The 57,671-nt window shown below is 49.9% G+C and carries 52 protein-coding genes and 1 tRNA gene (1 of these 53 running past the window's edge); 29 read left to right on the top strand and 24 right to left on the bottom strand.

What is annotated here, in order from left to right; genetic code table 11:
• The 6 genes from recG to mutY all read right to left on the bottom strand — a co-directional run.
• Window positions 1–1,738 carry the 5' portion of an ATP-dependent DNA helicase RecG gene (gene recG, locus L1278_RS17995; protein WP_253406488.1) on the bottom strand. It extends 359 nt beyond the left edge of the window, so only the first 1,738 of its 2,097 coding nucleotides appear in the window; it begins with the start codon at window positions 1,736–1,738; the stop codon falls past the left edge of the window.
• A 147-nt stretch (window positions 1,739–1,885) separates the two neighbouring features.
• A complete protein-coding gene (locus L1278_RS17990) occupies window positions 1,886–2,293 on the bottom strand; it encodes a hypothetical protein (RefSeq protein ID WP_253406410.1) in 408 nt (135 codons plus the stop codon).
• A 49-nt stretch (window positions 2,294–2,342) separates the two neighbouring features.
• A complete protein-coding gene (gldD, locus tag L1278_RS17985; protein ID WP_371927370.1) occupies window positions 2,343–2,963 on the bottom strand; it encodes a gliding motility lipoprotein GldD in 621 nt (206 codons plus the stop codon).
• On the bottom strand, window positions 2,923–4,293 hold the full coding sequence (gene gldE, locus L1278_RS17980; RefSeq protein WP_253406409.1) for a gliding motility-associated protein GldE: 1,371 nt from the start codon (window positions 4,291–4,293) through the stop codon (window positions 2,923–2,925). The genes gldD and gldE overlap by 41 nt, the downstream gene beginning before the upstream one ends.
• 26 nt (window positions 4,294–4,319) lie before the next feature.
• A complete protein-coding gene (locus L1278_RS17975; protein WP_253406408.1) occupies window positions 4,320–4,802 on the bottom strand; it encodes a single-stranded DNA-binding protein in 483 nt (160 codons plus the stop codon).
• Between the two features lie 110 nt (window positions 4,803–4,912).
• Window positions 4,913–6,004 carry an A/G-specific adenine glycosylase gene (gene mutY, locus L1278_RS17970; RefSeq protein WP_253406407.1) on the bottom strand — a complete coding sequence of 364 codons (1,092 nt, stop codon included), beginning with the start codon at window positions 6,002–6,004 and terminating at the stop codon, window positions 4,913–4,915.
• A 354-nt stretch (window positions 6,005–6,358) separates the two neighbouring features.
• Between mutY and L1278_RS17965 the strand changes: the two genes are divergently transcribed.
• The 3 genes from L1278_RS17965 to L1278_RS17955 all read left to right on the top strand — a co-directional run bounded on the left by L1278_RS17965 (window position 6,359) and on the right by L1278_RS17955 (window position 9,413).
• The gene (locus L1278_RS17965; RefSeq protein ID WP_007655567.1) at window positions 6,359–6,664 is read left to right on the top strand and encodes an HU family DNA-binding protein; all 306 of its coding nucleotides are present in this window, start codon (window positions 6,359–6,361) and stop codon (window positions 6,662–6,664) included.
• Window positions 6,665–6,835: 171 nt separating this feature from the next.
• Entirely contained in the window at window positions 6,836–7,597 is a 762-nt protein-coding gene (locus L1278_RS17960; protein ID WP_253406406.1) for a tetratricopeptide repeat protein, read from the top strand.
• Between the two features lie 208 nt (window positions 7,598–7,805).
• The gene (locus tag L1278_RS17955; protein ID WP_188503113.1) at window positions 7,806–9,413 is read left to right on the top strand and encodes an Rne/Rng family ribonuclease; all 1,608 of its coding nucleotides are present in this window, start codon (window positions 7,806–7,808) and stop codon (window positions 9,411–9,413) included.
• A gap of 71 nt (window positions 9,414–9,484) precedes the next feature.
• On the opposite strand, the gene L1278_RS17950 is transcribed toward L1278_RS17955, so the two are convergent.
• Window positions 9,485–10,162: a porin family protein gene (locus L1278_RS17950; RefSeq protein WP_253406405.1), complete on the bottom strand. Its 678-nt coding sequence runs from the start codon at window positions 10,160–10,162 to the stop codon at window positions 9,485–9,487.
• Window positions 10,163–10,229: 67 nt separating this feature from the next.
• Between L1278_RS17950 and gldB the strand changes: the two genes are divergently transcribed.
• Together gldB and L1278_RS17940 are read left to right on the top strand one after the other, a co-directional pair.
• The gene (gene gldB, locus L1278_RS17945; RefSeq protein ID WP_253406404.1) at window positions 10,230–11,225 is read left to right on the top strand and encodes a gliding motility lipoprotein GldB; all 996 of its coding nucleotides are present in this window, start codon (window positions 10,230–10,232) and stop codon (window positions 11,223–11,225) included.
• A gap of 29 nt (window positions 11,226–11,254) precedes the next feature.
• A complete protein-coding gene (locus L1278_RS17940) occupies window positions 11,255–12,457 on the top strand; it encodes a glycosyltransferase family 4 protein (RefSeq protein WP_253406403.1) in 1,203 nt (400 codons plus the stop codon).
• A gap of 3 nt (window positions 12,458–12,460) precedes the next feature.
• On the opposite strand, the gene L1278_RS17935 is transcribed toward L1278_RS17940, so the two are convergent.
• A complete protein-coding gene (locus L1278_RS17935; RefSeq protein ID WP_253406402.1) occupies window positions 12,461–12,994 on the bottom strand; it encodes a hypothetical protein in 534 nt (177 codons plus the stop codon).
• A gap of 291 nt (window positions 12,995–13,285) precedes the next feature.
• Here L1278_RS17935 and L1278_RS17930 point away from each other — a divergent pair, with 291 nt between their 5' ends.
• Entirely contained in the window at window positions 13,286–13,792 is a 507-nt protein-coding gene (locus L1278_RS17930) for a DUF4890 domain-containing protein (protein WP_253406401.1), read from the top strand.
• A gap of 66 nt (window positions 13,793–13,858) precedes the next feature.
• Here L1278_RS17930 and nth read toward each other — a convergent pair whose 3' ends face one another.
• From nth to L1278_RS17905, 5 genes are all read right to left on the bottom strand, one after another.
• A complete protein-coding gene (gene nth, locus L1278_RS17925; RefSeq protein WP_253406400.1) occupies window positions 13,859–14,545 on the bottom strand; it encodes an endonuclease III in 687 nt (228 codons plus the stop codon).
• A gap of 19 nt (window positions 14,546–14,564) precedes the next feature.
• A complete protein-coding gene (locus L1278_RS17920; RefSeq protein ID WP_253406399.1) occupies window positions 14,565–14,795 on the bottom strand; it encodes a hypothetical protein in 231 nt (76 codons plus the stop codon).
• Window positions 14,770–15,372: an RNA polymerase sigma factor gene (locus L1278_RS17915; protein ID WP_007655595.1), complete on the bottom strand. Its 603-nt coding sequence runs from the start codon at window positions 15,370–15,372 to the stop codon at window positions 14,770–14,772. Before L1278_RS17915 ends, L1278_RS17920 begins: the two co-directional genes overlap by 26 nt.
• Window positions 15,373–15,758: 386 nt before the next feature.
• Window positions 15,759–16,148, bottom strand: a complete 390-nt coding sequence (locus tag L1278_RS17910) for a group III truncated hemoglobin (protein ID WP_253406398.1) — start codon at window positions 16,146–16,148, stop codon at window positions 15,759–15,761.
• Between the two features lie 156 nt (window positions 16,149–16,304).
• Window positions 16,305–16,640 carry a hypothetical protein gene (locus L1278_RS17905; RefSeq protein WP_253406397.1) on the bottom strand — a complete coding sequence of 112 codons (336 nt, stop codon included), beginning with the start codon at window positions 16,638–16,640 and terminating at the stop codon, window positions 16,305–16,307.
• A gap of 515 nt (window positions 16,641–17,155) precedes the next feature.
• On the opposite strand from L1278_RS17905, the gene L1278_RS17900 reads away from it, so the two are divergent.
• The gene (locus tag L1278_RS17900; protein WP_253406396.1) at window positions 17,156–18,424 is read left to right on the top strand and encodes an MFS transporter; all 1,269 of its coding nucleotides are present in this window, start codon (window positions 17,156–17,158) and stop codon (window positions 18,422–18,424) included.
• An 83-nt stretch (window positions 18,425–18,507) separates the two neighbouring features.
• Here the strand turns inward: L1278_RS17900 and L1278_RS17895 are convergent, their stop codons facing one another.
• Complete coding sequence (locus L1278_RS17895; protein WP_253406395.1) at window positions 18,508–18,630, bottom strand: 30S ribosomal protein THX; 123 nt, start codon at window positions 18,628–18,630, stop codon at window positions 18,508–18,510.
• A gap of 345 nt (window positions 18,631–18,975) precedes the next feature.
• On the opposite strand from L1278_RS17895, the gene uvrA reads away from it, so the two are divergent.
• From uvrA to L1278_RS17860, 7 genes are all read left to right on the top strand, one after another.
• A complete protein-coding gene (gene uvrA, locus L1278_RS17890; RefSeq protein ID WP_253406394.1) occupies window positions 18,976–21,783 on the top strand; it encodes an excinuclease ABC subunit UvrA in 2,808 nt (935 codons plus the stop codon).
• A 132-nt stretch (window positions 21,784–21,915) separates the two neighbouring features.
• Window positions 21,916–22,677 (top strand): triose-phosphate isomerase, encoded by a 762-nt coding sequence (tpiA, locus tag L1278_RS17885; RefSeq protein ID WP_253406393.1) that lies wholly within the window; start codon window positions 21,916–21,918, stop codon window positions 22,675–22,677.
• A gap of 92 nt (window positions 22,678–22,769) precedes the next feature.
• Entirely contained in the window at window positions 22,770–23,141 is a 372-nt protein-coding gene (locus L1278_RS17880) for a hypothetical protein (RefSeq protein ID WP_253406392.1), read from the top strand.
• A 9-nt stretch (window positions 23,142–23,150) separates the two neighbouring features.
• The gene (prmA, locus tag L1278_RS17875; RefSeq protein ID WP_253406391.1) at window positions 23,151–23,981 is read left to right on the top strand and encodes a 50S ribosomal protein L11 methyltransferase; all 831 of its coding nucleotides are present in this window, start codon (window positions 23,151–23,153) and stop codon (window positions 23,979–23,981) included.
• Window positions 23,982–24,000: 19 nt separating this feature from the next.
• Window positions 24,001–28,785, top strand: a complete 4,785-nt coding sequence (locus tag L1278_RS17870; RefSeq protein ID WP_253406390.1) for a hypothetical protein — start codon at window positions 24,001–24,003, stop codon at window positions 28,783–28,785.
• A gap of 163 nt (window positions 28,786–28,948) precedes the next feature.
• Complete coding sequence (gene plsY / locus L1278_RS17865; RefSeq protein WP_253406389.1) at window positions 28,949–29,593, top strand: glycerol-3-phosphate 1-O-acyltransferase PlsY; 645 nt, start codon at window positions 28,949–28,951, stop codon at window positions 29,591–29,593.
• A 93-nt stretch (window positions 29,594–29,686) separates the two neighbouring features.
• Entirely contained in the window at window positions 29,687–31,048 is a 1,362-nt protein-coding gene (locus tag L1278_RS17860; RefSeq protein ID WP_253406388.1) for a dipeptidase, read from the top strand.
• A gap of 81 nt (window positions 31,049–31,129) precedes the next feature.
• Here L1278_RS17860 and L1278_RS17855 read toward each other — a convergent pair whose 3' ends face one another.
• From L1278_RS17855 to L1278_RS17820, 8 genes are all read right to left on the bottom strand, one after another.
• The gene (locus tag L1278_RS17855; protein WP_253406387.1) at window positions 31,130–31,789 is read right to left on the bottom strand and encodes a porin family protein; all 660 of its coding nucleotides are present in this window, start codon (window positions 31,787–31,789) and stop codon (window positions 31,130–31,132) included.
• Between the two features lie 151 nt (window positions 31,790–31,940).
• Window positions 31,941–32,606, bottom strand: coding sequence for a porin family protein (locus tag L1278_RS17850; protein WP_253406386.1), 666 nt, complete (start codon window positions 32,604–32,606; stop codon window positions 31,941–31,943).
• 371 nt (window positions 32,607–32,977) lie between these two features.
• Window positions 32,978–33,562, bottom strand: coding sequence for a porin family protein (locus L1278_RS17845; protein ID WP_253406385.1), 585 nt, complete (start codon window positions 33,560–33,562; stop codon window positions 32,978–32,980).
• 244 nt (window positions 33,563–33,806) lie between these two features.
• The gene (locus L1278_RS17840; protein ID WP_253406384.1) at window positions 33,807–35,345 is read right to left on the bottom strand and encodes a YifB family Mg chelatase-like AAA ATPase; all 1,539 of its coding nucleotides are present in this window, start codon (window positions 35,343–35,345) and stop codon (window positions 33,807–33,809) included.
• A 955-nt stretch (window positions 35,346–36,300) separates the two neighbouring features.
• Window positions 36,301–36,876 (bottom strand): D-sedoheptulose 7-phosphate isomerase, encoded by a 576-nt coding sequence (gene lpcA / locus L1278_RS17835; protein ID WP_253406383.1) that lies wholly within the window; start codon window positions 36,874–36,876, stop codon window positions 36,301–36,303.
• A gap of 8 nt (window positions 36,877–36,884) precedes the next feature.
• Entirely contained in the window at window positions 36,885–37,226 is a 342-nt protein-coding gene (locus L1278_RS17830) for a hypothetical protein (RefSeq protein WP_253406382.1), read from the bottom strand.
• Window positions 37,227–37,354: 128 nt separating this feature from the next.
• The gene (locus L1278_RS17825) at window positions 37,355–39,193 is read right to left on the bottom strand and encodes an ABC transporter ATP-binding protein (RefSeq protein ID WP_253406381.1); all 1,839 of its coding nucleotides are present in this window, start codon (window positions 39,191–39,193) and stop codon (window positions 37,355–37,357) included.
• Between the two features lie 573 nt (window positions 39,194–39,766).
• Window positions 39,767–41,446: a hypothetical protein gene (locus L1278_RS17820; RefSeq protein WP_253406380.1), complete on the bottom strand. Its 1,680-nt coding sequence runs from the start codon at window positions 41,444–41,446 to the stop codon at window positions 39,767–39,769.
• 221 nt (window positions 41,447–41,667) lie between these two features.
• On the opposite strand from L1278_RS17820, the gene upp reads away from it, so the two are divergent.
• The 3 genes from upp (at window position 41,668) to L1278_RS17805 (ending at window position 43,313) form a co-directional block, all read left to right on the top strand.
• Entirely contained in the window at window positions 41,668–42,324 is a 657-nt protein-coding gene (gene upp, locus L1278_RS17815) for a uracil phosphoribosyltransferase (protein ID WP_253406379.1), read from the top strand.
• Window positions 42,325–42,339: 15 nt separating this feature from the next.
• On the top strand, window positions 42,340–42,783 hold the full coding sequence (locus L1278_RS17810; protein WP_253406378.1) for a GNAT family N-acetyltransferase: 444 nt from the start codon (window positions 42,340–42,342) through the stop codon (window positions 42,781–42,783).
• A gap of 122 nt (window positions 42,784–42,905) precedes the next feature.
• A complete protein-coding gene (locus tag L1278_RS17805; protein ID WP_253406377.1) occupies window positions 42,906–43,313 on the top strand; it encodes a hypothetical protein in 408 nt (135 codons plus the stop codon).
• Between the two features lie 38 nt (window positions 43,314–43,351).
• On the opposite strand, the gene L1278_RS17800 is transcribed toward L1278_RS17805, so the two are convergent.
• Window positions 43,352–44,692: a DEAD/DEAH box helicase gene (locus L1278_RS17800; RefSeq protein ID WP_253406376.1), complete on the bottom strand. Its 1,341-nt coding sequence runs from the start codon at window positions 44,690–44,692 to the stop codon at window positions 43,352–43,354.
• Between the two features lie 673 nt (window positions 44,693–45,365).
• Between L1278_RS17800 and L1278_RS17795 the strand changes: the two genes are divergently transcribed.
• From L1278_RS17795 to L1278_RS17765, 7 genes are all read left to right on the top strand, one after another.
• Window positions 45,366–46,598 carry a serpin family protein gene (locus L1278_RS17795; protein WP_253406375.1) on the top strand — a complete coding sequence of 411 codons (1,233 nt, stop codon included), beginning with the start codon at window positions 45,366–45,368 and terminating at the stop codon, window positions 46,596–46,598.
• A 102-nt stretch (window positions 46,599–46,700) separates the two neighbouring features.
• Window positions 46,701–48,035 carry a dihydroorotase gene (locus tag L1278_RS17790; protein ID WP_253406374.1) on the top strand — a complete coding sequence of 445 codons (1,335 nt, stop codon included), beginning with the start codon at window positions 46,701–46,703 and terminating at the stop codon, window positions 48,033–48,035.
• A 9-nt stretch (window positions 48,036–48,044) separates the two neighbouring features.
• Window positions 48,045–48,413, top strand: coding sequence for a hypothetical protein (locus L1278_RS17785; protein ID WP_253406373.1), 369 nt, complete (start codon window positions 48,045–48,047; stop codon window positions 48,411–48,413).
• A 244-nt stretch (window positions 48,414–48,657) separates the two neighbouring features.
• Window positions 48,658–48,734, top strand: a tRNA-His gene (locus tag L1278_RS17780).
• Between the two features lie 136 nt (window positions 48,735–48,870).
• Window positions 48,871–49,794 carry a PfkB family carbohydrate kinase gene (locus L1278_RS17775; RefSeq protein WP_253406372.1) on the top strand — a complete coding sequence of 308 codons (924 nt, stop codon included), beginning with the start codon at window positions 48,871–48,873 and terminating at the stop codon, window positions 49,792–49,794.
• Between the two features lie 156 nt (window positions 49,795–49,950).
• The gene (locus tag L1278_RS17770; RefSeq protein WP_253406371.1) at window positions 49,951–50,151 is read left to right on the top strand and encodes a hypothetical protein; all 201 of its coding nucleotides are present in this window, start codon (window positions 49,951–49,953) and stop codon (window positions 50,149–50,151) included.
• A gap of 204 nt (window positions 50,152–50,355) precedes the next feature.
• A complete protein-coding gene (locus L1278_RS17765; protein WP_253406370.1) occupies window positions 50,356–51,591 on the top strand; it encodes an NAD(P)/FAD-dependent oxidoreductase in 1,236 nt (411 codons plus the stop codon).
• On the opposite strand, the gene L1278_RS17760 is transcribed toward L1278_RS17765, so the two are convergent.
• Window positions 51,588–53,312 (bottom strand): M61 family metallopeptidase, encoded by a 1,725-nt coding sequence (locus L1278_RS17760; protein WP_253406369.1) that lies wholly within the window; start codon window positions 53,310–53,312, stop codon window positions 51,588–51,590. The genes L1278_RS17765 and L1278_RS17760 overlap by 4 nt on opposite strands.
• 230 nt (window positions 53,313–53,542) lie before the next feature.
• Between L1278_RS17760 and rpmH the strand changes: the two genes are divergently transcribed.
• The 5 genes from rpmH to L1278_RS17735 all read left to right on the top strand — a co-directional run bounded on the left by rpmH (window position 53,543) and on the right by L1278_RS17735 (window position 57,154).
• On the top strand, window positions 53,543–53,701 hold the full coding sequence (rpmH, locus tag L1278_RS17755) for a 50S ribosomal protein L34 (protein WP_220627940.1): 159 nt from the start codon (window positions 53,543–53,545) through the stop codon (window positions 53,699–53,701).
• 41 nt (window positions 53,702–53,742) lie between these two features.
• Window positions 53,743–54,147: a ribonuclease P protein component gene (gene rnpA, locus L1278_RS17750; RefSeq protein ID WP_253406368.1), complete on the top strand. Its 405-nt coding sequence runs from the start codon at window positions 53,743–53,745 to the stop codon at window positions 54,145–54,147.
• A 29-nt stretch (window positions 54,148–54,176) separates the two neighbouring features.
• Window positions 54,177–55,826, top strand: coding sequence for a S41 family peptidase (locus L1278_RS17745; RefSeq protein WP_253406367.1), 1,650 nt, complete (start codon window positions 54,177–54,179; stop codon window positions 55,824–55,826).
• 107 nt (window positions 55,827–55,933) lie between these two features.
• Complete coding sequence (tsaB, locus tag L1278_RS17740) at window positions 55,934–56,632, top strand: tRNA (adenosine(37)-N6)-threonylcarbamoyltransferase complex dimerization subunit type 1 TsaB (protein WP_253406366.1); 699 nt, start codon at window positions 55,934–55,936, stop codon at window positions 56,630–56,632.
• 9 nt (window positions 56,633–56,641) lie between these two features.
• Window positions 56,642–57,154, top strand: coding sequence for a DUF2480 family protein (locus L1278_RS17735; RefSeq protein WP_220627937.1), 513 nt, complete (start codon window positions 56,642–56,644; stop codon window positions 57,152–57,154).
• Window positions 57,155–57,671: the final 517 nt, after the last annotated feature.

Below are 57,671 nucleotides of genomic sequence, written 5' to 3'. Positions count from 1 at the left end.
CGCGCAACTGGTGCAGCTGCGACAGACCGAAGCGCTCCGCACTCTCGATGATCATCACCGAAGCATTTGGCACATTCACGCCCACCTCAATCACGGTAGTCGCCACCATGATCTGCGTCTCGTTCTTGACGAAGCGCTGCATCTCATAGTCTTTGTCCTGTGCTTTCAGTTTGCCGTGCACCATGCTCACCTGGTACTCCGGGAAAGCTCTGCGTATACTTTCGTAGCCATCGGTCAGGTCCTTGTAGTCCATGCCTTCCGACTCTTCGATGAGCGGGTACACGATGTATACCTGACGGCCCAGCTTGATCTGGTCGCGCACAAACTGGAAAACCTTCAGGCGGTGCGAGTCGAAGCGGTGCACCGTCACAATCTCTTTACGGCCAGCCGGCATCTCGTCGATCACCGACACATCCAGGTCGCCGTAGAGCGTCATGGCCAAAGTACGGGGTATAGGGGTGGCCGTCATCACGAGCACATGCGGAATGATGCGCGGGTTCTTGCGCCACAGCTTGGACCGCTGTTCTACCCCGAAGCGGTGCTGTTCGTCCACAATGCAAAGCCCCAGGTTCTGGAACTGCACCACATCCTCCAGCAGCGCATGCGTGCCCACAATCATTTTCATCTCGCCGGAGCGCAGCTGTTCGTGCAGTACTTTGCGGTCTTTGGTCTTGCTAGAGCCTGTAAGTTTGCCAATGTTTATACCTAGCCGGTCAGCAAAAGCCTTGAGGCCGGTGTAATGTTGGTCCGCCAGAATTTCGGTAGGTGCCATCAGCACCGACTGCGCTCCGTTGTCAGCCGCAATCAGCATGGTGATGAAAGCCACAATCGTTTTGCCCGAGCCTACATCGCCCTGCAGCAGGCGGTTCATCTGCTTGCCAGCCGTCAGGTCCTTATGGATTTCTTTGATAACCCGCTTTTGCGCATTGGTCAGGTCGAAGGTCATGTGGTTTTTGTAAAACTCCGTGACGGTCGGCACTTGCCTGAACACCTGACCCGCCAGATCGGCGCGGCGCACCGTTTTCTGGCGCAGCAGGCGCAGCTGTATGTAAAAGAATTCTTCGAACTTCAGGCGAAACTTGGCGGCGTTATACTTTTCGACCGACTGCGGGAAGTGAATGTTGATAAGCGCATCCCGCTTGTTCATCAGACGGTAATGGTCGATCAGCTCAGGCGAAAGCGTTTCGTGTATGTTGGGTGCTGCGACCTTCAGTAGTACTTCCATCATGCGGGCAATCACTTTGCTCTCTACCCGGAAGGCTTTCAGTTTTTCAGTGGTATGGTATACCGGTTGCAAAAAAGAGGCTGTCTGTTTCTCCTCGCCCAGCTCCTCTAGTTCCGGGTGGGCCATGTTCCACTTGCCATTGAAGGATGTAGGCTTGCCGAATACGATGTAGTCGGTGTGGTTTTTCAGTGTCTTCTGCATCCACTTCACCCCCTTAAACCAGACCAGCTCCATCTCGTTGCCGTCTTCGTCTACCAAAGTAGCGGCAAGGCGTTGCTTCCGGCCTTCGCCCAGCACTTCTTTGCCCCGCACACGCCCGCGCACCTGCACATAAGGCATACTTTCGTCCAGTTCGGCTACTTTGTAGAACTGGGTTCGATCGAGGTACCGGAAGGGGTAGTGCTGGATGAGATCGCCGTAGGTATAGATATTGAGCTCCTTTTGCATCAGCTCAGCCCGCTGCGGTCCCACGCCTTTCAGAAATTCGATCTTGGTATGGAAGAAGTTGTTCAAGGGTGTACGCACAGGTTAGGTAAATAAGGTATAGCAGGTATACCTGACAAAAATAAGCAAAAGCCCCGACAGGTGTAAGTGCTGGCGGGGCTTTCTGGTCTGCATTTGCTGTCCTATATATGAAAACGACAACTCGGGTATATATGGTTACACAAGATGCCGGCCTGTTGCTGCATTTCGGACTATAATGAATAAAAAGGGCGCTAAAAAGGATAGCAAAATGTAAATCCAGTTTAAAACTCTTGCCGACTTTTTGTTGGCCCAAGGCTTATCTTTATAGTAGTTATATACCTTTATCGGCTTGTTATCTTTTATGTAGAGAAAGTAACCTAAAATAAGATTAATCGCAAATGCCCATTTCGAACCAGATTCGGGAATACCTATATTGTTCGCATATGGGTCTTGGATTGTGCGTATAGCCATAAAAAGGAAAAGCTCCTGAGCAGCCAGTACAATTATCAAGATTGGAACTGCACCATACTGAGGGTTTACTTTGGCGTCCTGATAGTAGTTGGAGGCCAAGTAAAAGGGCAGATGAAAATAACTTAAAATCATGAAGTAATGAAAAGAGCGTAGGCCGTCTGCCTGTTTTAAGCGGATAGAGTTACTTCCTATCCTTAAACTCCAGCGTATTCAGCATATGCACAATATCCTTCTTTACATACTCAATCACAGGAGCCAGTGAGTCGTTCTGAGTAGCGGTTCTGAAATAGAGCGCTCCCCGGAAGAAGTGCGTGGTCGTATCGGTCACATAGAATTGAAACTGGCTAGGGATTTCACCTTCCAGTTCAAATACCGAAGCAATATCTCCCTGCGGTGTCCGAACCTCTGTTTCTTCAATTGAATAAGCCTTTATCTGGTGTTTGCCAGTTAGTTTGCGGGCGTCTTCGATCAGGTTGTTCAGCATCTTCGGATCGTTGTTGATGGCCTTATAGGTCAACTGCACGTTGGCTCCCAAGCCTGGATAAATGATGTTGATCCAATGTGGCTGCGCGATCATCGAAGAATCCGGCCGGATCTTGGCATGCTTAGAGTACTCGAAGGTATAGGGATGCTCGTCCTGCAACTGCTGGTAAGCGGCGGCGGGCAGGTCGATGCGGTTGTATCCTTTTGGCTTAGGGGTATACTCGGCGTTACAGCTAGCTACGGCCAGGGCTATACCTGCCCACAGGACCATTTGCAGTTTAGCCGACTTTATGATAGTGCTCTTTTTTGCTTGCGACATTAATCTTAACTCGTTTTACACGCTTATTGTCCGCCGACTCCACCGTAAAGTAGTAGCGGCCGTACGACACTTCTTCGCCCACAAAAGGGATGCGACCAAAGAGTGCCAGCATCAGGCCCGCCACCGTTTCGTGCTCGCTTTTCACCTCGTTAAAGGCATCAAACGGAACCTCTGTGATCTTACAAAAGTCGTGCAGCGATGTTTTACCGTCAAATATAAAGGTATTTTCGTCGAGTTGTGAGTAAATGATCTCGTCCCCATCGTCAAACTCATCGTTGATCTCGCCCACAATTTCCTCGATCACATCTTCCATGGTCAGCAGACCTGCCGTCGTGCCGTATTCGTTCACCACAATAGCCATGTGCACGTGCTTCTCCCGGAAGTCCTGCAGCAGATTGGAAATGTGTTTGGTCTCCGGAACGTAAAAAGGTGCTCTGATCAGGTTCTGCCATTTAAAGTCGGCTCCTTTGTCGAGGTGCGGCAGCAGGTCCTTTACATATAGGATGCCGTCGATGCTGTCAGTGTTCTCGGTATAGACCGGTACACGCGAATAACCCCACTGGACGATCTGTGGAAGAAGCTCCGGCAACGTGGCGCTCTGCGGGAACGCTACAATATCCAGACGCGGACGCATGATCTGCTTGACCGTGATCGAGCCGAAGTTGACGATGCCCCGAAGGATCTTCCGCTCTTCCGGCGAGGTTTCTTCATTCGACAAGGCCACATCCAGGCTATGATGCAGTTCCTCGAGCGTATTGCTGTAAGACCGCACTCGGTAGCGTCTGTCAATATAGGAACTGATACGGGTTAGCATCCAGGCTAATGGCTTCAGGGCAGGGGCCAAGGCAGAAAGGACAGGGGTCATACGCTGCGCAATGGCAGGTCCGTGCCTGCGGGCATATACCTTAGGCAGCACTTCGCCAAAAAACACGATCAGGAAAGTAACGACCAGTACACTCAGAAGCAGCGTGAAGGTTGTTAAAGAAGCAGAACCGGATACCTGCCACGCAATATAGGCGCAGAGGGTAATGATGCTGACATTGATCGCATTGTTGATGATCAGAAGGGAGGCCAAAAGTTGGCGCGGGGCCTGAAGCAGGTGATGCACCAGTTGGAGCTTTTTGTCTTTGCTCGTTCTGGCTTTTTCGATCTCCTGGGGGGTGAGCGAGAAAAAAGCTGCCTCCGCCCCCGAAGTGAGGGCAGAGAGCAGCAATAAGATAAAGCAGGCCGAGATGGCTGCGATATATTCAATTCTAAGTAAAGCCGTTGCGCTTTGTAAAAGTTGCAGTAAGCTATAACTTAGGGGGTCTCCGGAATCTAAACTGTCCAAAATCAGAAAGTTAGGTTAAACATGGGTTAGAACGGCAGGTCGTCTGGCTCGTCGTTCTGGAAGGCAGAAGCATTGCCTTTGCCTGATGCGGCGGCAGTACCCTGACCTGATGAGGATTGCCCCCCAGACTGCGAAGAGACACCGCCCTGGAAGCTTCCTGAGCCACCATTGCCGCCTTCACGCGCGCTAAGCATCGTCATGTTGTCGGCTACGATCTCAGTGCTGTAACGCTGCACACCTTCTTTGTCCTGATAGCTGTTCGTGCGGATCTTGCCCTCAATGAAGACAGACTGCCCTTTGCGCAGGTACTTTTCGGCCACTTCAGCCAGACCACGCCAAAGCACGATGTTGTGCCACTCGGTGCGCTCCTGCTTTTCGCCGTTTTTGTCTTTGAATGTTTCGGAAGTAGCGATCGGGAAACGCGCTACAGCTACGCCGCCTTCGAGGTGGCGAACTTCCGGGTCCTTACCAAGGTTTCCGATAAGGATGACTTTGTTTACACTTGCCATGTCTTTTTTTGTTTAATATTAAATTGATTTGGGCTACTCCGACAACCTAGCCGGAGGCAATTATGGCTACTGAAACTCTAGAATGCATTTGCAAACAGAAAAGTTTCAGTTTATAAATTTAGTAAAATCTTCTCATCTTTCAAATAGCTGTCGATAAGAATTGGCTTCGGTAATGCTTCTATTTTTTCAGATGAATAAGTTGCCAGCCTCGCCTCCTGCAAAACCTCTTCACTTAAACGAAAATCGAGCTGAATCAGATAAAAACGGGCCGTAATTTTCTGATGGCTAAGCACATGCCTGTATTCTTTGCGTGGCGGCGAAAGATGCGATTCCTGCACAGCTATACCTGCGTCGTTCAGTTCCCGCAGCAGTTTGGCGGTGTCAAGTACCTTGGAGTCGCTCTCGTGCAGGTAAAAATCATACAGCCCTTCCCAGATATCACCGCTCAGGCGCTTACGCATATAATATTCTCCTTTGTGCGCAAATACCATGTAGTGAAAGAATCGCGGCCGGGCAGCTTTTGCCTTCGATTTTACCGGCAGCTCCTGCACCAACCCATGGTTAAAAGCAAAGCAGGATTGCTGCAGCGGGCAGAACAGGCAGTCAGGCATCACGGGTGTGCACTGGATAGCACCGAATTCCATAATGGCCTGGTTAAACGTGTCAGACGCTTCAGCAGGTATAAGTTCCTCGGCCAACCGCTGAAACACCTTGCGCGAGGCGGGAACCGCAATGTCATCTGACAGGCCGAACACCCGGGCCAGTACTCTGAACACATTGCCATCCAGCACCGCGACCTGCTCTCTGAATGCAAAAGAGGCGATGGCAGCAGCGGTGTAGCTTCCAACCCCGCGCAGTTTCAGCAGCTCCTCATATTTATCCGGGAACACGCCGCCATACTCCTGCACGATCTGCTGGGCTGTGTGATGCATGTTACGAGCCCTGGAGTAATAGCCGAGCCCCTGCCAGAGGCGCAGCACTTCATCCTGGGGGGCGGCAGCCAGGTGCTGCACGGTAGGGTAAGCTTCAGCAAAGCGCTGGAAATAGGGCAACCCTTGGGCCACACGCGTCTGCTGTAGTATCACTTCGGATAGCCATATCAGGTATGGATCGGTAGTGTCGCGCCAGGGCAGGGCTCTTTTATGACGCTGGTACCAGTCAATAATTGTCTGGGCAAACAAAGGGGTCGGCTTATTTTCCATAACTGACTTAGGTGGGTTGATGTAGGAGATGGAAACATACAAAGGTAAAGCTTTGTTCTGGAAAGGAGTTGCGGTGAATTTGTAAGATAATGGTATCTGCCTAAAATATAAGCACATAGCCCGCGTTAGGGTGTTGGCAAGCTGGCACGGGTATTGTAGCAGTGTGACCGGCGAAAAGGGGCTGAGGCCGATCGGTTTAAGCAGGGCACAATCTGTAATAATTTAATGCTAAAGCTTTTACTTGTCGAAAAGTAGGTATACCTTTGTGCCCCGAAAAATGGAGAACGACAGCGCTGTGGTTCCTCCTGAAAAATAGAAAGTTAACTTATTTCTAATTTATAAAAATCTAAGAAAGTGACTAAAGCAGAAGTAATATCAGAAATTGCTGATAAAACAGGGATTGATAAGGCTGATGTGCAATCTACCATCGAAGCGTTTTTCAAAGTAGTGAAAGACTCAATGGCTGACGGCAACAACATCTACGTGAGAGGTTTTGGAAGCTTTGTAAACAAGAAGCGCGCAAAGAAAGTGGCTCGTAACATTTCGAAGAACACTTCCATCATTATTGATGAGCACTTTATTCCAAGCTTCAAGCCATCCAAGACCTTTATTGCTAAGATTAAGAACAGCAAAAAGATCAAAGAACTGGCTCATTCTTAATTCTTTCGTATATTTGCCGGTTGCTTAAAGTTTATCATTTAAAATACAGTCACTTAAAGAAAACAGAAACTCATGTCACGCGCTCAAATACTGATACTAGTTGCAGCTATCGCATTGGCCGCGGCTATGTTTTTTCTTCCTAAGGTGGTTGTAACAAAGGATGATAGCACAGTGGCTGCTGAACAAACCTCTGCTTTGCCTGAAGGTCACTCTGAAGACGATGGCCATGACCATGGTGCTACACCAGCCGCTGCGGCTGACGGAGTACACTCAATGGCGACGCCAGAGCAACTGATGGAACTCGCCACCGTGCGTGCCCGCTACAACAAAGCAACTGATACTAAGGCGCGTGGCCTATTGGCCGGCGAACTGGCAGCAGCATATGCCTCAGCAAGTAAGTTTGACAGTGCAGGTTACTACTACGAGTTAGCTGCTGATGCCCGTCCGGGTGAGAAGAGCTATCGCAAAGCCGGTGACCAGTACTTCGAAGCCTTCACGTATGCAGCAACACAGCAGCGCGCCAGCGAAATGGGCGGCAAGGCTCGTAAAATGTACGAGCAGGTGCTCAAGAACAATCCTTCGGACCTGGATGCGAAAACGAACGTAGCCATGACTTACATCGCCAGCGAAAACCCTATGCAGGGTATAACGCTGCTGCGTGAAGTGATTTCGACAGACCCGAAAAACCAGAAGGCGCTGTTCAACCTGGGCATCCTGTCAGTACAGTCCGGACAGTGGGATAAAGCCGCTGAGCGTTTCCAGGAACTGGTAACAGTTAATCCTGAGCACGTAGAAGGCACTTTCTACCTGGCTGTGTCACTGGCTGAAACCGGTAAGAAAGAAGAAGCAATTAGAACTTTCAACAAGGTGAAGACCATGAGCAGCGACCCTGCCCTGACAGCCTCTGTTGACGAGTATCTCGCAAAAATGTAATAAAAGAACTAACCACTTAATAAAAATTTCAAGACTATGCCTTGCGGAAAGAAAAGAAAAAGACATAAGATTGCTACTCACAAGAGAAAGAAGCGTCTAAGAAAAAACAGACATAAGAAGAAGTAATTTCTTCTGCGTTTATTGAGGCCCACATTGCTTCTGCAATTGTGGGCTTTGGTCTATACATCCAACTAATCTTTGAGAGAAATTGAGTAACGAGCTTATAATCAATTCTACTCAGGATGGAGAGCGCATCGCCCTTTTACAGGACAAGAGACTTGTAGAGTTTCACCACGAAAAGAAGGATACAAACTACATTGTAGGCGACATCTTTCTAGGAACTGTAAAAAAGGTAATGCCAGGCCTAAACGCCGCTTTTATTGACATTGGCTACCACAAGGATGCATTTTTGCATTACCATGATCTGGGAGCCAATGTTAAAACGCTGAACAAGTATGTGAAGGCGGCACAGACACAGAAGAACGCTTCTGCAAAGCTTAACCAGACTAAATTCGAGCCAGAAATTGACAAGCTCGGCAAGATCGCTGATGTTCTGAAAAAGGGACAGCAACTCTTGGTGCAGATTGTCAAAGAGCCGATTTCCACCAAAGGACCGCGTCTATCTTGCGAGCTCTCGCTCGCCGGTCGATACCTGGTGCTCGTGCCGTTTTCCAACACGGTAAGCGTATCCAAGAAGATCGTTAGCAAAGAAGAACGCACGCGGCTCAAGCGCCTGATCACTTCGATCAAGCCTGAGAACTTTGGTGTGATCATCCGGACAGTGGCAGAGGGCCGTGAGGTGGCAGAACTCGACAGAGACCTGCGCAACATGGTGGAAAGCTGGGAAGAAGGCTTTAAATCGCTGAAGATAGCCAAACCCAATGACAAGATCATTGGTGAACTGGGTCGTTCTTCGTCCATTCTGAGAGACTTAATGAACGAAAGCTTTGACAACATAGTAGTGGACGACGAGTCACTCTATGACGAGATCAAAGCATACATCGGTAGCATTGCGCCAGACAAAGTAAAAATTCTGAAGCACTATACCGGTAAGACAAAAACCTTCGAACACTTTAACATCGAGCGGCAACTAAAGGCTGCTTTCGGGAAAACAGTGACTATACCAGGCGGCGGATACCTGGTAATAGAGCACACCGAGGCCCTGCACGTAGTCGATGTAAACAGTGGGAACAAATCTAATACCGAAACCGATCAGGAGGCTACCGCGCTGAACGTGAACATGATGGCTGCCAAAGAAGTGGCCCGTCAGCTGCGACTCCGGGATATAGGTGGTATCATTGTAATTGACTTCATCGATATGAAGTCTCCGGAAAACCGCCAGAAAGTATACGAGGTAGTGAAAGAGGAACTGAAGCGGGACCGCTCCAAGTCGACAGTTCTGCCTATCTCGAAGTTCGGCCTGATGCAGATCACGCGTCAGCGTGTAAGGCCAGAGCAGAATATCGTGACCGGTGAGGTATGCCCCACTTGCAACGGCACCGGCAAAATAACTGCCAGCATTCTGATTACGGATGAAATTGACGTGGCGGTAGATGACCTGCTTACGCGACATAATCACAGAAGTCTGACATTGTATGTACACCCTTTCCTGTATGCCTATTATACATCGGGTGTCATCTCCAAGCAGATGAAGTGGTTCTTCCACTACTTCAAGTGGGTGAAATTTGTAAAAGACACTTCGCTCGGGATTACTGACTTTAAGGTAATGGACGACAAAGGCGAAGAAATAGAGCTGCGCACCGCCCTGACGGAGGTGAACGGGGTGCAGGATCAAGAAAATTTTAATCAGATTTAAAGGCAACAAAAAAGCCGCTCTGTCTAGTCAGAGCGGCTTTTTTGCTTTAGGCCTGATACTATACCTATACCTTAGAATTTGATACCCACATCAATAGACACACCGTTGTTTTTAAGCGCGATATTCTTGTCGCCCAGGCGGTCACTGTAGAAATTATCGATGTTGCTCAAGCCGCGCAGGTAAGTGACTCCACCAAACAGCTTAGTGCTTTGCCCAAGCTGCATTTCGGCACCCGTACCCAGTATGGCGCTGGTCTCAAAAACATTGAAACGCTTTGCCGTCTTTTCGCCATTGATCACTTTCTGATTGTTCACCTGCCCTGATACCTTCGTGCCCAGCGATCCGCCTACTTGGAAATATAGCACTACATCAGGAGCTACTTCGTTGGTGAAAAGCTTTAACGTCACCGGGATTTCCAGATACTGCACCGTCAGGTCGTCTTCTGCCTGAATAGTCGTTGGCGTGCCATCGGGGCTTTCTGACGTAAAGTTGTACTTAATTTTAGAGCCCTTGCTGCGGTACATTAGTCCAGAGCTGAAAGCATAGTTGTTGGAGAAAAAATAATCGCCAATTACGCCTACACCTACACGCAATGTATTGCTGCTTTTTTCGAAGCCATGTCTGTCTTCAGCTATAAAACGTGTGCCGGCAATAGTAGGGGAGAACTGGATGCCGATTTCCATTTGGGCCATGGCAGTGGATGAGAAGCCCAAAAAGAGCAGCAGGAATGCTAGTTTTTTGAATTGCATGTTAATTTGTCGCGTTTATTTCTTCTAATACGGGATAACCCTCTATTTTTGTATTAAATATTCGGCAATGTATCACAGATTATTATTACTAGCAACCATCCTATTGCTTTTTAGCTGCAAGAAGAAGACCGGCTGCGACATACCTGAAGAAATAGAACGCATACCGGTAAAGGTAGAGATAGAGCGATTCGAGAAGCCTTTTTTTGCGGCGGACTCCAGGCAGGATATCGCCTCTCTTCTGGAAAGCAACCCTGTTTTTACGGAGCGGTTCCTGCAGCGGAAGAATTACCCTTCTGACTCAGCCATCGTCAATGTGCTTTATAACCTGGCTTCGAACCCTGAGCTTCAAAAGCTGGCCCAGGAGGCGGACACTACCTTCGGTGACATGGCTACTGAAAAGCAACAGCTGGAAACCGCTTTCAAGCATATCAAATATTACTATCCTGAGTTCAAGGAGCCGCAAGTGAAAACTTTTGTGTCCGGTCTGAACCAGGACCTGCTGGTGTCGGACAGCTTGCTGGTGTTTGGCATAGACTTCTTTATCGGCGAAAATGCCAGTTACCGCCCGGATACCTACGACTATATTTTGAAGCGATACGAACGCGCGAACATGGTGCCAGCTGCTATGCTGCTGCTGTCTAACCGATACAACAAAACGAACTTCCTGGAGCGTAGTCTGCTTGCCGAGATGGTGAATACGGGCAAGGCCTACTATTTTGTGAAATCTATTATGCCTTGCGCGCCAGACTCCACTATCATTGGGTATAGCGGTCAGCAACTGGCCGACGTGCGTCATAACGAAGGCCGTATCTGGGCACACTTTATTGAGCAAAAACTGCTTTATGAGAAGAGCCCGTTCGTAGTGAACAAGTATATTGGCGAACGCCCTAATACGCCCGAGATCGATGCCACATCTCCTGGCCGCCTCGGCACCTGGGTAGGCTGGCAAATCGTGCGCAAGTATATGGAGCGTAACCCAAAAGTAACGCTGCAGGAACTAATGGCTGACGAAGATCACCAGAAAATATTCAACGAATCCAAATACAAGCCTGAGAAGCGGTAGTACCATACTTCGCCTCTATACCTGCGCGCATGCACATAGCTATTTTCAACCAGCACCATCACAACCCGGACTGCCCTTCAACTTGCCGGCATTATACCTTTCTGGAGTATCTTGCCAAGCGGCATAAGGTGAGCCTGATCTCGAGTAGCGCCTGGAAGCAGCTTCGCATTACGGACAGGTATAAGTGGGTGCCGGAGGGAGTAGATCTATATGAGCAGGAGGTGCCTTATAGTAACAAGATGGGCGTGCGCAGACGATTGGTTTCTTACGGCGGCTTTGCTGCCTACAGTCTTGCCAAAGGCCTTTCTATACCTAAGCCTGATGTGGTTTGGGGCGTGTCTACACCGCTCACAACGCCATGGATGGCGGCCCGTGTCGCGAAGATGCGTGGTATTCCGTGGGTATTTGAGGTACAGGACCTGTGGCCCAGCTTCCCCATTGAGATGGGTGCGGTAAAGCGGGAGTGGCTGAAGCGCCGCCTGTTCAGATTGGAGAAAAGTCTTTATCAGAGTGCCAACCACATCATCACGCTTTCCCCGGACATGGAAGACTACGTAGTCAGCCAAGGTATAGCGCGCGACAAGGTGACCACTATTCTGAATGGCACTGACCTCGAAATGGCTGATGCCGTGACTCCTGAGAAGGTAGCAGCACTGCGCAGGCGATACCTATTACAAAACAAGCAAGTGGTGCTCTATGCCGGTACCTTTGGCCGGGCCAACGATATCCCTACCATCATGCAGGCAGCTGAGGCGATGGCCGATCAGCAGGACATTGTGTTCGTGCTGGCAGGCGGAGGTTTTTATGATGACGAACTCCGGAGGCTATCGCTACGACTTTCTAACCTGGTGCTGCTTCCCCCACAGCCACGGCCCGATGTGTTCACACTGTTCAAGCTGGCAGACCTGTCGCTTATTACTTTCAACGATCTACCTGTGCTGGCCTCTAATTCGCCGGCCAAGCTTTACGATAGCCTGGCATGCGGCGTGCCCGTGCTGGTAACGAATCCTGGTTGGACGAAAACATTTGTGGAGCAGCACAACTGCGGTTGGTATTGCCCGGCAGGTCAGCCACATCAACTGGCCCAGAAAATAAGAGAAATCCTATCGGACGATGAGAAGCGACGGCTGGCCGGACAAAACGGACACGCCATCGCTCGACAACTATTCGACCGCCAGCAACTTGCCGCTCAGGTAGAGCAAATCCTGTTGCAGGTAGCAGGCAAGGTATAGGATCTAGTCCTTGATGCTCTCCGACAAGTGTTTGAAGTCTTCTTTTAATTGTGGGGCATTTGCGGCCAGCGTCCAGCAGATTACTTTATAGAAGTGTGTTTTCGTCTCTACAGCTGTGATCAGCATAAAGAAGTCGCCATCTTCATCCGTCCACTTCAATTCATTCTGTGCAATTTTGTTTCCATTTGATTCGAAGGCCTTTGTCTTGCTCAGCTTGCGTCTCTTCTCCTCCTTCTTGTAGTCAGCGGTAAAGCTGTCCAGAAAATCTGTCGCATTCTCAAACATCATCCCCTTGGTCTCCAGCTCATCTTTAGAGTCCTCTATCACGATGGCGTAAGCGTCTTTGTTTTTGTTGAAGTACTGCAGACTAGCCACATCATTCAGCTCGTAGGTTTTCACCATGTAACTTGGTATTTCCATGGAATAGGAATGTCCGCCTTTACGCTCAGTGAACTGCGTCTGGGCTTGTACTGCCGAAAAGCTAACAAAGAGCAGTAGGAAGGATACAAATAGTTTGATGGATGTAGAAGTTTGCATAAGCTTAAAGGGTATAGTGATTAATAGTTAAATATATCGATATGAATTTATTTCAGTGCCATTATTTTCAGATCCCGAAAGGTATAGTGACGGCTCAGGTATAGCATGCTTTCAAATTGCCCCCTGCTCTGTTTTGACTCATGCTCTTGCAAAACAGTTGCTTACGAAGCTGTGCAAGTTGCGATTGAGTTTTTGGCACAGCCTTTGTTTAGGCAGGTATAGCAGAGCACATGTGCAAATTTGAACTTTGCTACTAATCGAACCAACCAGAAATTTAAAAGAGAAAGAAACATGAAGAAGATAATAGCAGCCCTTTCGCTCGGAATGTTAGTTGCTGGCAGCAGCGCTTACGCCCAGACCACAACTAAGCCACAAGACCAAAAGCCGCGCAGCGAAATGCGTGGAGCCATGAAAGACAGAGCCCAAAAAAGCCCTGAGGAAATGGCTCAGATGAAAACCGATATGATGGCGCAGAAGCTGGAATTGAGTGCATCGCAGAAAAACCAACTCCAGAAACTGAATATGCGGCATGCGCAGGAGATGAAAGCCATGCAAGAGAGTCACAAAGCGACTACGGAAAAAACGCCTGAGCAGCGAGCACAGATGCAGGAAGCCAGAAAAGTAAGTCACGAAAAGTGGCAGGCCGAGCTTAAGAGCATCTTGTCAGCAGAGCAGTATGCCAAGTACGAAACCGATCGCGCGGAAATGAAGCAGAAGCGTGCTGATGGTAAGAGAGGCCACAAGTCAGGCGAGCACAAAAAAAGAGGTGAGTACAAGAAGCAACAGCAGGGAATGTAATCCCTGATAAGATTCCCATAGTGAAAGCGGGGGCAGACCATTTAGTGTCTGCCCCCGCTTTTTTTATCAGGCTATACCTCCTACTTTGTTCTCAGGGTCGTCGGGTATATTGGGGTAGTACTTCTGAAAAAAAGCACAGAAATGCGTGAGCGGGCATTCCTCACATTTCGGCCGTCGCGCCAGGCAGATGTAGCGGCCATGCAATATGAGCCAATGATGCGCCTTGGCGATCAGCTCCTGCGGGAGGTTGGCCACCAACTCTTTTTCAACTTCCAGCGGGGTTTTAGCTGTTTTCGAAACCAGGCCCAGTCGCTTGCTCACCCGAAACACATGCGTGTCCACAGCCATAGCCGGTTGGTTCCAGATCACTGACACGATCACGTTGGCCGTCTTGCGACCCACACCCGGCAGCTTCACCAGTTCTTCGACCGTGCTAGGTACCTCCGCGTTAAACTGCTCCACGAGCATTCTTCCCAAACCCGCCAGGTGCTTGGCCTTATTGTTAGGGTAGGAAATGCTTCTAATAATTGGAAAGATATCTTCCGGAGTGGCCGCAGCCAGATGCTCTGGCGTCGGGAATGCTTCGAACAGGGCAGGCGTTACCATGTTCACGCGTTTATCGGTACACTGGGCGCTGAGCACCACAGCCAGTATCAGTTCATAGGGATTGGTATAGGCCAGCTCGGTTTCCGGATCCGGGAAGTTCTGGGTAAAGTGCTCGATCAGCAGCTTGTAGCGTTCTCGTTTGCGCATAAAAAAAGTTTGCAGTCGGTTAAGACTGCAAACTTAAGCTTTTTGAGTAATTTAAAATGTTGTCGATAGACTGCTTGCTAGGGCTTTTGGCCGCGCCGCTTAACAGTCGCTGGATGAGCATGAGCTCGGAGCAGCTCTCGGCTAACTCGTTGTCGTGCATCAGTGCTGTTTCCAGTTGCTCGCGGGCAGGGTCTGCCAACTCATCGTATACGTACTGGATCAGCTCATTCTGAGTAGAGGTTTTTATCATAAGCAATGGTGCTGTTTAGCATCTTTTTTCTTAGGTTGATCAATGCGTAGCGCATACGACCTAAAGCTGTGTTGATGCTCACACCGGTTGCTTCTGCTATCTCCTGGAAGCTCATGTCAGCGTAATGGCGCATCATGAGTACTTCCCGCTGTGCTTGTGGCAGCGTTTGGATCAGCTCGCGTAGTCGGGCATGGGTGTCCTCCTTTATTTGCTGCGACTCAGCGGAGTCCTCTGCAAAAGACAAGGCATTGAACACATTGCTACCGTCCTCCAGCGTGATCATCGGGCTTCTTTTCTCTTTACGGAAAAAGTCGATTGCCAGGTTATGGGCAATGCGGCATATCCATGAAGAGAACTTGCCTTCCTCGTTATACCTGCCGCCTTTCATGGTGTGGATTGCCTTAATAAAAGCATCCTGCATGAGGTCCTCAGCGGTATACGTGTCCTTAACAATCAGTAAGATCGTAGTGAATACTTTGTTCTTGTGTCTGTTTACTAGCTGTTCAAACGCATTTTCGTTACCTGCGATGTAGAGCGAGACTAAAGCAGAGTCGCTCAGCTGGGTAGTTGTATTCATCGTAAAGCTACATTAGTTTAACGTAGAGCTTTATACCATATTGTTGCGTTAAGCTGTTAGAACAAATATTTTTTTGAAATGGAAATCAAATATAGAGAATGCATTTTGACTGCGCAAACATAGCCGGGTGTCCTTAGCAAAAAATATTAAAGGTGCTATATGCCAGTAAAGAATTATCGTTCCCTAATATACGGCAAGATAATGTAAACGTATATGCTTTTAGTTAAATTTATTTTTCAACATATAGTATTTACGTATATGGTGCTGACAGGGAGGAGATTAGTACTGATCAGGGAGACGAATAAGGTATAGGGCAAAGCAAAACGGCAGTCGCCCCAAGGATGTAACCCGGGACGACTGCCGCTCTCTTGTGCTAATAAGCTGCTTTAGATGGTTGTCTCTTTGCCGATAATGCCCAGGAGACCTAATTTCATCTGAAACACCTGCGCAATGCTGGTTGCCTTCTGCTTCAATTCCTTTGTTTTATCGCCTTCAAACAGCTCGTCTGCAGTTTCACTAAACAGCATCACCCAGCGGGAAAAATGCTGCCTGTCTATGGGCAGGCGCATGTGTTTGGGGAAAGGCTGCCCTTTGTAGGCCATGGTGCCAAACAGAACTGAACTCCAGAAGTTGTACATGATGGGAAGGTGGTGCTCCCAGTCCACATTCGCAAAGCCATTGAAAATAGGCCCCAACAGGTCGTCCTCGTTTACTTTGGCGTAAAACGAGTCAACCAGCAGTTTTATATCTTGTTCGTCTTTAATATCTTCCTTCATTTGCTGCAAATTGAAACCTCATAGGTTTACAAAATTATCAGCACTGAGGCACGGGAAAAATGACATTGGTCATTATGGGCATATAAAGGGCATAAAAAATCCTTCGTAAGAACTGATCGTCTGTACGAAGGATAAGGTTATTACTACAAATGCTGACTACTCGCGGTTGTATCGCTTCAAACGGTTCAGGATGAGGAGGAGACGGCGGTTTATCTCTCGCTCTTCCACAGGCTTGCACTGTGCGGTGATGTCAGCAGGGCATTTCAGTTTTTCCTCTACAGCTTTGAGGTGCTCCAGATAGCACTCGATGGTAGTGCACGAGATATTCTGGTACTGTAGGCCTTCCCCGTCAGCTACTTTGCTATTGAGGTTGATAGCCTTTGCGATTTCAGTGTTGATCAGTTGTGTCACGTCAGAGCTTGAAGTGATTTCCTGCTGGTACACCTTCCTCTCGATGTTTTCCAATAATTTGCGGATGTCCAGTTGTTCCATGATGTTGATATTTTTAAATATTAATAATCAATAAAGTCGGCAGTTCCTCTGCTCAGGATACGGTCCTGAGTTGGCTGCGTTAACCCATAAAAGGATTGTTAATAAAAGAATAATATGGCGCTGTATGCACCAGAAGCATGCATCAGCACAGGTTGGTGGTGCCTGACACACAGAAGTCGGCTGCTAAATGAGGGGGTGGCCGCTCCTTAAAAAATTATACTTCTATACCGGAGGGAGTGTTACAGTTTAAGTCATATAATTCCAAATAATTTTATACAACATAGGTATACAGCCCTTTACGATTTATCCGGTGACCTGATAATGCGGCTTTATGAGTGGATTTAAGCTGGAGGGTTGCCTTCTAAGAGTTGGCTTGGAGATGCCGGCCGACAACGCCGTCACCGTCTGTCGCACAACAGAAAACAGCGGTTTTATTCGGGCAGGCATTCTGCAGGTATGCACACTATGGCGTAGCTTTGTGGTTATGAAAACGTATTTGTGGAGGAGAAAGGAAAATGGGCGCTAAATCAACCCGCAGGCACGATCCCTATGCCGTGCTTCGGCTGCCGGAGTTCAGGCATTACATATCGGCGCGGCTGTGCATCACGCTTGCCATGCAGATCCAGGCCGTTATTGTCGGTTGGCAAATCTATGCCATTACTGATGATGTCTTCTCTCTGGGCCTGATCGGGCTGGCGGAGGCTATACCTTCCATTTTTGTGTCGCTGTACGCTGGCTACGTGGCCGATACGGTGCCCCGCAAGAAAATCATCGTGACGGTGGTGGCGGTGCTGCTTCTTTGCTCGCTGGCGCTGCTGTACTTTACCCTGGATGCGAGTCATGTGTTGCCGCTGTATGGTGTGCTGCCGATTTATGTCGTCATCTTTGTCAGCGGCATCGCTCGTGGTTTCATGGGGCCGGCCGTGTTCTCGTTTATGCCCCAATTGGTGTCCGACAAGCAGCTCTACGCCAATGCCATCACCTGGAGCAGTACCACCTGGCAGGCTGCCTCGCTGGTAGGACCCGCCCTGGGTGGACTGGTGTACGGTTTCTACGGCATCACAGCGGCCTATACCCTGGATGCTGTGCTTGTCTTGCTGGCACTCACCTCTTTCGCGCTGATCGGCGGGAAGGCGCTCCCGGAAAATGTCAATCCGCAGAACATGATGGAGAGTCTGCGCTCAGGTATACGCTTCGTGTTCGGCAACCAAGTCATCCTGAACGCCATCTCCCTGGATATGTTCGCGGTGCTGTTTGGAGGAGCAGTGGCGCTGCTGCCTGTTTTCGCCTCGGACATATTGCTGGTTGGTCCACAGGGGCTCGGTTTTCTGCGGGCGGCACCTGCCGTCGGCTCGGTAGCGATGGCCGTCTGGATGGCCTATTACCCTATTACCATCAAAGCCGGAAAAATCATGCTCTGGTGCGTGGCAGGCTTCGGGGTGAGCCTGATCTTTTTTGGGTTATCTACTAGTTTCTGGCTCTCGCTGGTATTGCTGGTGCTGAGCGGTGCCTTCGACAGCATCAGTGTCATCATCCGCTCCACGCTGCTTCATACCCTTACACCGGAGTATATGAAGGGGCGCGTCTCTTCGGTGAATAGTATCTTTATCGGTTCGTCCAACGAGATAGGGGCCTTCCGGGCAGGAGCAATGGCTAAGGTCATGGGCGCGGTGCCCTCTGTGGTGCTAGGCGGCGCGATCACCCTGTTGGTGGTAGGTATAACGGCCCTGAAGGCAGATAAACTGCGCAAGCTGGACCTGACGCCGGAGATGGAGGTTGTCTAAAAAAGGCAGTCCCACGCCCCGACAGGCAGTCCCATGCCCCGACAGGCGGGGCATGGGACTGCTGATGTGGTAGGGTGGTGGTGCTACTTGGCAGCGGCCTCTTTCTTCTCGGCGGCTTTTCTTTTGGTAGCCTGTCTTGGGCGGCTGTTGCCGTAAGTGCCTTTCACGATTTTGCCTTTCTTCGATTTTTTATCTCCTTTTCCCATGTTGTGTTAGTTTATTGGTTGTAGATCGTAACCCATACATACGGAAGCAGGGGGCTGCAGTTTAATCATTTGGCAAAGTTTAGGAACAGGCGGGTTCTATAACCGCCGCCAGTAAAGCACAGGCAGAAACCAAGACAGGCCTATACCTTTAAATAGTAATAGAAAGCTAAACCTTTTTATACCTGTAGCTGTTTCAAAAGGATGCTGTGTTGCATACTGTGGCCAAAAGCCAGGTATAGCGCCAAGGGGTAAAAAGCCTTCAGAATGCGACCGGGTATTTGTATCTTTACATCGTAAAAAATCAGTTCGTCATGCGTGGGCTTTATCTAGCCTACGCTATACTTTATGGCAAACACATCCGAAAATAACCTCGAAACACTCGATCCGCGCCAGCACATTATCATCAAAGGCGCCCGCGTGCACAATCTCAAAAATCTCAGTGTGGCCTTGCCGCGCAACAAATTCATTGTGGTCACCGGCCTTTCCGGCTCCGGTAAATCATCTCTGGCTTTCGATACGCTGTATGCCGAAGGGCAACGCATGTATGTGGAAAGCCTGAGCTCGTATGCGCGTCAGTTTCTGGGGCGTATGGATAAGCCTGACGTCGATTATATCAAAGGCATCAGTCCGGCCATTGCCATCGAGCAGAAGGTGAGCATCAAGAACAACCGTTCTACTGTGGGTACCAGCACCGAAATTTACGACTACCTGAAGCTGCTCTACGCCCGCATCGGCAAAACTTATTCACCTGTTTCGGGTGAGGTAGTGAAAAAAGACAGCGTGGCCGATGTGGTGGACTTTATCTTCTCGCTGGAGGATGAAGCCCGTGTGATGATTCTGGCGCCGCTGCAACTGCACAAAGAGCGCACACTTGCCAAAGAACTGGACCTGCTGCTTCAAAAAGGCTATTCACGTATTTACGCCGACGGACAGGTATACTTTATCGAAGAGCTTCTGGAAGAGAAAAAGCCGAAGCTGGGCAAGCAGGTATACATTCTCGTGGATCGCGCCGTGATTTACAAATCAGACGAAGACCTGCAGTTCAGGATTGCGGACTCCGTGCAAACCGCCTTTTTTGAAGGTAACGGGGAGTGTCGTGTGAAGTATGGCGACGGCGAAGAGCGTGTGTTCTCGGATCGCTTTGAGCTCGACGGCATGGTGTTCGAAGAGCCTTCTGTCAATTTCTTCAGCTTCAACAATCCTTATGGTGCTTGCCAGACCTGCGAGGGTTTTGGCAGTGTGCTAGGTATAGACCCCGACCTGGTTATACCTGACAAAAGCCTGACGGTATACGAAGGTGCCGTTGCGCCCTGGCGATCTGAAAAGATGAACGAATGGCTGCAGCCGCTCGTGAAGAACGGTATACGATTCGACTTCCCGATCCATCGCCCTTACAGTGAGCTTTCCGAAAAAGAGCAGGAGCTGCTGTGGACCGGCAACAAATACTTCGAAGGACTCAACGACTTTTTTAAGCACCTGCAAGCACAGACGCACAAAATACAGTACCGCGTGATGCTGTCGCGCTACCGTGGCCGCACCACCTGCCCCGACTGCAAAGGCTCTCGCTTGCGCAAAGACGCCAGTTATGTGAAGATCAATGACAAGAGCATCACCGATCTGGTGTTGATGCCGATCACACAATCGCTGGCATTTTTTGAGAACATGCAACTGACCGAGCATGAGCGTAACGTAGCCGAACGACTGGTAACGGAAGTTACTAACCGCCTCGGCTATCTGGTGCGGGTGGGCTTGGGCTATCTCACGCTCAACCGACTTTCCAATACATTATCCGGTGGTGAAAGTCAGCGTATCAACCTGGCGACTTCGCTGGGAAGTGCCCTGGTAGGCTCCATGTATATTCTCGATGAACCAAGTATAGGTCTGCATCCTAAAGACTCTGAACAACTGATCGGTGTGTTGCGCTCTTTGCAAAAAATGGGCAACACCGTGATTGTGGTGGAACACGAAGAAGAAATGATGCGTGCCGCTGATCAACTGATCGATATTGGTCCGGAGGCCGGCTCGGGTGGCGGCAACCTGATGTTCCAGGGGACGCTGGACGAGATGACCCGCACTGCCGATACCTATACCGCCAAATACCTGAGCGGTGAGATGGAGGTGTCGGTGCCGGCGCAGCGCCGTAAATGGCGCAATGCCATCGAAATACAGGGCGCCCGTGAGAATAACCTCAAAAACCTGAGCGTGAAAGTGCCCTTGGGCGTGATGACTGTGGTGACAGGCGTGAGTGGTTCTGGCAAGTCTACCCTGATCAAGAAAATACTGGCTCCGGCCATGATGAAACTGCACGGCAACACGGCTGAGTCTACCGGTAAATTCGATAAACTGGCCGGTGACTACAACAAGATCCGGCACGTAGAGTTCGTGGACCAGAACCCGATCGGAAAGTCGTCGCGCTCCAACCCGGTGACCTACGTGAAGGCTTACGATGCGATCCGTTCCCTATACGCTGATCAGCCGCTGGCTAAGTCGCGTGGTTTCAAGCCGTCGCATTTCTCGTTCAATATCGAGGGTGGTCGTTGCGAAGTATGCCAGGGCGAAGGCCAGGTGAAGATCGAGATGCAGTTTATGGCGGACATCTACCTGACCTGCGAGAGCTGCAACGGCCAACGCTTTAAGCAGGACGTGCTCGATGTCAGGTATAAAGAGAAAAGCATTTCGGAAGTGCTGGACATGACCATTGCCGACAGCATCGATTTCTTTGCCGATCAGTCAAAGATCGTAGAGAAACTGAGGCCGTTGAACGACGTGGGACTGGGCTACATTAGGTTGGGGCAGTCGAGCAACACTTTGTCGGGTGGTGAGGCGCAGCGCGTGAAACTGGCTTCGTTCCTGACCAAAGGCGTGCAGGCGCATCAGGAGGATATCCTGTTTATCTTCGATGAGCCAAGCACCGGTCTGCACTTCCACGACATCAACAAACTGCTGCAGTCCATCAATGCGCTGATCGAGAACGGCAACACGGTCGTTATCATCGAGCACAACATGGACATCATCAAGTCCGCCGACTGGATCATCGATCTGGGGCCGGAAGGAGGCACCAATGGCGGGCACCTGCTCTTTGAAGGCACGCCGGAGGAAATGGCGAAACTGAAGGATAACCATACGGCCAGGTTCCTGAAGGAAAGGTTGTAACGTAAGGTATAAAAGCCGCCTCAATTGAATTTGCGGCGGCTTTTGTTTTAAGGTATAGCAAGGCAGGTATACTATATTTTGTTAACTTGCCGTATAGGTGAAAATCAAAAAAATCAATAGCTACTATAAAACATGAGAAAACGAATTGTTGCCGGTAACTGGAAAATGAACAAGACTTACGAGGAGGCGCTTTCGCTGGTCTCGGAAATCGATAACATGGTGAAGGACGAAGTGAACGGCGATGTGACCGTGATTGTGGCGCCGCCTTTCCCGTTCCTGCAGGGCGTGGGCAAACTAACCCAAGGCAACGACCTGATGCACCTGGCTGCGCAAAACGTGAGTGAGCACGAAAGTGGTGCTTTTACCGGTGAAGTGTCGGCTGGTATGCTAAAGTCGGTGGGAGTGCAGTACGTGATCATTGGCCACAGTGAGCGCCGCATGTACCACCACGAAGATGCCCAGACACTTTACAAGAAATTGAAAGCAGCCATTGCGCAAGGTATAACGCCGATCTTCTGCTGCGGCGAGCCATTGGACGAGCGCGACGCAGACCGCCACTTCGACTACGTGGGCAAGCAACTGCACGACAGTCTTTCTTATTTGAGCAACGAAGAGTTTGATAAGGTGGTGGTAGCTTACGAGCCGATCTGGGCTATTGGTACAGGTCGTACGGCCAGCAGCCAGCAGGCCCAGGAAATGCACGCTTACATCCGCGAGCAGCTTTCACGCATGTTTGACGCCGAGGCGGCTTTCAATTGCTCAATCCTGTACGGAGGCAGCTGTAACCCGGGCAACGCGAAGGAATTGTTCTCTCAGCCAGACGTTGATGGTGGCCTGATCGGAGGGGCTTCGCTTAAATCACGCGACTTTACCGACATTATCAAATCGTTCTGAGAATCAGGTAACACAGGAAAAAGGCTGCTAACTAAAAAAGTTGGCAGCCTTTTTTCTTGTAGATATAGTTATATTTGGCTAAATTATCTGCTATGATTTTGATAATATCCTTTTGGTTAACGCTGCTTCCATACCTGGCGGCGGCGCAGCCAGCAGCCCCCTCGCCCGTCACGGTAGCCAGCAATGACATTTGCCGCATCTATGGTTCGGTATACCTGGAGCGCGACCCCAGGTATAAGAACACCGCTGCCTATACGGTATACCTGGGCGATGAAGAAGCCTTTGCCTCCATGGTGGTATACCGCGAGAGTAATAAACTTTTTGCCGATGGCACGGCCATCTGGCACATCACCAACAAGAAAGCCTTTGCCGACCACGTGCTCTACGTGACCGATAACCGGAATTTTGCTGATTTTACTGTACACTTTACCAACGTGCGCTCCTACGCGGCGTGCCGTCCTTAACCAACACACATGGATTTTATAGAAGTTGCCCTGAAAGTAAGCCCCGATTTTGCCGACATCTTCACTGCCGAAATGGGCGAGTTGGGTTTTGATGCCTTTGAGGACACAGCCGAGGGTTTTAACGCTTACATCGACGAAGACAAGTTCGACCAGCGCGAACTCACTAACATGATCGCCCGCTACGCCGGGTATACCACCGTGGAATATCAGGTACAGAAGATTGAGCGGCAGAACTGGAACGAAGAGTGGGAGCGCAATTTCGAGCCGCTCTTCATCGGCGGGCAGGTATCTGTGCGGGCCTCGTTCCACGAGAAACCAGCTGAGGCAAAGTATGACATCGTGATCAACCCGAAAATGTCCTTCGGCACGGGCCACCATGAAACCACCACGCTCATGATCGAAAACCAGCTGACACTCGACCACCAGGGCAAGCGCGTTCTGGACATGGGCTGCGGCACAGGTATACTAGCTATTATGGCCGGAGAATTGGGCGCTGCTGAGATCGTAGCCGTAGAAATAGAAGACTGGACGGTAGAAAATGCCCGCGAGAATGCGCAGGAAAACGGCTATGCAGGTATAGACGTGCGACTAGGCGGTGCCGAGACAATTGAAGGAGACCAGCCTTACGACATTATCCTGGCCAACATTAACCGCAACGTGCTGCTCGACGACATGCCGGCCTATGTGGCGGTGCTAAAGCCAGCAGGCACCTTGTTGCTAAGCGGCTTTTATACTGAAGACTTGCCGGCGCTGCTGGAGCGGGCTACTGAACTGGGACTGACCTACGTGTCGCACCGCACCAAGAACAACTGGGTGTCTGCTATTTTTAAGAACAAGTAATTGATTATCCTTCCGACCTATGAAATATAAACTTCTACCCTTTTTATTTTTCCTGGCTGTATTCGCAGCACAAGCCCAGACTAAGCTAGCAACTGACCCGGCGCAGTATATCACCGATGCCAAAGCTATGCTGGTGACTGGCAAAGCCAAAAATGCCGAAGCACTGGGAGCTGCCCTGGAGAGCGTGTGGGGCAACCAGCGACTATCCGATAAGCAGAAACAGCAGGTGATCGACATTTCGCAATTGATGTACCGCAAGAAGCTGCGCGTCAATCCGCATTACGAGAACTTCTACGAGATGCTGGTGGGCGCCGTGAACCATCAGAACATGCGTGGTGCTCAGATCGACAACATGCTGGAGGTGGTGGCCAAGGCTGTGCAGCAGGATGAGGGTGCAGCCCTCGATCGTTTCTTTAAGACCAGCAGCAGTTACCTGACCACAGGTATACTGTACCAGAACAAGCAGTATGCCCTGCGCACCACAGGGGGCGCCGTGAGCTTTGCCTATGAAGGCAAGGCGGCCCCGAAAGACAAAGAAAAGTCGGAGGAGGTAAGCGACTGGGAAAGTTTCTCCTGGGACGATGAGGTAGCAGGCGAAAGCAAAGAGGCTACTGCTGATGATTGGGGAGATGCCTGGGACACGCCTAAGCCTGCGGCAAAAAAAGTAGACCCAAAAGTAGCTGAGAAGAAGCGCCGCGACGACTTCAAGAAGATGTTTATACCTGCTCAGCCGAAGGTGAGCGGCCCGGTGCTGAAGCTGGAGAATGTCAACCTGAGTTTCGCCACCATACACGATTCCACTGCCATCATGAAAACGAGCGGGCACCTAATGCTGGCGACCAATCTGTTCGTCGGGGAGGGCGGCTCCTTTTCATGGACAGCTGATGGCAAGCCGGTCTCAGCCGATTTCAAGGCCTTCAATTTTGATATTACGGCAGCCGCCTTCAAAGTACCTGTAGCCACCATCACCTACAATGCTGTGCTCGACGCCCCAATTGAGGGTATTTTTGAGTTCAGAAGCACCAAAGCCGGCACGAACGGAGAGAAATCCTATCCGCGTTTTGCCTCCTACACCAACGATGCAAAAGTAAAAAGCCTGGGCAAAGATATAGTCTATTCCGGTGGTTTTACGCTGGCCGGCAACCTGATCGGTAGTAAGCCACTCGACGGCAGTATTTCTGCGCTGGCAGTATTGGAAGACGGAAAGAAGAAGTTCCGGTCTATGGCACACAACTACAACCTGAACGACTCCATTATTTTTGCCAACAGGGCATACGTTGCTATCTACCAAAACCAGCGCCGGGACTCGCTTACGCATCCGGCCATGCAATTGCGCTACTCCAAGCCAACCCGCGAACTGGTCCTGACCCGTGATAAAGGTATGTATAGCAAGTCTCCTTTCTACGACAGCTACCACAAGTTCGAGATCACAGCTGAGCGTGTTGCCTGGAACCTGGGTACACCGCACGTCAATTTCTCGATCCTGAATACCAAAACCCTTATACCGGTGCAACTGGAATCGGCGCAGTATTTCTCTAACATGCGTTTTCAGCAGTTGGTCGGTGTAGCTAGTTTCCACCCGCTGCAGGTGCTGGTGTCGTATGCCGCCAAAGCCAAAACCAACGATTTCTACGCATTCGATGTGGCCAAGGCATCGAAACTGAACGAGAAAGCGGTGCGGGAAGCGGCCATTAGCCTGGCCCGCGAAGGGTACCTGACCTACGACGGACAGACTAACTTTATCTCCCTGAAGCCGAAAGCCTGGCACTATGTAGGCTCGGCACAGAATCTAAGCGACTACGACCACCTAGTGATCAAATCGGTGGTGCCGTCTGGCCGTAACGCTACCCTCAACCTGAACAGCAACCGCCTGACGGTGCGTGGTGTGGAGAAAATGGCCTTCAACAACGACTCTTCTACCGTTTACGTCGTGCCTGACAGCAGCATTGTGCACCTGCTCGACAACCGCAACATGGAGTTCGGTGGCAGGCTGTACGCAGGCCGTCTGAACTTCAGAGGCTCTCAGTTCAAGTTCGATTATAATGAGTTCATGATCGATATGCAGAAACTGGACACCGTGGCTTTTGTGACAAAGAAACGCCATGCGGTAGGCAAAAAGAAAGAACTGGAACAGGTGATGACCAGCCGGTCGGGCAAAATGTCCGGTAAGCTCTACATCAACAAGCCAAACAACAAGTCGGGTCGCAAGCACTACCCGGAGTATCCGAAATTTGACTCGCCGATGGGTGGGCAGGTGGCCTTTGCCAGGCCGGACGTACTGGCAGGTGCCTACGACAGCACCGTTTACTTCGACATCCCATCCTACAAACTCGATAGTTTGAGCAAAGGCAAAAGCATGCTCGGCTTCAATGGTACCTTCTATTCCGGCGATATTTTTCCACCGATCAAGACTAAGCTGACCATGATGCCGGACGAAACGCTTGGCTTCTACTACCAGCCTGGCCCGAAAGGACTGCCGGCATTCGGTGGCAAAGGTATAGCCTATGATACCATTATGATGACCTCGGCAGGTATACAGAGCCGGGGCAAACTCAAGTACCTGACCTCTACCTTAGAGGCGCCGGAGTATACCTACTACCTCGACAAAGTGGTGACCCAAAAAGGAGCCAGCGCGAAAGTGGAAGCAGGAGGCGGCGAGGCCAGCTTCCCGATGGCCAGCCTGGGGCACTATGAAATGATCTGGGTGCCGAAGCAGGACACCATGTACCTGATGGCCGCTGCCGAGGACCCAATGAAGATCTACAAAGAAGAATTCAAGTTTACGGGTACAGCCAAGTTGTCGCCGGGGGGACTGTATGGCGATGGCGAACTGGATAACGCCGATGCCAACATCGTTTCACAGAAGCTTTCGTTCAAAGGGCGCAACCTGTCGGGCAACAATGCACAGATGATCGTGAAATCGGATGTGGAAGGTAAGCCAGCCATGAAAGCGACGGATATGGCCATTAGCTACGACCTGGACAAGCGCTTTGTCAAGTTTGGCAGTGAGCAGAAAGGTATAGCGAGTATCGAGTTCCCGAAGGCGCAGTACAAAACATCTATGAGCCGCGCCACCTGGGATATGAAGCAGCAAAAGGTAAGTCTGGCAGCCGATGACGCAAGCGGTAAAAACTACTTCTACTCGCAGCACCCGGAGCAGGAAGGCCTGTACTTTAGCGCCGCCACCGGTGAGTATGATCTCAAAGTAAACTCTATTCTGGCAGGCGGCGTGCCCTACATACCTGTAGGTGATGTGCACATTATACCTGACAGCGGAAAAGTAGCTGTGGCGGCAGGTGCAACCATTACTACCCTGCGCAATGCACGCGTTCTGGCTGACTCCCTGCAGCAGTTCCATAAACTGTATTCAGGCAATATCAACGTGCTATCGCGCAATGCCTTCAGTGGTACGGCCATACATGATTATCAGAATGCTGCTTCTGATTCGTTTAAGTTGCAGTTTGCCGACTTCCTGTACAAGCAGCACGAACTGAAGAAGAAATCAAGCATCAACACAACCTATGCACAGTCGCTGGTGCGCGAAACGGATAATTTCTACATCTTCCCGCATATTCGCTACAGAGGAAACGTGACAATGTACTCCTACCGCCCACACATGGATTTTGATGGCGACCTGAAGCTGAACTTCACCGGAAACGAAGAAGACTCGGACTGGTTCCCGTTCAAGCGTGACTCCCTGAACCCGGACAACGTGCGCATCCCGATCATGAAGCAGAAGGCTCCGGACGGAAATCAGCTGTACACAGGTCTGCACCTGTCACGTGGAACATTTAAACCCTACAACACCTTCGTTTCGAAGAAGCAGTACGAGGACGACCTGGACATTTTTACCGTGAGCGGCGACCTGTCTTACGACAAGGAGAAAAGCGAATTTAAGATTACGGATGCAGCCCGTTCAGCTGCCGGATCTTACGAAGGCAGCGAGTTGCGTTACAACGAAGGCTCCAAAACGGTAACTTTTGAAGGCAAGCTGAACCTGGTGAATTCCCTGAAGGATTTTGGAATAGAGTCGGCCGGAACAGGTATAGCCAAAACCGACAGCGGCTATTATGCCATCGATGCGCTCATGGCTTTTGACATGAACATGCATACTTCGGTTATCACGGCACTTGGCAAAAAACTGAACGAGACGGCTATACGCGGAGGCGGCGACCAGGGTGGTGACGAGGCGATGCTTTACAAACTGGGCAACATCATCGGCAACCGCGACGCGCAACGTTACCAGGGCGGTGCGATCGCTTTACCAAAACTCTCAAACAAGTTGGTGCGCAGCATGGTGTTCGACAACGTAGATTTGCGTTGGTCCAACAAAACCAATGCCTGGTACAGCGTGGGCAAGCTTGGCTTGTCCAACGTGATGAAGGAAGAGATCAACGCGAACATGGACGGCTTTATGGAGATCAAGCAGGACCTGAACGGCGAACCGGTCGTGAACCTGTACCTGCAGGCAGATCCTTATACCTGGGTGTTCCTGAGCTACCTGGAAAACGGCCTCGTGGTTGTATCCTCTGACGCTGACCTGAACAAAACCATCCGCTCCAAGGCCAGTGGCGGTCGCTCCCGTAAGTACGGTATGTACATGGGTGAAGGCATCGATAAGAACCGCTTTGTGGACCAGTTCAAGCACGACTACCTGAACGGTAAAGATCCTTTTAAAATGGCAACCCAGGCACCAATAGCAGAGCAGGGGGGCTTTAATATGGCTGAAGACGAAGTAGAGGACACAAAGAAGAAAAAGAAGAAGAAAAAAGGAAATGCTGAAGAGGAGGAAGGTTGGCAATAACCGATACCCGCATTACGGCCGTATAGGGAAAGATATCCACCGTTTGGATATTAAAATAACTAGTCCCTATATTTGGGTTCTTTTCAAAATAAAAACACACGGGCAAACCGCACTTAATTCTGTTAAGTGTGGTTAATGCAAACAGAAACCTGGCACACGCGTCATGAACATACTTTTAATTGCCGCTTTATTTATAGTAGCATACTTAATTGGATCTATATCTACCGCCGTTTGGATCGGCAAGGCTTACTACGGGATTGACATACGCCAGCACGGCAGTGGTAACTCCGGCGCAACCAATACATTTCGGGTGCTGGGCAAAAAGCCGGGCACCATCGTGATGCTGATCGACATCTTCAAAGGCTGGGTAGCCACTTCGCTGGCAGCCTTACTGGTGATCTTCAACGCCGTGCCCGCCGATGATTTGATGTTCTATCAGTTGGCCATGGGCGCATTGGCAGTGGTAGGCCATATTTTTCCGGTATACGAGCGCTTTAAGGGCGGAAAAGGAGTGGCAACGCTGCTGGGTATGATGTTGGCCATACACCTGGAAGTAGCCCTGATGTGCATGGTCATTTTTGTGATCGTGCTCTTTACTTCTAAGTATGTGTCGCTGGGCTCTATGATTGCGGCACTTGCCTTTCCCATACTCCTGTTGCTGCCGCGTTTCCATCCGGATAACCCGATCCTGATCATCTTTGGATTTGTGGTGTTCGCCGTGGTGGTATTAACGCACCGTAAGAACATCAACCGCCTGATAAATGGCGAGGAGAGCAAAGCCAACATCAAGCTCGGACTCCGAAAATAAGTATAGCCACCCATAGGTATAAGCATTCTAATAGCCACTCTTTCCGAAGGGTGGCTTTTTTTGTACCTTTAGCGCAGGACATTTATCTAGACTATGAATCAATATATCGCTGACAACAAAGACCGATTTATAAACGAACTGCTCGACATGCTGCGCATACCTTCTGTAAGCGCCGACCCAAAGTTTAAGCAGGACGTACTGCGCACAGCTGACTTCGTAGCCCAAAAGCTGCGCGAAGCCGGCGCCGATAACGTGGAGCTATGCGAAACTGCCGGCTACCCGATTGTGTATGGCGAGAAAGTGGTGGACCCAAGCCTGCCTACGGTGCTGGTGTACGGCCACTACGATGTGCAGCCTGCCGATCCTTATGAACTGTGGACATCGCCTCCTTTTGAGCCAGTAATTAAAGACGGTAAGATCTACGCCCGTGGCGCCTGCGACGACAAAGGCCAGATGTACATGCACGTAAAAGCCTTTGAAGTCATGATGCAGAACAACGCATTAACTTGTAATGTGAAGTTCATGATAGAAGGCGAGGAGGAAGTGGGATCTGCCAACCTGGCTACTTTCGTTAAAAATAACAAGGAGAAATTAACTGCCGATGTGATCCTGATCTCGGACACAGGTATGCTGGGCAACGATACGCCTTCGATTACGACCGGTTTGCGCGGTATGAGTTATGTGGAGGTAGAAGTAACCGGACCGAACCGTGACCTGCACTCCGGCCTGTACGGCGGCGCTGTGGCAAACCCGATCAACATCCTGTGCCAGATGATCGCTTCGATGCACGACGAGAACAACCACATCACCATACCTGGTTTCTACGACAATGTGCAGGAACTAAGCCAGGAGGAACGCGCCGAGATGGCCCGCGCCCCATTCAGTCTGGACAAGTATAAGCAGGCGCTCGACCTATCGGATGTGCATGGCGAGGAAGGCTACGTGACTATGGAGCGTAACTCCATACGCCCGACGCTGGATGTGAACGGCATCTGGGGTGGCTATACCGGGGAAGGCGCCAAGACAGTTATACCTTCCCAGGCGTTTGCCAAAATATCGATGCGCCTTGTGCCGAACCAGACTTCTGAGGAGATCACAGAGAAATTCAAGAAGCACTTTGAAAGCATTGCGCCGAAGAGCGTGAAGGTGCTGGTGAAGCCACACCACGGCGGTGAGCCGGTGGTAACGCCTACAGATTCGATCGCTTATCAGGCGGCTGCCAAAGCTTACGAAGAAACCTTCGGGGTGAAGCCGGTGCCGGTGCGCAGCGGTGGTTCTATTCCAATCGTGGCGATGTTCAAGTCAGAGCTCGGACTGGATTCTGTATTGATGGGCTTTGGTCTGGATACGGATGCGATCCACTCCCCTAACGAGCATTTTGGTGTGTTCAATTTCATGAAAGGTATAGAGACGATCCCGCAGTTCTATAAGCACTACGCAGAGATGAGCAAGTAAACTCCTTCTCTAAAACAACACAGCCCCGTTACTGATCCAAGTAGCGGGGCTGTACTGTTTTTAAGGTATACGAGTGCGCTTTTACCAGTTGCCAGGCTTACTTGCAGGCATCAGAAAGCCGATAGAAAGTTGCCAGACAAGGTTACGCTGGGTCAGGTCCTGTTTCGGAAATGGGCGGAGGCTGCCTGTGTGGCGCACATTCAGAAAGAAACCGCTTTCGAGCATCAAGCCACCACCCAAAGCATAACCGGCATCAAAGCTGTTAAAATCATCCCGGCTGAAATCTTGGCGACCCAGAACGAGTGGAGGATCCAGGGTAGGATCAGTGCTCACCATATTAACCTTGTTGCCGACATTGATCAGGTAACCCATGTAAGGACCAGCCTCTACGAACAGAGCAGCTTTCTGCAGTTTGACCATAAGGGGGAGTTCGATGTAATCGAGGCGCAGGTCGCCGGTGAGGGCGGTTTCGGAGGGAGTGTTTAAGGTATAGTTGTCATAGGTAAAGCCCTTGCGGCTGTAGTGGAGCTCGGGCTGCACCGAAAGGCGGGAAGCAAACTCATAGTCAAAAACGAAGGCACCATGTATACCTGCCAGGTGGTTGATCTGGTCGGAAGGAGCATCTGAGCCGGCTGCTCTGGAGAAGCCACCACCAGCTTTTACGCCGTAGCGGTAATACTGGGCTTCTGCTGCAAACGAGATGACCAGCAGCAGTCCTATCAGGAGTATGGTCTTTGTCATAGTTGCGGGTTTAGTAACGTGGTTAGGGTCTTGCCTTGCTTCTTTGTACTCCTGACGGCGGCATTTAGTTAAGTATAGGAGCAGGTATAGCCGGACACAAAAAAGCCGCCGGATGCTGTGCACCCGGCGGCTTCTCTAGTTAAGAAATTAATTAGCGGCCCGTTGGCAGTGCCAAGCCTACCGTCACCATGAAGGTAGAATGGCGGGCGTTGGTCAGGTCTCCGTCGAAATTCAAGTCTTCTTTCACGAAGTCGCTGAAGGCACCATTGTAACGCACTCCGAAACTGATGGCATTGTTAGCAGAAGTGAAACCGATCCCGGCTGCATAACCCACTTCAAATTCTTTCAGGCCATCCTTGCTGTTCTCATCGCGGGAGGTGTTCTGTAACTGGCCGTTCAGGTAAGACTTTGTCTCATTGTTTACGCTCACGAGGTAAGACGCTTGCGGGCCTGCTTCAAAATACAAAGGCCCTGCCTTAATTCTGGCAAGCACCGGCAGGTCGATGTAGTTGTAATTCACCTTACCCTCTCTTCTCCAGTTCTGGCCCAGTAGCGTAAACTCAGAATCCTCGTTCTTAAAACCCTTCACAGAGTAAAGCAACTCCGGCTGTATAGAGAAGAAATTGTCGACGATGCCGAAGTTAGCCATGACACCGGCATGGAATCCAACTTTATTTTCGAAACGGTCTTCATCACGCAGGTCGCCGGACAGGTTAGAAATATTCGCACCGCCTCTTACACCGAAGCTTGCGTTTTGCGCCTGAGCACTAAATGCAGTAGCTACTGCAAACACGAATATAAATACTAGCTTTTTCATAATTGGGTATTGGTTGTTTTGGTATTACCTGTGCAATATACGTGCAGAACTATATTTTTATTGAGTATATAAGGCGGGTATATTTATCAACAAGGGGTCATCTGGTTGACTATCAAGTGAATAATTTTTATCGAATTGGATCATATTTGCGGCTTTTCTGTGTGCGAACTCATCCGGGCTCTCATTCAGTGAAGTTGCAGCATACGTAACTTTACTATACCTACTCAAAACTTAGTTGCGGATACTTAGTGAGCGGTGCCGATGCGGTAGTTGGGAAAAGGCACAACAGGTATAGCAGAGGGATCAAGAAAAAGCCCCGGCGTAAACCGGGGCTTCAGTATCATAGTTTTATTTTGTACTAATGGAGGCGCTTATCTGCTGCCGAACAAATAGCCCAGCGTCAGCATGAATACGTCATTACGATAGTTACCTATGTTTGTGTTGTCATAAAGCTTAGAAATGTCGCCGTTATAACGAACACCAACGCTTAGCCCAAGCGGAGTAGCCTGCAGGCCAACACCAGCTGCGTATCCAAGGCTGGTACGCTTGTAGTCGTCCAAATCATCGGTGATGGTTGTATTATTCACATCCACTTCGCCGCCTATTCTAAACGATACCTGAGGTCCTGCTTCAAAGTACAGTGGTCCCGCATTTACGCGGCCCAATACAGGTACATCCAGGTAGTTGATTTTCCACTTCACATCATCGGCACTTGTCTCGGCACCCTTCATGGAGTAAAGCAATTCGGGTTGAACAGAGAAAAAGTTATCAGTTGATATTGGGAAGTTGGCCGTCAGACCAGCATGCCCGCCCCAGATACGATCGAGATTGTCGGCATCTGAGCCGCCAAAGCCAGCATAGTTCACACCAGCCCTGATACCCAATCGTGGTCCCTGTGCGTGTGCGGCAACCACTGTTGTCATGGCTAATACAAGCATTAAAATTCTCTTCTTCATAGTAGTAAATGGTTAATTGGATTAAGTGTATAACCGTCAGGATAAGTCTTCTTCACTTCAGGCTCCTGACGCCCCATAATACGCAGTCCCCCAAGAAAAGTCTAAAAAAGATTAATCTTTCGCTTGAAAGGTAGTGCAATCACAGGGGCAGATTAAAACGGTATTAAAAAGAAAAGTTCAACACCATTTTATGGTATTGAACTTTATAATTACTTAATATATAAGTTTTTGTATCTTTTGTGGCTTAGCCTGCCCAGCCGTCTCTATCCAGGCTGCGGTACTGAATAGCTTCTGCTAAATGTTCAATTTTGATTTCGCCGCTACCGGCTAGGTCAGCAATGGTGCGGCTTACTTTCAGGATGCGATCGTAGGCACGGGCCGAGAGTCCAAGACGCTCCATGGCAGTCTTCAGCAAAGTGCGCCCGGCATCTGAGATCTGACAGAGTTCCTTCACCATTTGCGAGGGCATCATGGCGTTGGAGTGGATGTCCTCGAATTCGTTGAAACGTTCCCGCTGTAACTCACGCGCCCGCACCACACGTTCGCGTATGGTCTCACTGTCTTCTGACTTACGGGTAGCTGTCATTTCATCAAATGTAACAGGTGTTACTTCTACGTGCAGGTCGATGCGGTCGAGGAGGGGGCCGCTTACTTTGTTGAGGTAGCGCTGCACCAGGCCGGGTGCGCATACACACTCTTTATCAGGGTGGTTATAAAATCCACAGGGGCACGGGTTCATACTCGCTATAAGCATAAAGTTTGCCGGGAAATCCAGGGTGGTTTTTGCTCTCGAAATGGTCACGCGGCGTTCTTCGAGTGGCTGACGCATTACCTCCAGTGCAGTGCGCTTAAATTCCGGGAGTTCGTCCAAAAATAGCACGCCATTGTGGGCCAGCGATATTTCGCCGGGCTGTGGTATACCGCCACCGCCCACCAGCGCCACATCCGAGATGGTATGGTGCGGCGACCTGTATGGCCGCGTAGCAAGCAGCGACGAAACCTCGCCCAGTTTGCCAGCCACCGAATGTATTTTGGTTGTTTCCAGGGCTTCGTGCATCGAAAGCGGAGGGAGTATAGATGGCAGTCGTTTGGCCAGCATGGTTTTACCCGCGCCCGGAGGTCCGATCATGATCACATTATGGCCACCGGCTGCAGCAATCTCCAAAGCCCGCTTGATATTCTCCTGCCCCTGCACATCCGAGAAGTCGGCAGCATACTGGTTGGCCGTGTTCTGAAACACATCACGGGTGTCTATTTTTACAGGTTGAATGTCAAGCTCACCGTTCAGGAAGTCGATCGCTTCCTTGATATTCTCCACCCCGATCACGTCCAGGTTATTCACGATAGCCGCTTCTCGGGCATTGCTGGCGGGCAGTATGATACCTCTGAATCCTTCCTTGCGGGCCTGAATGGCAATAGGAAGCACCCCTTTAATCGGACGAAGCGAGCCATCAAGTGAAAGCTCCCCCATGATCATGTATTGCGAAAGCTTATCAGCAGCCATTTGTCCGCCGGCAGCCAGCATACCCATCGCAATGGTGAGGTCGTAAGCAGCGCCTTCTTTGCGGATGTCGGCAGGGGCCATGTTGATGATGGTTTTCTGGCGCTTGAGCTTGTAGCCATACTGCGCCAGTGCTGATTCTATACGCTGCTCGCCTTCTTTAATGGCGTTGTCGGGCAAGCCCACCAGAAAGTACTTCGCGCCGGCGCTCACACTCACTTCCACGGTCACGGTATAGGCGTTCACGCCCTGCACGGCGCTGCCAAACGTTTTGATAAGCATAGGGGTTAGATGTTGATCTATAAATGCAATTTTTGATAAGTTAGATTCGCAACATAGCTTGCCGGTAATTGATTCCGGAGAGTGGTAGTAAATGTAGGGAAAAGAAATTTATTGAGATTGTATGGGGTAGTATTGCTATAGAGTTGTTGGTATAGCGGCGACTGTGCGATAGGTATAGGGTATAGCGCTAGTTTAGTGTCAGCGTAACTAGTGGTAATGCATGATGACCGGTTTGTAATTAGTGTAGCTGCGGCTTGTTGCAGGTATAGCAACTTGTTTGTTCTATAGCTTTGCCTGTGCGGCGGGCACTCACTTTTTTCCTTGATGAAAAAGTAAGCAAAAAAAACAAGACGCTCCAAACTCGCTGACCGCTCAAACAGTGGAGCGCCAAAAAGTGCACTTGGCTAATGCTTTCTGTTTCATCGCTTCTGGGGCAAGTTAGTCTTGCTATACCTGTCAGGGGCTCATGATAGGAATTTAAATTACAGTGCTTATAACTTTGAATTCTGTAGTGGTAGACTCCTTCCCCTGTTTTTAGGGGAAGGTTGGGATGGGGTAAAGGGGGTAGGGGAGGATACAATCAGTTATCTTGATATAAGAAAGGCCCTATGAAGCTATACCTAGGAGATGGCTTTAACTGAAAACTCCCCCTTCGAAGGGGGCAGGGGGATGTTAATCGTGCACACGAAGCCGTAGTTACAATTCCTATACCTTAGAACTGGCAGCGACAGCAAAACTCCTTTCCTGTTTTGGGGGTAGAGGCCTTTTACAAAAGGAGGGGCTAGGGGAGGTTATTCCCCTCTCGAGAAGGGTGGGAGTATCTAAGTGTTCCGGCTACAAAGCTATACCTGCGTAGCAAACACTAAACGCTCACCAGCCTGAATGGCGCTACGGGTTGTGGTGCCCCTCCGCGGCTGCCATTTCTCGCCAGCAAATTATACCTATACCTTATACCTTACCCACAAATTCGCTTCTCGATCAGCAGAATCAGGATATGGATGACTTTGATGTGGATTTCCTGAACGCGGTCAGCGTAGCCGTGGTGTGGAACGCGCACTTCCACGTCGCAGAAGGCAGCCAGTTTGCCGCCGTCTTTGCCGGTGAGGCCTACTACGGTCATGCCTTTGGCTTTGGCGGCTGCGGCTGCTTTGAGCACGTTAGCGGAGTTACCGCTGGTGCTGATCGCCAACAACACGTCGCCTTTATTACCCAGTGCTTCGATGTAGCGGGAAAATACATGATCGTAGCCGTAGTCGTTGCCCACGCAGCTCATGTGGCTCACGTCAGAGATAGAGATGGCAGGTATAGCCTGGCGGTTTTCGCGGTAACGACCTGTCAGTTCCTCGGCAAAGTGCATGGCATCGCACATGGAGCCACCGTTGCCGCACGACAATATTTTGCCACCAGCTGCTATGGCATCTGCCATGGCATTCGCTGCCTTTTCGATGGAAGCAATATTGTTAGGGTCAGCTATAAAATTGTTGAGCGTCTGTTGCGCTTCCTGCAGCTCCTTGATTACGGTTTGGGTCATGTATAATATTAGTTGCTCGCCACAGCCATCTCCATACGAAGAGATTCTTTGTAGCTGTTGCTTCTGTATTCCTGTTTGCGCTCATACAGATCGGCCTTCAGCTCGTTAATTTTTACCTGAGCCATGTGCCTGTCGTATTTGAGCGACGTAATGTAAAGTTTTCCGATCAGTAGTTTGATCAGCATCAGCCCGGCGCCTACTGCCCCGAGCGTTTTGTAGAGGGTGAGCGCCTGCTCTTCAGTCGCGATCTCGAAGATGGTTTTATAGTCCAGCAGGTTTGTTAGCAAAAGTGCTATAAACAGGGCGTAGCAAAAAACGACAACATCCGAGAGAGTCTTAAGTTCTTTCATGCTTTCAGGTTGGATTTTGGTGCAAAAATGTATCGGGCTAAAATATAAAAAAATGTGAATATACCGAAATGTTGAGTCCAAAATTTAATTTAAAGCAAGAGTAAGTAACACTTAAGCGCCAAATGCTATTATGACACCAGTTGCATTTGTGTAAGTTTCGCGTACAATCCACCGTGCTGAAGCAGTTCTTCGTGCGTGCCGCGCTCCACGATGCTGCCCTGTTGTAATACTACAATCTCGTCGGCATACTGTATGGTGCTCAGCCTGTGCGCAATCACAACAGACGTTCTGTTCTTCATCAAATTGGTCAACGCTTCCTGCACCAGTTTCTCCGATTCGGTATCCAGAGCTGAGGTCGCTTCGTCCAGAATCAGGATGGGCGGGTTTTGCAGAATGGCTCTGGCAATGCTCAGGCGCTGGCGCTGTCCACCCGACAAGCGACTGCCCCGGTCACCGATCAGGGTCTGGTAGCCTTCCGGCGCCTTCACGATAAACTCGTGCGCGTTGGCAATTTTGGCTGCTGCGATCACTTCTTCCTCGGTCGCGTCGGTTTTGTTGAAAGCGATGTTGTTGAAGATCGTGTCGTTGAAAAGGATCGACTCCTGTGTTACGACGCCTATTTTATCGCGCACCGACTCCGTGGTATAGTCCCGTATGTCGTGCCCATCGATCAGGATGCTACCTGCCGTTGGGTCGTAGAAGCGCGGGATCAGGTCGGCCAGCGTGGACTTGCCACCGCCCGATGGTCCTACCAGAGCCACCGTTTTCCCTTTCTGGATGCGGAGGTTGATGTCCTGCAGCACCGTGTGGTCGCCGTAGCCAAAGCGCACATCCCGGAACTCAATTTCGTGGCGGAACTCCGGCAATACTTTCGCATTCGGTTTGTCAATTACCTGCGGCTTGGTGTCGATCACTTTCAGAATACGGTCGCCGGACACCAGTCCGCGCTGTATGTTGCTGAAAGCCGCCGACATAGCCTTGGCTGGCACGAGCACCTGCGAGAAGAGCACAATGTAAGTGATAAATTCCTCGGCTTTCAGTTCGGACTGTTGGGTAAGCACTAAATTACCGCCAAACCAAAGCAGGCCAGCCACCACTGTTACTCCCATAAATTCCGAGAAAGGAGAGGCCAGATCGCGCTTGTTGGCAATGGAGCGCTGTAGGTGGGCGTAGCGGTCATTCTGTTGGTTGAACTTGTCCAGGATGTAGGGCTCCGCATTAAAGGCCTTGATCACCCGGATGCCGCTCAGCGTCTCGTCGATGATCGTCAGGATAAAGCTCAATGACTCCTGGCCTTGCTGCGCGGCCCGCTTCAGGCGCTTGGCTATACCTGCAATGAGGATGCCTGAGAGCGGAAGCAGAATCAGGGTGAAAAGCGTGAGCTTAACCGACATGGTAAACAGCACTACAAAGAAGGCGATGATGGAGATAGGCTCACGGATAACGACGGTCATCGTGTTGACCACAGAGTTTTCCACTTCCTGAATATCTACCGTCATGCGGGTCATCAGGTCACCTTTGCGTTCGTTGCTGAAATAACCCAGGTGCAGCTGCGTCACACGCTCGTAGGTAGCATGGCGGATTTTTTTAACGACATGTGCCCGTAGCGCTCCTACTACTCTCAATGCCAGATATTTGAAGAGGTTCGAAAGGAAAACGGAGCACACAATGATGATACACACGAACAGCAAAGCGCCCTGCCTGCCTTTTTCCAGTATCACCTGCCCGAAATGGTAGTTGAAGAAATCCTTGAAATACTCAAGCGAGAGGCTGAATTCGGGCTTGGTGGTCACCATAGCGGCGGCATCGTCTGCGCCTACTGTTCCGAAAAGCACGCTGAGCAGCGGAATGAGGAGCGTAAAGTTGAGCAGGCCGAAAATAATGCCCAGCACGGTATAAATAGTATAAAGCGGTACAAAGCGGCTATAGGGCTTTGCAAACTGCAGTATCCGGAGATAAGTCTTCATGTTGTGTAGGCCGTCCTTACCTCTTGTAGGTATAGGCGGCGGTTCCGTTTGCTTCCCATAATGCAGGGATAGCTTGGCGGAAGTTTTTAAGTATTAGTGAATTACAATATTTCTGACCACGCCATACCTGCCGTACACGCAGCCGCTGCAAAGATAACTAAAATGGAACAGGTATGTATAGCAGGCTTTAAAACGAAAGCGGGAAGCCTTGTTATGAAAGGCTTCCCGCTTTTTTCAGTGACAGACTAACTATTCTACTTCCATGGGTATAACTCGATTGCCGCCGGCTACTTCATGCCTGTACTGCCTGTACTCCGAGATCAGATAAAAAGAAAGTACGTGAAGTGCCAGGCCACATAACACTCCCAACAATGGTAAAAAGCTTCGCTTATGCTTATACAGAATCATCCTCAGGAGTACCACAAACAAATGTATCAGGACGCAAACAGAAACGAAAAATATCGCCAGAATATCTCCGCCCGACACATTCCAGGACATTAGGATAATAACCCAGAAATAGAGCATACTAATACCTAGGTGGACAAGCGCGGTCCGTTTCATATAGATGATCTTTTAAAACTCATGCAGTCGCTGGGCGATGTTCCAGCGCAGTGCCACGGAAGTAAACACAGTATTTTTGCTCAGTGTGCTCGCCTCAGCTTCGGTGCGGCGGATGATCCCTTTTAGGTCCACGAACAGGTTGTGCTTGAACTGGTAGGTGGCCGTCAGGTCGAGATGCAGTTGGTTGGTGCGTATACCTTGTGCGATTTCGTGACCATAGTTGAATGGTCTTAAGTTATAATCCAGGTTCACGTTGTTGCCCCAGTTAATGGTGTCGCCTTCTGCTGAAATTTCATCCTGACCGAAACGGGTGGCAATGGCTTTGCCCACCAGGTGCAGGCGTGGTAGCGGCTGGTAGCGTGCTATACCTACAAACTCGTACAGGTTGGCACCCATCGGGTGGGCCAGTGGCTGGCGGTTGTGTTGGTAGTTGGAGCTGCCGTCACGGTGCTGGTAGGTATAGGGACGGATGATGTTTACCTCGCCCTGCAGGTCTAAGTTAGAAAGACCAAAGGCATCGATATACTTGGCACCAATTTGACCGGCCTGCTTGTTAGCCCACCAGCCTTCGCCCGATTTTACCTCGTTCAGCACAAACTCGTCGAGCACCAGCTGACCGTAAAGCTGCGCTGTGTTGAAGAGGTTCCAGCGGAAGTCTAATCCTAGCATGGCGTTGTCTTCACTGCCCAGATTGTGCTCCACGCTGCGGTAAAAAATGATCGGGTTGAGGTACTGCAACTCGAACTTTCCTTTCTCGCGCCCGAAAATCACCTGCTCAAACAAACCCACATTCAGGTTGTCAGTGATGTTTACACCCAGGCGGTGCAGGGCCATGTACTTTTTAGGCAGAATTCTGTCGCCGCCGCTACGCCGGCGGTAGTCAGCCGTCAGCTCCTGAAACAGGTTCATATAGTGCAGTTTCCAGACGCGGGTGTTCAGCTTGAGGAAGAAAGCCGGCGGGGCGTAGTCGGAGTAAACGAGTGAGCGGTAGCCGTCGCCGATAAAGTGGCGGTCGTGGCCCAGCTGTATCTCCACGTGCTTCGAGAGCGAGTAGTTCATGTAGCCGCGTGCCGTCAGAAAATCATAGCCATCGCCTTTAAAATCTTTCCAAAGCCCTTCGTGCGGCACCACGCCATCGCGCTCGATGCGGTCCACCACATAATCGGCAAACTTCGCCTGGTTCTCCCCGATGAAGGTATAGAAGCCGAATCGATCGTCGATGCTGCCTTCTAGCTGTATACCTCGTGTATTGACGTAGCGCATGCCGTCGCTTTGGTCATCGTGGCCTAGCTCCAGGTGCAGCACCGGGTTCACACGCAGAGTAAAATCTTCGGACTCATAATGATACAAGTCGGTCTTGTTGCGGTAAAAGGTGTTGAAGATCGGGCGCTCGCTGCTATTGTCGTTGGCCTGCGTAGTGTAGTTCCAGTTATCGTTGAGCAGGTACTGGATGTTGAACATGTCGGCGTTGGAGCGTGGCTCGCCTGTGGCAGCTTCGGCCAAAGCAGCTACGTCGCGGCGACCGATCGGGCGCACATTAGTATGCATCTCCGGCACTTTTGTTCCCAGTTTAATCTGGTAGCGGTCTATCAGGTGGTAGGTGTCGCGGTCGTAAGGCACGTACACGTCCTGCGCCTGCACGGCAGGTATAGCCAGCAGACCAAATGCCATAGCGGCAAGTATATTTCTCATAGGAAGAAAGTTCTAATCAGGGGAAAGCGATTTGTAAGGTACTTATTTAGAAGTTACAATATTAACAAAAACACATGAAATTGCATGATGCCGACCGACGAAAGCAGGTATAGCTCAGCCTTATACAGGTATAGCACTTGACCGGTTTAACGTTTTTGATCCTCAGAGATTGCCACACGACCGAAAGACTGTATCTTTAGCCTATCAAATCAGCCATAGCCATGCAAAACGATAACCTGCATATCCTCACCGCAACCCCATCGCTTGCCAACCATTTTGTAGCCGAACTGCGCGACGTGTCGGTGCAGCATGACAGCCTGCGTTTCCGCCGCAACCTGGAGCGACTGGGCGAGCTGCTGGCCTACGAAATTTCCAAAACGCTGCCTTACGAAACCCGCAACATCGTGACACCACTGTCGACTACCCAGACACAATTGCTGACGGCACAACCAGTGCTGGCTACTATCTTAAGGGCCGGATTGCCGCTCTACAACGGTATGCTCAACTATTTTGATAAAGCCTACAGTACGTTTGTGGGAGCCTACCGGGTGGAGGAGCAGAACACGGAACTGCAGATCAACATGGAATATCTGGCCTCGACCGACCTGCACGACAAAATTCTGATCCTGGCGGACCCGATGCTGGCTACTGGTCGCTCGCTTGTCAAGTCTTACAAAGGGATGCTGCGCCACGGCAAACCGGTGCAGGTTCATTTTGCCGCTGCCATTGCCTCGCCGGAAGGTATAGCGTATGTGCAGCAGGAAGTGCCGGAAGCACACATCTGGCTTGGGGCTATGGACGAAAGCCTGAATGAGAATTTCTACATCGTGCCCGGTCTCGGCGATGCCGGCGACCTGGCTTTCGGTCCGAAGGTATAGCCATACCTGCCAATTATGATCAGGCTTTATACCCCAGCTGACCAGGAGGCGCTGCTACAGATTCTGCGGCTCAACACGCCAACCTACTTTGCACCCGACGAAGAAGCCGACTTTATACTATACCTGCAGGAGCGCCGCGAAGATTACTTTGTGGTAGAGCGGGAGGGGCAGGTAGTCGGTGCGGGCGGTATTAATTATTTCGATGGCTATACCTGGGCCAGGCTGTCCTGGGATCTGGTTCATCCTGCGTTTCAGGGCAAAGGTATAGGCCGGGAGTTGGCCTTGTTTCGTATTTCTAAGCTGAAGGAAAAGCCCGGTATGCAATGGCTGCAGGTACGGACGAGTCAGTTTGTATATCCGTTCTACCAAAAGCTGAGCTTTGAGCTGGAGAAAATAGAAAAGGATTTCTGGGCGCAAGGCATCGACCTGTATCAGATGAAGATGAAATTAAACGCTTAGAACCATCGTTCATAACATGCTGGATACGCATCAGTCAGGTAAAAACAACCAGAGCACATCCCTTTTAAAGCAGTAGAGTGGTAGCGGAACTTCTCAAATACGCGTCAGTATACCTGGTCAGCATGGTGAAATTCATAGGCGGGCCCCTAACGGGTATGTCGCTGGGGCTATCCTATTTAGAAACGGTGTCTCTGACGATCGCCGGCATGATGACGAGCGTATTTGTGTTTTCCGTTATAGGGCGCGCTGCCTCCCGGTGGTACTCAGCATACCGGCGTAAGGCCAAAAAGCCCGTATTTGGTACCAAGACGCGCTTCATTATCCGAATTTGGCATAATTTCGGGATACTGGGCGTTGCCTTCTTCACACCGCTTTTTCTGACACCGATAGCTGGTACCATGATAGCCGCTGTGTTTGGCGTGCCCCGCCGTCAAATCCTGATATACATGCTCTGCAGTGGTATCGTGTGGGGTTTCATCCTGACCTTCCTCGTTTACCGCTTCCGGGAAGTAGCGCTGCTATACCTGTAAACAAAAACACCCCGCCATATCGGACAGGGTGCTCTCACTTATTTTTTCTTCTTTTTTGTCTTTTGCCAGAATGAGGCTCTCGGGTCGCGTTTGCTCTCTGGTCGCTTCTTAGGTATAGCTTTCTTTTCGTGGAAGGCACCTTTGAAGTCCGGGTTCTCGCTGCGCTTCTGGTGGTCGATGTCGCGGGCAATGGCCTGCTGCTCCTCGAAAGTGATGTCGTGAATTTTTACTTCCGCTGGCATCGGCTCCTCCGGTATCTGCATCCTGATCAGCTTCTCAATCTTACGGATGTGGTACATCTCGGCTGGGTTCGCAAAAGTAATGGCTGCTCCCACATTCTCGGCACGACCCGTACGACCAATACGGTGCACATAATCCTCGTACACAAACGGCACATCGAAATTGATCACATGACTCACCATGGTCACATCTATACCTCTGGAGGCGACGTCCGTGGCAACCAGAAAGCGAACTTCACCGCCTTTAAAAGCTTCCATGGAGTTGATGCGGGTATTCTGTCCTTTGTTACCGTGAATGGCACGTACTTCGCCGTACTCGCGACGCTCCAGAAATTTGGCCACGTTCTCAGCGTTTTTCTTGCTTCGGGTAAAGATGATCACGCGGTTGAATGTTTCCTTGTCGCGAATAATATGCTCGAGCATCGCGATCTTGGTGCGCAGGTTCGGCACCTGGTACAGCACCTGACTCACCGTCTCTACCGGCGTAGCCTGCGGCGTGACCTCAATGCGGGTGGGGAACTCCAGAAACTCCTCCGATAATTCTACCACCTTGGGGTGCATGGTGGCCGAGAAGAGCAGGTTCTGGCGCTTGCGTGGCAACACTTCCAGCAGCTGACGGATCTGCGGCATAAAACCCATGTCCATCATCTTGTCGGCCTCATCCAGCACCAGCGTCTTCACTTCTTTTAATATAAGGTCGCCTTTCAGGTATAGCTCCATCAGGCGTTTGGGTGTGGCTACCAGTATATCGATGCCTTTGCTGAGGATCTCGATCTGTGTTTTGGGTCCTAGTCCGCCGTAGATAACAGTATGACGCAGGTCGGTATACTTCGCCAGCAAGGTAATGTGCTCCTCGATCTGCATGGCCAGTTCGCGGGTGGGAGCCAGGATGATGGCGCGCGGGTTGGTGCCCTGGGCATACTTCACTTTCATGAGGATTGGCAGCAGAAAGGCCGCTGTTTTACCCGTGCCAGTCTGGGCGATGCCCATCACATCGTGCCCGCCCATGATCACAGGTATAGCTTTGAGCTGGATAGGTGTCGGCTTCTCGTAACCGGCCTCCTCAATGGCGTTGAGCAGCTGTCGGTTCAGCTTAAAATCCTCGAACGTGCTTATTTCTTTCTCCGCTTCTTCAGCCATGTTTGTGGTACTTGTGTTTGGTGTTAATATGCAAAGGTACGGGAAATTTGCGGGAGCGGGATAAAGGTATGCTGACAAGCGGGCGATTATACGTATATTGTATTAAAATATGCTTTGATGATGGAAAAGGTCGTTAGGAAAGTAGGATTAAAGGAGCAGCAGTCAGATTACGCTTATTGGCTGACTAAAACGCCGGAAGAGAGATTAGCGGCAATTGAAATCCTACGTAATCAATATATACGTTTTACTATAAAAGATGCTGAGCCAAGACTTCAGAGAGTTTGTAGAGTTGTTAAACAAGCATGAAATACATTATTAGGTTATGAATTAATGAAAGGTCGAGAGAAAGAACTTTATTCAAAGCAGTATCCCGAAGTTAAAAAATGGCTCAATCAGTGTATAATATGCCAAACAATAGGGTACAAGCCAAATCTTCCAGCTAAAATTCAACCTGGGTTCCTGGCAGAGAATATTCGGGAACTATATCAACCTTTAGAAATAAATGAACTTAGTATTTGTGTGGCGTGTGCCAAGCATCTATATGTTTAAAAGTTCTTCAGACCATACCTATACCTGTAGCTAAGCAGAACTTATATAGCTTATTGCTAACCTCGGTTTGCAACCATCCCGGTACAATCCGGGTCTTTCAGGTATAGAACTTTATTTTACCCCAATGTTTCTCATGAGCAAAAGTGTGTTTCTCTCAGGTATAGCCCTTGTGGCGGTGAGTTTGTTTTCAGGTTGTAAAAAAGAGCTGGCAGATAACTCGCCTAACACCCGTCCGCTAACGGCACAGGAAGAAAAGACAGTGGCGAGCTCCAACGATTTTGCTTTCCGGGCTTTTGCGCAATTGAGTGAGGCAGAAGGGCCGGAGAACGTTTTCATCTCTCCATTGAGCATCAGCATGTCGCTGGGAATGGCCTACAACGGGGCTGATGGCGAAACCAAAGAAGCCATGCGCAAAGCACTGGGCTTTACACTGCCAACCGACGAAGAGATCAACAAATCTTTCAGGGACCTCGACGCCTTGCTGAAAGGTATAGACAAGCAGGTGGTATTCACTTCTGCCAACTCCATGTGGCACAGCAACGAGTATAAATTGCAGGCACCTTTCATCAAAACAAATCAAACCTACTACGACGCGACGGTACAAGGGCTCGATTTTTCCTCTCCGGCCGCCAAAGACCAGATGAACAACTGGGTGAAGAGCAAAACCAACGGCAAAATTGAAACGATCGTGGACGATGTGCGGCGCGAGCATATCCTGTTCCTGATTAACGCCATTTACTTTAAAGGCACCTGGACCTTTCCTTTCGATAAAAAGCTGACCCAACCGGGCCCTTTCCAACTGGAGAACGGCAGTACTATTACGCATGACTTTATGGCGATGAAAGACGGCAAGTACCTGCACTACCAGGATGACCGCCTGCAACTGATCGACCTGCCCTACGGCAACCGGCAATACAGTATGACGATTCTGGTGCCCGGCCGTGACCGCACGGTGCAGGATGTGGTGCAGGAACTCGATGCGGCCCGACTGGCAACTTTATTGGCAGATGCGAAAGAAACGACTTACGAGCTCTACATGCCCAAGTTCAAACTAGAGTACAGCAAAGAGTTGAAAGACATGCTGAGCCAGCTAGGTATGGGCGTTGCTTTTAATGGTGGAGCCAACTTTAGCCGGATGGTAGAAGGCGGTGCTAACCTGGCGATCTCCGAAGTAAAGCACAAGACTTTTGTAGAAGTGAACGAAGAAGGTACGGAAGCAGCAGCGGCCACCTCCACCGGTATAATGCTCACCTCATTGCCGCCCTCTGTGCGCATCGACCGGCCTTTCGTTTTCATGATCCGGGAAAAATCCTCGGGTGCCATTCTCTTCATCGGCAAACTGATGCAGCCCGAATAGCGGCAGTTATAGCTTTTCATTTAAGGTATAGCAATCAAGGCCTTTTTGTGCAGGAATCTACGCTAATGTGTGTTAACTTTGTTGAGCACATACCTTAGCAGCATGAAATCTATCCTGATAAAGAACGCACAGCTTGTAAACGAAGGAAGCACTACCACCGCCGATGTGCTGGTGAAAGAAGGACGTATCGCCCAAATCGGGCAAGGTATAGCCACCGAAGCTGACCAGACCATCGACGCTACCGACCTATACCTGTTGCCCGGTGCTATCGACGACCAGGTACACTTCCGCGAGCCGGGACTTACGCGCAAAGCCAGCATCGAGACTGAAGCAAGAGCGGCTGTGGCAGGCGGCACGACTTCGTTTATGGAGATGCCCAACACGGTCCCCAATACCGTAACGCAGGAGCTGCTGGAGGATAAGTATAAGATCGCGGCCGAAACCTCGCTGGCGAACTACTCCTTCTACATGGGCGCCACCAACGACAACCTCGCCGAGGTGCTGCTCACCAACCCTAACACCGTTTGCGGCATCAAGATCTTCATGGGTTCTTCCACGGGGAACATGCTCGTGGATAACGAAGAAACGCTGGAGCAGATTTTTGCTAAGGCCAGGCTGCCGATTGCCGTGCACTGCGAGGATGAGCAAACCATCCGCGACAACATGGCAATCTATGAAGAGAAGTACGGAGAAGATATACCTATCAAGTGCCACCCGGAGATCCGCAACGAGACGGCCTGTTTCAAGTCTTCCTTTCTGGCGGTGAAGCTGGCCGAGAAGCACAACACCCGCCTGCACATTCTGCACATTTCCACGGAAGAAGAACTGAAGCTTTTCCGCAATGATATTCCGCTCGAGCAGAAGCGTATCACCGCCGAGGTATGCGTGCACCACCTCTGGTTCGACAAAGAAGACTACGATACATACGGCACCCTGATCAAATGTAACCCGGCTGTAAAGGAGCATCGGCACAAAAAAGGCCTGCTGCAAGGTTTACTTGAAGATAAACTCGACGTAATTGCCACCGACCACGCCCCGCATACCTGGGAAGAGAAGCAGGGCAAGTACAAGCAGGCGCCAAGCGGTGTGCCGCTGGTGCAGCACTCGGTGCAGATGATGCTCGAGTTCGTGAAGCAGGGCAAACTGACGATAGAGAAAGTGGTGGAGAAAATGGCACATGCGCCGGCCATCCTTTTCAACGTGCGCGAGCGCGGCTACATACGCGAAGGCTACTGGGCTGACCTCGTGCTGGTGGATCTGAATAAGCCTTATACCGTTACCAAAGAGAACACTTACTACAAGTGCAACTGGTCGCCTTTCGAGGGCCATACCTTCAACAGCACGATTACCCATACCTTCGTTTCCGGCCACCTCGCTTTTGCCAATGGCGCCTTTGACGAAAGCAAAAAAGGCGAGCGACTGTTGTTTGACCGCTAAGGTATAGCCATGGAATTAGAGCGATTCAAAGAACTGCATACCCGCTTTTTCGGAAAAGAACTGCCTGAGGAAGTGTTGCAATCGGAGGAGTATGAGGCTTACGAAGCGGCCATTCACGAAAATGAAGCGTGCTACAACTGGGCGATTGTCGAAAAGCTGAGAAGTAAAGGCTTCGACTCCCAGAACTACTGCTGCCTGATGATGGCCGACAAGGTATACGAAAGCCTGGATTCGGAAGGGGATATCAAGTATGATGATCCGGAGGTAATCATCAACAAATGGGATGAAGGTTTTTATGGTATACCTGTTCACAATGGAAGCGCCACCATGGTAGTGATCAATTACTGCCCCTGGTGCGGTACGAAATTGAGTAAATAAGGACCTGAAACTTTAAACTGTCATCCCGACGATGGGAGAGATCTGAATCTATACCTGTTAAGTTATCAGATTTCTCCCTGGGGGTCGAAATGACAGGAATTGTTACTGTTGCTGATTAATGCCTTTATAGCGAGTTGATTACCTTTTAGGGTTATGAAGGATTACAAAGTTTTTAGAAAAAATGCCTTCTGCGTATTGTAAATAAGAAAACGAGACGTATATTTGCATTCTCAAACGAGACACGGTGGTTGTAGCTCAGTTGGTTAGAGCACCAGATTGTGATTCTGGGGGTCGTGGGTTCGAGACCCATCTTCCACCCCAAGCCCTTGAAGCAAACCTTCAGGGGCTTTTTTTATTTATTTTAATGATTAAATTGCTGTATGGTTAGCTTGATGGTGTCAATTATCAACTGAAACCATTCACTCATTCAAAAATCACTCATTCAAAAATCAGCAATATGAGCTTAGTAGTAGTAGGTTCGATGGCGTTTGACGCGCTGGAAACTCCTTTCGGAAAAACAGACAAGATCGTGGGCGGTGCTGCCACTTATATTTCACTGTCGGCTTCTTATTTTGTGAAGCCCGTGAATGTGGTATCGGTAGTAGGTGGAGATTTTGATCAGGACCACATCAGCCTGATGCACCAGCGCAACATCAGCACCGAAGGCGTGCAGGTAAAGGAGAACGAGAGGTCTTTCTTCTGGTCTGGCCGCTACTTCAACGACATGAACAGCCGCGAAACGCTCGTAACTGAACTAAACGTGCTGGGTGATTTCGATCCGATTATACCTGAGAGCTACCAGAACTGCGAGTACCTAATGCTGGGCAACCTGGCGCCACAGGTACAGCGCACGGTACTGGAGCGCCTCACCAACCGTCCGAAGCTGATCGTGATGGACACCATGAACTTCTGGATGGACAATGCCATGGAAGAGCTTCAGAAAACTATCGGTATGGTAGACGTGCTGTCGATCAACGACGAAGAAGCGCGCCAGCTGAGCGGCGAGTATTCTTTGGTAAAAGCTGCCCGCAAAATCATGGCGATGGGACCGAAATTCCTGATCATCAAAAAAGGAGAACACGGCGCCCTGTTGTTCCACGAAGAAAAAGTATTCTTTGCGCCAGCCCTGCCGCTCGAGGAAGTGTTCGACCCAACCGGCGCCGGCGACACGTTTGCAGGTGGTTTCATCGGCTACATTGCCGCCACAGGCGACATCAGTTTCGAGAATATGAAGCGTGCGATCATCCACGGTTCAGCCATGGCATCGTTCTGCGTAGAAAAATTTGGCACTGAAAGACTGAAGAAATTAGATCAGCAGGAAATCGACAGCCGCGTGCAGCAGTTTGTGAACCTGGTGGCTTTTGACACAGTATTGTCTTAAGTATAAGGGTTTTATATATTCCAAAAAAGGGAGGCGAAAGCTTCCCTTTTTTGTTTTATGGAAGGTATAACCAGTGACCTGATTTGCACTAAATTGTAACAAAGTACAGGTATAACAGGTAAGACTTAAGTATAGATTACCTTAAAACTGACGAAAATGAGCTTGAAAAACGAAAATAAAAAAACACTGGACGAGCTGAAGAAGAATAACCCTGAAGGTAAAGATCCGAACAAGCCAATGGGTAATATTGATTCTCAGCCGAACCAGAATGCGTTGAACGCAGACGATACCAAAGTGCAAAACTCAAACCGAAACCTGGCAAAAGGCGGTAACAACACGCCTTACGACAAGAAATAGCCATACGGTAATTCAATCTAACCTGGCGAAAGGTAGCGAAAGCACCCCTTACTATTAGTGAGTGCGTCAGGAATGCAAAATAAGACTATGAAATAATGAGAGGAAGGCCCAAGGGCTTTCCTTTTTTTATGTCCTTTTGCGGCAGGTATAGCAACAGACTCGTTTTTGCTGTTTATTTTTAGCTTCTTTCAGCAGAAGGTTTTTATGCAGCAACACGACATTTGTATACTCGGCGCCGGGCCGGGCGGTGCCTCGGCAGCTTTGCACCTGGCCAACAAGGGCATCTCTTGTGTGCTGCTTGATAAGGCCGTTTTTCCCAGAGACAAGGTATGCGGCGATGCCCTGAGCGGCAAAGTAGTCAACGAACTGAAACGCATTTCTCCGGATTTGCCCGCCTTGTTAAGTCAGCAGGAAGAGCAGTTGCCATCTTGGGGAATTCATTTCATCTCGCCGGCCGGTCACAAACTCAGCGTCCCTTTCAAGCCTGATTACAAAGCTGCAGAAGACGTTCCTTCCGGCTACATCTCCAAACGGATTGACTTCGACAACTTCCTGATCGAGCAGGTGAAGAAGCGGCCCGAGATCACTTTACTGGAAGGTATAGACATTTCGAAAGTGGAGAGGAACGAGCAGGGGTTCTCACTGACCGACAAAAGCGGCGAACACCAGTTTAGCACCTGCCTTCTGATTGCGGCCAATGGGGCACATTCTGCCTTTGCACGGCACGAGGCAGGTATAAAGCAGGAACCTGAGCACTACTGCGCCGGCCTCAGGGCGTACTACAAAAATGTGGCGGGCCTTGATAAAGATAATTTTATTGAACTGCACTTTCTCAAAGATTTTCTGCCGGGTTATTTCTGGATCTTTCCACTACCGGGCGGTTATGCCAACGTGGGTGTAGGGATGCTGAGCGAGACGGTGAGCCAAAAAAAGATCAACCTGAAGAAGGAAATGCTCCGCATCATCGAGACGCACCCAGAATTCAAACAGCGCTTTGCAGCAGCAGAACTGATGAGTGACATCAAAGGGTATGGCCTGCCGCTGGGCTCCAAAAAACGCGTGATCTCCGGCGACAACTACATGCTGGTGGGTGACGCCGCCTCCTTGATCGACCCTTTTACAGGAGAAGGAATCAGCAATGCCATGATCAGCGGTCGCTGGGCCGCTACGCAGGCCGAGCTGTGCCTGCAACAGCAGAACTTCTCCGCCGGCTTCATGCAAGGCTACGACAAAGCTGTGTACAACCGACTCTGGAAAGAACTCAAGCTTAGCCGCCGAATGCAGCAGTTGCTGGACTACCCATGGCTATTTAACCAAGTAGCGAGCAAAGCATCAAAAAATCAAGCCCTCGCCGAAACGATCTCCTGTATGTTCACCGACCTCGATCTGCGCGAGCGACTCAAGCAGCCGTCATTCTATCTCAAACTGCTATTCAACTAAAACTCCTGCTTCAGCCACAGCCTGAAGTTTTGCTTCTCGGTATCCGTCGCTTCCTTTCTTTTGGTAATGCTATACCTGGTGTAGTAGGTATGCTGGCTTGGCTCCAGCCTGACCTGACGCAGTTGCTTGTTTCTGAATAGCGCCAGTGCTATACCTTGTGTGAGATCTGTGTCCGCTAATAAAGCTTGCAGGTTCTGTTCAATCTTTCGCCCATTCACTGCCATCAACTCGTCGTCTATACTTAATACAGCACTGGCAGGCGAGTCAGGAGCGATAGCGGTTACTTTAGTCGCTTGCGCATCAGCGACTACCTTAAATCCGAAGAGCCTCTCATAAAGCAGAGCATTTTCATCTGCTTGCAGGGTACAACCCACATAAGCAAGCGCCTCATCCAAAGCATTTTCGATCGGAGCAGTACCGTTGATATACCTGTCAAAATAACCCTCAAACTCAACGCCGCCGACACGGAGCACCAATTGCTTGTAATCATCTTCGGTATACCCAATGCCGCGCTTCCCAAAATCTTCCCAAAGGTGTCGCATCACCGTATCCAGGCTTTCCTGATTGCTGGTAACACGGCGCAGTTGCAGGTCGAGTAGTAGGGCAGTCAGGGCTCCTTTAATGTAAATAGACACTTTGCGATCAGGTATACCGGTTTTGTAGCCATCGAGCCAGAGGTCGAACGACGAGTCGGCGACAGACATGTGGTAGCGGCTGTGGTCTGCAAAGTAGCGTTGCAACGTTGTGTTGAGCTCGTCAAAATACTGCGACGCCGTGAACACACCCGAGCGGGCCAGCATGTAGTCGCCGTAGTAAGTCGTTATACCTTCCGCCACATAGCCTGTCCGGAAATAATTCTCACCAGTAAAATCGTAGGGCAAAATTTCCTTTGGGCGTATCTGCTTGACGTTCCACGTGTGGAAAAGCTCATGCGAGCTCACACCCAGAAACTCCTTATACAGAGCGGGTGTCATCAGCAATTCGCCCGGACCAAGTGTGATGACAGTGGAGTTGACGTGCTCTACCCCATGATAAAAGCGATAGGGGAGAATCTCGTTCAGGTAATGGTAGTCCTGCACCGGAAAGTCGCCAAACACCTCCAGCTGCTCCTTTGTGAAAGCTTCAAAGTCTTTTTTGATCCGCTCCCAATCCGGCCGGCAATCGCCCTGCAGCCATATGTGGAAAGGTATACCAGCTACGGTATAAGTCTCTTTTTTGAGTGAGGCGCTGGCAATCAAAGGGGAGTCTACCAACAGATCATAGTTATCAGCCAGCAAGGTATGGTGTTCAATTTCAGGCAGTCCGCAGGCGATCTGCCAGTTGTCAGGTATAGCGAGCTGCAGTTGCTGCGGTTCGTGCGTGCGGTCCTCCACCGCCATCAGGCAGTTGATGCCGTTCAGGTATAGATGTTCTTCATCCAGCCAGGAGCCGCCGCCATCCATCTGCCGGGCATAAAAGCTGTAGCGAACCTCGATATTTTCCGCGTCACCAGTCTCTACGATCCAACGGTCTTTGGTTACCTTGCGAACAGGTATAGCCGCCCCGTTGGCGCTAGCCGTAACACCGCGTAGCTTCTGGGCAAAATGCTGCAATTCGTAGCGGCCCGGTCGCCAGGCAGGCAGTTGCAGGTATAGCTCCTGTTGTCTGTTGTCAGGTATAGTGATGGTGATATCCAGGAAGTGCGTCAGCGGATTGGCGTAGGAGAGGTGGTGTCGGATCATAGTTGCGGGAAGGTATAGCGTTTGGTGTAAAATTAAGATAATCTGCGTTTAACCCAGGTATAGAGCCCTCAGATAAGGCCCAACTCAAGGTATAGCTACGCGTTAGAAGTAGTATAAAGGGGTGTGCAGCCGATTTTTTCTGTATTTTTTGAAATAATATGAGAAGTAGGATTGCTATTTTAGAAAAGCTTCCCTAATTTTGCAGGCCATAATAAAACCATTGGCATCCGATGAAAAGAACATTCCAGCCTTCGCAGAGAAAAAGAAGAAATAAGCACGGTTTCAGATCAAGAATGGAAACCGCTAACGGAAGAAGAGTATTAGCTAGCAGAAGAGCTAAAGGCAGAAAGAGACTTTCTGTTTCTGACGAAAGAAGACACAAAGCTTAGTAATCTGGTTGTGCTTTGCTCAGCCCGGAGCCGTCACGCGTATGGATCCAGCTAACAACAAGCCAGCAGAGCAACCGATTTCTTATACATATTCGAAAGAAGAACGCTTGTGCAGTAAGCGACTCATCTCGCTGCTGTTTAGCAAGGGTTCTTCTTTTAATTTGTATCCGCTCAGGTTTGTATACCACACACCTGAAGCTCCTCTTTCCGAAGGAACGCAGTTGGTTATTTCCGTTTCGAAGCGCAACTTTAAGCGTGCCGTCGACCGGAACCGCCTGAAGCGCCAGATACGTGAGGCTTACCGCCTTAACAAGCACTTTCTTACCCAACATCAGGGGCAGGCACCCAGCCTCCTTGCCATTATTTACATCGGCAAGGAAAAAAAATCCTTTGATACAATCCAAAAAAAACTAATTTCCGGTTTGGAACGTTGTTTGACTAGATAGTCTTACCCCGCCCCTAAACCTGAAATTCTATGTACAAGAAGTTACTAGCTGGCATCCTCGCCGGCAGCTTAGCGCTGACCCTCTTCTCTTTTAAGTCAGAGTCGGAGCGCTATTTCGAAATAGCTAAAAACCTCGATGTTTTTGCCACGCTTTTCAAAGAAGTAAACACCTATTATGTAGACGAAGTGCCGCCCTCCAAACTAGTGCGCACAGGTATAGACGCGATGCTCAAGTCGCTCGACCCGTATACCAACTACATTCCCGAAGACGATATTGAAGATTTCCGCACCATGACCACCGGTCAGTATGGCGGTATAGGCGCACTCATTGGCAGCCGCGATAATAAGATTGTGGTACAAATGCCCTATGAAAACTCCCCGGCCCATAAGGCGGGTTTGGTAATAGGCGATGAGATCGTGAAAATAGATGGCGTAAATGTTTCCAGTAAGACTACTTCCGAGGTGAGCAAGTTGCTGAAAGGGCAGGCTAACTCTATCGTAAAACTTGAAGTGCGCAGCTACGGACAAAACAAATCACGAACAGTAGAACTCACCCGCGCTAATATTATGGTCGACAACGTGCCTTACTATGGCATGATCGATAACGAAATCGGTTACTTCCAACTGTCAGGCTTTACAGTGGATGCTTCTAAAGAAGTGAGAACTGCTGTTCAGAAGTTGAAAGAGCAGGGGGCTAAGAAGATTATTTTCGATTTGCGCGACAATCCGGGTGGTTTGCTGCACGAAGCTGTGAACATCTCCAACCTGTTTGTTGACAAGGGCAGTGACATTGTAAGTACCAAGGGCAAAGTAAAGGAGTGGAACAAAACCTACAAAGCGCTGGATGAACCACTGGACAAGGAGGTTCCGATGGTGATCTTGACCAGTTCGCGCAGTGCCTCGGCCTCTGAAATTGTGGCCGGTGTGATGCAGGACTATGACAGAGCGGTACTAGTAGGGGAACGTACTTTCGGCAAAGGCCTGGTACAGGCAACACGTCCGCTTTCCTATAACTCACAATTGAAAGTAACAACTGCTAAATATTATATCCCGAGCGGCCGTAGCATACAGGCCATTGATTACCAGCATCGCAACGAGGACGGCAGCGCCGGCAAAATTCCGGATTCGTTAAAGGTGGCCCACAAAACTGCCGGAGGCCGCATCGTGTATGACGGCGGTGGCGTTAGCCCGGATGTGGAAGTTACCCGAAAGGATTATTCTGAAATTGCCAGGACAATCGCAGTTAAAGGATACTTCTTTGAGTACGCCAATAAGTACAGAGCAGAGAACCCGACTATACCTTCAGCCAAGCAGTTTAAGCTGACCGATGCCGACTACCAGAAGTTCATCACGTTCCTGGATAACAAAGATGTGAACTACACCACTAAAGTAGAGCGCGAACTGGAACAACTGACTGAGCAGGCAAAGGATGGAAAGCACTTGGATGACATTAAACTGGAGCTGGATGCTATTAAGAAAAAGGTATCGCATAACAAGTCGAATGACCTGACGCGCTTCCGTGCCGAGATTCAGGAAATGCTCGAGGCGGAAATTGCTTCTCGCTACTATTTGCAGAAAGGCTACATCGAGTCTTCTTTCGATGACGATCCGGATATTCTGATGGCCAAGCGAGTGCTCAGCAATCAACAGGAATATGCATCATACCTGAAAGTGAAGTAAGCAAACAAGGTATAAGCAAAAGGGTGGTGCCGGTCCGGTGTCACCCTTTTTTGTTTCTTGGTCTTTCGGCCGTACTTTTGTCATATCATTTATTATAAGTATAAAGTATGCCACTACTGCTAGCGCTCGAAACCTCGTCTAACGTATGCTCTGTTGCCTTATATAAAGGAGCGGACTTATTGGGCGCATCCGAGCTGCAGATCGAAAAGTCTCATTCATCCCACATCACAGTCATGATCTCACAATTGGTCGAGAACTGTGGCTATAACTTGCATGACCTGAGTGCTGTGGCTGTTTCGGGAGGGCCCGGTTCCTATACGGGTTTGCGGATCGGGAGCTCTACCGCCAAAGGCCTTTGTTATTCGCTCGATATTCCGTTGCTGGAAGTGTCTACTTTATATGGATTGGCGAAGCAAGCAATAGATGGTGTGCCCAATGCGCAGGACTACCTGTTCTGCCCCATGATGGATGCCCGCCGTATGGAAGTCTATACCTGTCTGCTCAATTCCAGGTTGGAAGAGCAAATGCCTGTCACGCCAATAGTGTTAGATGAGCAAAGCTTTCAGGAACAATTAGCCCAACAACCGATCATTTTCTTCGGCAATGGTGCCTTTAAGTTCAAAAAGTTACAGGAAGGAAGTGTGAATGCGTTGTTTATAGATAGTATACAACCATCCGCAAAACCGATCGGGCAGTTGGCGCTGGTGAAGTACGAACAGCAGGCTTTTGAAGATGTGGCCTATTATGAACCCTTCTACCTGAAGGATGTTTATATAACAAGTCCGAGTAAGAACACGATTAAATAAGCTATAACAATGTCAGATATAATAAACAAAGTAGCGCAAAGCGCACTCGTGACGCTAAACCTGGAAGAGTTGCTTCATCCGGGAGAGCGCGTAGTATATGATATAAAAGACAATCTGTTCCAGGGCCTGATTCTGCGCGAGAAGGATTTCCGGGCTTTTGTGAAAGAACACGACTGGTCGGCTTATGCCGGGAAAAATGTCGCCATCATTTGTTCTGTTGATGCCATCGTGCCGACCTGGGCTTATATGCTACTGGCTACAAAGCTGCAGGCGCACGCTAACTATTATGTGTTCGGCGATCTGGAAGCATTGGAACAAGCGCTGATGCAGGAAGCGATTGCCAAAATAGATCCGGAAGAATATCGGGATGGTAAAGTTGTGATCAAAGGATGCGGCAGTATACCTGTTCCTACTTATGCTTATGTAGAGATCATGCGAAAACTATCACCAGTAGTGAGTAGCCTGATGTACGGCGAGCCATGCAGCACAGTGCCTTTATATAAAAGGCCAAAATCAGCATAAACGCGAAACAGAAGTATTTAGAACATAAGCCCTTTCTAAAAGAGAGGGCTTTTTCTTTTGTAGAAGAGAGGCAGACATAAGAGTGAGGCTATACCTGGTATAAGGAAGAAAAATAAAAAATGAAAAAAATAATTAATGAGGAAACTATTAGAGGGGGAAACGCTGTTACTATCTAGCGCACGGGAAACTGAGGTGCACAGCATAGGGGAATCCCACAGATTGTAAAAGCAATCTCCTTATGCTGAAACTGACCAAACAACCTATACTTTGGAGCAATTAAAAGCTCTGAAAGCAAACAAGCTCTTAGCAATGGAGGTTTAAATAGCCTGTATTGCTAAGAAGCGACAAAACCCGAAAGTTTTTTCAAAATGATTCCCGGTGCTTTTCAGTGAGTTAGGGGGAACTGCCCCGGGACGCCAGCTGAATTTAACACCGGGTGCTTGCGGATTCGGAAATTTTGTGGACCTTTGCACTCCCAACCCGGTCAAACGGGGCGGGGAAACGGAAGTAAAACGGA

Origin of the sequence: Pontibacter sp. HSC-36F09, from assembly GCF_024171605.1 — a bacterium.
GTDB lineage: Bacteria > Bacteroidota > Bacteroidia > Cytophagales > Hymenobacteraceae > Pontibacter.
This window is presented reverse-complemented; position numbering and strand designations above follow the sequence as displayed.

Bases quoted from the DNA above. Each gene is read 5' to 3' on its own strand.
- L1278_RS17790 (WP_253406374.1), top strand. From the start codon at position 46,701: ATGAAATCTATCCTGATAAAGAACGCACAGCTTGTAAACGAAGGAAGC.
- L1278_RS17880 (WP_253406392.1), top strand. From the start codon at position 22,770: ATGATTTTGATAATATCCTTTTGGTTAACGCTGCTTCCATACCTGGCG.
- L1278_RS17775 (WP_253406372.1), top strand. From the start codon at position 48,871: ATGAGCTTAGTAGTAGTAGGTTCGATGGCGTTTGACGCGCTGGAAACT.
- L1278_RS17785 (WP_253406373.1), top strand. From the start codon at position 48,045: ATGGAATTAGAGCGATTCAAAGAACTGCATACCCGCTTTTTCGGAAAA.
- nth (WP_253406400.1), bottom strand. From the start codon at position 14,545: ATGCGCAAACGAGAACGCTACAAGCTGCTGATCGAGCACTTTACCCAG.
- L1278_RS17920 (WP_253406399.1), bottom strand. From the start codon at position 14,795: ATGATAAAAACCTCTACTCAGAATGAGCTGATCCAGTACGTATACGAT.
- gldB (WP_253406404.1), top strand. From the start codon at position 10,230: ATGTATCACAGATTATTATTACTAGCAACCATCCTATTGCTTTTTAGC.
- L1278_RS17795 (WP_253406375.1), top strand. From the start codon at position 45,366: ATGTTTCTCATGAGCAAAAGTGTGTTTCTCTCAGGTATAGCCCTTGTG.
- L1278_RS17850 (WP_253406386.1), bottom strand. From the start codon at position 32,606: ATGAAAAAGCTAGTATTTATATTCGTGTTTGCAGTAGCTACTGCATTT.
- L1278_RS17990 (WP_253406410.1), bottom strand. From the start codon at position 2,293: ATGATTTTAAGTTATTTTCATCTGCCCTTTTACTTGGCCTCCAACTAC.
- L1278_RS17940 (WP_253406403.1), top strand. From the start codon at position 11,255: ATGCACATAGCTATTTTCAACCAGCACCATCACAACCCGGACTGCCCT.
- tpiA (WP_253406393.1), top strand. From the start codon at position 21,916: ATGAGAAAACGAATTGTTGCCGGTAACTGGAAAATGAACAAGACTTAC.
- lpcA (WP_253406383.1), bottom strand. From the start codon at position 36,876: ATGACCCAAACCGTAATCAAGGAGCTGCAGGAAGCGCAACAGACGCTC.
- L1278_RS17845 (WP_253406385.1), bottom strand. From the start codon at position 33,562: ATGAAGAAGAGAATTTTAATGCTTGTATTAGCCATGACAACAGTGGTT.
- L1278_RS17935 (WP_253406402.1), bottom strand. From the start codon at position 12,994: ATGCAAACTTCTACATCCATCAAACTATTTGTATCCTTCCTACTGCTC.
- L1278_RS17765 (WP_253406370.1), top strand. From the start codon at position 50,356: ATGCAGCAACACGACATTTGTATACTCGGCGCCGGGCCGGGCGGTGCC.
- L1278_RS17860 (WP_253406388.1), top strand. From the start codon at position 29,687: ATGAATCAATATATCGCTGACAACAAAGACCGATTTATAAACGAACTG.
- upp (WP_253406379.1), top strand. From the start codon at position 41,668: ATGCAAAACGATAACCTGCATATCCTCACCGCAACCCCATCGCTTGCC.
- L1278_RS17975 (WP_253406408.1), bottom strand. From the start codon at position 4,802: ATGGCAAGTGTAAACAAAGTCATCCTTATCGGAAACCTTGGTAAGGAC.
- mutY (WP_253406407.1), bottom strand. From the start codon at position 6,004: ATGGAAAATAAGCCGACCCCTTTGTTTGCCCAGACAATTATTGACTGG.
- L1278_RS17910 (WP_253406398.1), bottom strand. From the start codon at position 16,148: ATGAAGGAAGATATTAAAGACGAACAAGATATAAAACTGCTGGTTGAC.
- L1278_RS17840 (WP_253406384.1), bottom strand. From the start codon at position 35,345: ATGCTTATCAAAACGTTTGGCAGCGCCGTGCAGGGCGTGAACGCCTAT.
- rpmH (WP_220627940.1), top strand. From the start codon at position 53,543: ATGAAAAGAACATTCCAGCCTTCGCAGAGAAAAAGAAGAAATAAGCAC.
- L1278_RS17770 (WP_253406371.1), top strand. From the start codon at position 49,951: ATGAGCTTGAAAAACGAAAATAAAAAAACACTGGACGAGCTGAAGAAG.
- L1278_RS17855 (WP_253406387.1), bottom strand. From the start codon at position 31,789: ATGACAAAGACCATACTCCTGATAGGACTGCTGCTGGTCATCTCGTTT.
- L1278_RS17930 (WP_253406401.1), top strand. From the start codon at position 13,286: ATGAAGAAGATAATAGCAGCCCTTTCGCTCGGAATGTTAGTTGCTGGC.
- L1278_RS17800 (WP_253406376.1), bottom strand. From the start codon at position 44,692: ATGGCTGAAGAAGCGGAGAAAGAAATAAGCACGTTCGAGGATTTTAAG.
- gldD (WP_371927370.1), bottom strand. From the start codon at position 2,963: ATGTCGCAAGCAAAAAAGAGCACTATCATAAAGTCGGCTAAACTGCAA.
- L1278_RS17735 (WP_220627937.1), top strand. From the start codon at position 56,642: ATGTCAGATATAATAAACAAAGTAGCGCAAAGCGCACTCGTGACGCTA.
- tsaB (WP_253406366.1), top strand. From the start codon at position 55,934: ATGCCACTACTGCTAGCGCTCGAAACCTCGTCTAACGTATGCTCTGTT.
- L1278_RS17870 (WP_253406390.1), top strand. From the start codon at position 24,001: ATGAAATATAAACTTCTACCCTTTTTATTTTTCCTGGCTGTATTCGCA.
- plsY (WP_253406389.1), top strand. From the start codon at position 28,949: ATGAACATACTTTTAATTGCCGCTTTATTTATAGTAGCATACTTAATT.
- L1278_RS17900 (WP_253406396.1), top strand. From the start codon at position 17,156: ATGGGCGCTAAATCAACCCGCAGGCACGATCCCTATGCCGTGCTTCGG.
- L1278_RS17810 (WP_253406378.1), top strand. From the start codon at position 42,340: ATGATCAGGCTTTATACCCCAGCTGACCAGGAGGCGCTGCTACAGATT.
- L1278_RS17760 (WP_253406369.1), bottom strand. From the start codon at position 53,312: ATGATCCGACACCACCTCTCCTACGCCAATCCGCTGACGCACTTCCTG.
- uvrA (WP_253406394.1), top strand. From the start codon at position 18,976: ATGGCAAACACATCCGAAAATAACCTCGAAACACTCGATCCGCGCCAG.
- L1278_RS17950 (WP_253406405.1), bottom strand. From the start codon at position 10,162: ATGCAATTCAAAAAACTAGCATTCCTGCTGCTCTTTTTGGGCTTCTCA.
- L1278_RS17830 (WP_253406382.1), bottom strand. From the start codon at position 37,226: ATGAAAGAACTTAAGACTCTCTCGGATGTTGTCGTTTTTTGCTACGCC.
- rnpA (WP_253406368.1), top strand. From the start codon at position 53,743: ATGGATCCAGCTAACAACAAGCCAGCAGAGCAACCGATTTCTTATACA.
- L1278_RS17825 (WP_253406381.1), bottom strand. From the start codon at position 39,193: ATGAAGACTTATCTCCGGATACTGCAGTTTGCAAAGCCCTATAGCCGC.
- L1278_RS17820 (WP_253406380.1), bottom strand. From the start codon at position 41,446: ATGAGAAATATACTTGCCGCTATGGCATTTGGTCTGCTGGCTATACCT.
- L1278_RS17805 (WP_253406377.1), top strand. From the start codon at position 42,906: ATGGTGAAATTCATAGGCGGGCCCCTAACGGGTATGTCGCTGGGGCTA.
- L1278_RS17745 (WP_253406367.1), top strand. From the start codon at position 54,177: ATGTACAAGAAGTTACTAGCTGGCATCCTCGCCGGCAGCTTAGCGCTG.
- L1278_RS17905 (WP_253406397.1), bottom strand. From the start codon at position 16,640: ATGGAACAACTGGACATCCGCAAATTATTGGAAAACATCGAGAGGAAG.
- prmA (WP_253406391.1), top strand. From the start codon at position 23,151: ATGGATTTTATAGAAGTTGCCCTGAAAGTAAGCCCCGATTTTGCCGAC.
- L1278_RS17915 (WP_007655595.1), bottom strand. From the start codon at position 15,372: ATGAATACAACTACCCAGCTGAGCGACTCTGCTTTAGTCTCGCTCTAC.
- L1278_RS17895 (WP_253406395.1), bottom strand. From the start codon at position 18,630: ATGGGAAAAGGAGATAAAAAATCGAAGAAAGGCAAAATCGTGAAAGGC.